Here is a 56,723-nt window from a genome sequence, read left to right as displayed (position 1 = left end):
AGGCTGGCGACCAGGGTGACGGCGTACGACTCGAACAGGTCGGCCGCCATGCCGGCGCAGTCGCCGACGTTGTCGCCGACGTTGTCGGCAATGGTGGCCGCGTTGCGCGGGTCGTCCTCGGGGATGCCCTGCTCGACCTTTCCGACCAGGTCGGCGCCGACGTCGGCCGCCTTGGTGAAGATGCCGCCGCCGACCCGCATGAACATCGCGAGCAGCGCGGCGCCGAAGCCGAAGCCCTCCAGGACGTTCGGGGCGTCGCCCTTGTAGACGAGCACGACGATCGCGGCGCCCAGCAGGCCCAGGCCGACCGTGAACATGCCCGCGACGCCGCCGGTGCGGAAGGCGATCCGCATCGCGACCCGCTCGCCCGACTCCCGGGCGGCGGACGCGACGCGGACGTTCCCGCGTACGGCGAGCCACATGCCGATGAATCCCGTCAGGGCGGAGAACACCGCGCCGACGACGAAGAACACCGATCGGCCGATCCGCTCACCGGTCGAGCCGGCCGGAAGCAGCAGAAGCAGGAACGGAATGATGACGACGAATATCGCGAGCGTCCGGAACTGCCGCGTGAGATAGGCCGCGGCGCCTTCCTGCACCGCCCGCGCGATGTTCTGCATCCGCTCGGTGCCCTGCCCGGCGGCGAGCACCTCGCGTACCAGTCCGCCCGCGACGGCCAGAGCGAGCAGCGCCACGACGGCGACGACGATCACAAGGGTGAGATGGGAACCGTTCAAAGCTACCGCTGCGCTTTCGCCAGCGGCGTGATAGGCAGACATCCGTCCTCCTCGGCCAGACGGGGTTTCGGTCCTCCTGCCCGGACGACGCTACGGACGAACCCTCTGGCCGTGCGGCGCACTATCCGGGCGGTTGGCAAGTGCCGCTTCCGGTTGCATCCGCAATACCTTGGCCGGTGCCGGGAGTCTACGCAGCGACGCCGCGGATATGAAGGCCCTCGCGCCCGGGAATCAGGGCAGCGTCGGATGATGAGCCAACATTTGCACCACTATGAAGGTGCTTTGACCAGCGCGGTCAGGATCATGTCCGGTGCCGCTCTCCTGGTTGTGGCACATCCTTGCTTTGGATTTCGGACAACCTTAACCTCTGCCGACGCGCTCCGTGGACGGTGCGGGACCCCCGGACATACCAAAAGATCGAGTGTCACGCCGGGGGGCGACACTCGATCTGTGCGGTGGTCGGCGCGCGGAGCCGGAGAGCCGGAGCCGGAACGCGGGAGTCAGAAGGCGGCGAGACCGTTGGTGGAGGCGGGCCAGCTCATGCGGATGCGCATGCCCTTCGGCCCGGGCAGCACCTCGACGTCGTCCGCCAGCCCCGCGATGACCGCGATGCCCAGATTGTCGATCTCGGGCATGAGGCTGCCGTTCGCCTCCAGGACCTGAGGCATCACGTCGTCGCCCGGAGCGGCGTCGGTGACCGTCACCTCGAAACGCCCCGCGTCGTCACGTAACTCGATGCGTACGGGCTCCCCGGGGCAGTGGAGGCGGTGCGCCTCCACAGCCCGCGAGCACGCCTCTCCGACGGCGAGCCGCACCTCGTCCAGGATCGCCTCCGCCACCCCGGTGCGTCTGGCGATGGCCGTGGCGACCAGCCTGGCCGTACGCACATGGGCGGGCAGGGCGGTGAACGTCAGCTCGACGGTGGCCATGGTGCTGGGTCCCCGGCCGTCACTTGTCCCGGCCGTGGGCTTCCTTGGCCTCCTCGACCGAGGCGTAGATCCCGAAGACCTTCGTCAAGCCCGTGATGCGGAAGATCTTCAGAATGCGCTCCTGTGTGCAGACGAGCTCCAGGGAGCCGTCATGCGCCCGCACGCGCTTGAGCCCGCCGACCAGCACGCCAAGGCCCGTCGAGTCGAGGAAGTCCACCTTCTCCATGTTGACGAGCAGGTGGAAGTTGCCCTTGTTGACCAGGTCGATCAGCAGCTCACGCAGTCTGGGCGCGGTGTAGACGTCGATCTCACCCTCGACATCCACGATGGTGAGATTGTCCTCGGAATGGTGGTCCAACTTCAGATCCACAGATCCTCCAGCGCCTTACTTGCGTAGGTCTCGATACGGGTCCTGCATCCTGGTAGTCCAGAAGCACGACCCCGACGCGCGGCATTCAACCACGCTACGACTCCGTGTCTATACGAAATCACGACTCCGGGCGACTCTCCCCGCAGATGCCAAACTGGAAACCAGTGACTCCGACTTCTTCGTCCTCTGCCCGAACAGGCGACCTTCTCACCCGTCTGCTCGCGGTTCCCGCACGCCGGGGGCGCGTAACCCATGTGGAGCATGTTCCAGCACGTCACGCGGGTGAGGCAAGATGGCCCGACTGGGCCCCCGATCTCCTGGTCGCACGACTGGGCCTCCAGGGGGTCGAAGGGCTGTGGGAACATCAGCTTCACGCCGCCGAGCTGGTTAAACGTGGCCAAAACGTGATCATTGCCACAGGTACCGCCTCCGGAAAATCGCTCGCGTACGTCGTCCCGGCCGTCGCGGAGATCTTCTCCGGCGGCACCGTGCTGTACCTCACCCCCACCAAGGCGCTCGCCGCCGACCAGCTGAGGTCGTTGCGGAGGTTACGGCTGACCCAGGTGCGCGCCGCGACGTACGACGGGGACACCCCGCCGGAGGAGCGCCGGTGGGTCCGGCAGAACGCCAACTACGTACTGACCAATCCCGACATGCTGCACCGGTCGATCCTGCCGAGGCACGCGTCCTGGTCGTCCTTCTGGCGACGGCTGCGCCTGGTGGTGGTGGACGAGTGCCACGGCTACCGGGGGGTCTTCGGCTCGCACGTCGCCCAGATCCTGCGCCGGCTGCGCCGGGTCTCGGCCAAATACGGCGCGTCCCCGGTGTTCCTGCTGGCGTCGGCCACCGCGAGCGACCCCGCCGCCGCGGGAATGCGCCTGACCGGCCTTGAGATGGCCGAGGTGACCACGGACGCGTCGCCGAGGGGTTCGACCACCTTCGCCCTGTGGGAGCCGCCCCTGACCGATCTACGCGGGGAGAGCGGCGCCCCGGTCCGCCGTACGGCCACGGCCGAGGCCGCCGACCTTCTGGCCGACCTCGTGATCGAGGACGTCCGCACGCTCGCCTTCGTCCGCTCCCGCCGCGCCGCCGAAGCCGTGGCCCTGTCCGCGCGGCACACGCTGGAGGAGGTCGAGGCGGTCCTCGACGCCGATCCGCCGTACGGCGAGGAGGACCATCCGTGGGAGTCCCCGATGCGGGACGAGCCCGGCGAAGCCGCGGCCACGGCTGAGGCGGAGGCGACCGAGGCGGAAGCAGAAGCGGCGGAAGCGGAGGCGGCGGAAGCGGAGGCGGAGGCGGCGGAGGCGGCGAGCGTCCCGGCGGCCTCCCGCCGGAGGGCGCGACTGGCCGACCGGGTGGCGGCCTACCGGGCGGGCTACCTGGCCGACGACCGGCGGGTGCTCGAGAAGGCCCTGCGGTCGGGGGAGCTGACCGGCCTGGCCACCACCAACGCGCTCGAACTCGGCGTCGACGTGTCCGGGCTCGACGCGGTGCTCATCGCGGGATGGCCGGGGACGCGCGCCTCGCTCTGGCAGCAGGCGGGCCGGGCCGGGCGCGACGGGCAGGACGCGCTGGCGGTCCTGATCGCCCGGGACGACCCCCTGGACACCTATATCGTCCACCATCCGGAGGCGGTGTTCGGGCGCCCGGTGGAGGCCATCGTCCTCGATCCGGACAATCCGTACGTGCTGGCTCCGCACCTGTGCGCCGCCGCCGCGGAGATCCCGCTCGGCGAGCAGGACCTGGAGATCTTCGGCCCCTCGGCGCGGGACGCGCTGGACGACCTCGTGAACCAGGGACTGCTCCGCAGAAGGCCCGCCGGCTGGTTCTGGACGAGCCGGGACAACGCGGCCGATCTCGCGGACATCCGGGGCTCGGGCGGCGCCCCGGTCCAGGTCGTGGAGGCGTCGACGGGCCGCCTGCTGGGCACGGTCGACGAGCCGTCGTCGCACACGATGGTCCATCCGGGCGCCGTCTACCTGCACCAGAGCGAGACGTTCGTGGTCGACGCGCTCGACCTCGACGCCGGAGTCGCCCTGGTCACCGCCGCGGAACCGGATTACGCGACCTTCGCTCGGGACGTCACCGACATCCGGGTGATCGAGTCGCTGCGTTCGAGGGACCTCGGCCCCGGCACCCTGCACTTCGGGTCCGTGGAGGTCACCCGGCAGGTCGTCTCGTACCTGAAGCGCCGCACCCAGACCGGGGAGGTGCTCGGGGAGGAGCCGCTCGACCTCCCGCCCCGCACGCTGTGCACCCGCGCGGTCTGGTGGACACTGCCCGACCCCGCCCTCGCCGGCCTGCGCGGGGAAGGCCGCCCGGCGAACCCCGGAGCACCGGCGGACCCCGGAGAAGCGAAGCGTACGGCGGACGCCGGAACGCGGTCCGCAGGGCCTCCGGCGAACCCCGGGAGGCAGTCCGCAGGCCCGACGGACCCCGGGAGGCAGCCCGCAGACCCGACGGACCCCGGGAGGCAGTCCGCAGGGCCTCCGACAGACGCCGGGAGGCGGTCCACAGGACGCTCGGCGGACGCCGGGAGTGCCCCGGCCGGGCACGCGGTGGATCTCGGCGGGGCCGCGCACGCGGCCGAACACGCCGCCATCGGTCTCCTCCCCCTCTTCGCGACCTGCGACCGCTGGGACATCGGCGGCGTGTCCACGGAGCTCCACCCCGACACCGGCCTGCTCACCGTCTTCGTCTACGACGGCCATGACGGAGGCGCGGGGTTCGCCGAGCGAGGGTACGCCCGGGCGTCCGAGTGGCTGACGGCGACGCGTGAGGCGATCGCCTCCTGCGAGTGCGACCGCGGCTGCCCGTCCTGCATCCAGTCCCCGAAGTGCGGCAACGGCAACGAACCGCTCGACAAGGCGGGCGCCATCCGCCTCCTCGACGTGCTCCTCGGCCCCTGATGTTCACGGCTCCGGCGGCGGTCAGAAGTCGCGGTGGCGGCCGGAGTAGGGATCGTCGTCCTCGTCGGTCCACACGTCGGGCTCGGGCTGGCGCAGCGGCCGGTCCGGAAACTGCCCGCTCACCATCGCGCCCGCCGCCACCGTTCCGGCCGGGACCAGCGGGACCTGCTCGACCGGTACGCGAGTGGGGGCCGCGCGCCCGTCATCCGGCTTTCGGTGCTCCGTCTCCTGCTCCGGCCCCCTCTCCGGCTTCTGCTCCGGCTTGGCCTCGGCCGAGGACGTGGCGGGGTGCTGCCCGGGCGGCGTGATCTCGTCGCTCGTGTCCGGCTCGTGGACCGCGTCCAGGTCTGACTGGGTGTCGGCCTCCGCCTCCGGTTGGTCTCCGCGGTTCTTCGGCGTCGCCAGGATCACGGCAGGACGGCGGGCGGGTGCGTTTCCACGGCTCTTCGCGGTGGCGACGCCGCCGGCCGTCACGGCGCCACCGGCCGTCACGGCGCCACCGGCGTTCGCGGCATCCGCGGTCCCGGCGCCGGATCTGCCGATGACGGGCTTCGGCCGGGAATCGGCGGGTTCTCCGTCTCCCGCGGTGTCGCCGGTCACGCCCTTGCGGCGCAGCCACGCCCCCAGATTTGCGCCGATGAGCAGCAGGACGACGGCGATCGCCACGTAGACGCCGAACCCGAGACCGCCGCTGAGCGGCAGGAAGGACGACTGGGCGGTCGTCTTCGGCGCCTCGGTCTGCTCGGGCACCAGGACCGGCTCCGTCTGATCGCTTCCGCCGGTCGCTTCCGGCAGGGTGAGCTCGCTGTCCGCGTCCTTCGGCAGCTCGGGCTCCGGGTTCGGCAGCGTGGTCGGGGGGTGGGTCTTCGGAGTCTTCGCGGCAGGTGACGTGACCGCCGAGTGATCACTCCTCTTCGACGGCGACGGCGTGGCAGAGGGGCTCGCCGAAGCCTTCGGCGCCGGAACCGTCACGTACGCGAGGGCGGAGGGGGAAGAGGCGATGGTGCCGCCGACGCCGTCCGCGCGCACCGCCCGCACGCTGACGTCCACCTTCTGCCCGGCCATCGCGGCCGGGAGCGTGAGGCTCGCCTGGCAGGAGGAGCCGGGGCAGGCGGAGTCGAGAGCCACGGAACCGGACTTCCCGGCCTTCGCCGAGGTGATCTCGTACTTCTGGAGGTCGGGCTCGCTGCCCCGCGCCCAGCTGACGAGAACCGTCGTGGCGTTCTTCAGTTGTGCTTTGACGCCGGAGGGAGCCTCCGGCGGACGGCTGAGGACGAAGGTCGAGGTGGCGTAGGTCTTTTGGGTGACCTCGCCGAGAAGGGTCACAGTGAAGGTGCCGTTGGGGGCGTCACCCGGGTCGAACGATCCGCTGATCGTCTGGTTCGCTCCCCCGGAGGCGATCTCCTGCCGGGACACGGAGGGGCCCTCGACGAACAAGGACATCTTGACCTGGTACCAGTCCGTCTTGGCGGACACGGCCACCGCGCCGGGCGCCTTGATCACCTGACCGTTCGCGGGCGACAGGATCTCGCCGTCCGCCGCCGCCGGGGCGGCGCCCGCCAGCAGAGCGGACGCCACCGCGATCGGAACGATCATCGCCGCGGTACCAAGCCTGGAAACCCTGGTCACGACGCATCCCTTCGTGGAGAACCCGTCCACCCCGTCCTCGCCCGAAGGCGTAGGGCGACTGAGAGTACGGGGCACTTTACGACAGCCGCCCTCTCTTGGACGTTATGTCTAAGAAGATGTGATTCTATTGCGACACAAGTAGTTTCACATCGCGGAAGATCTGAAAAGCGCCGTACGTCGTCCGCCGAGAACGCCGCCGACCAACGGCCTCGATTCGCTGTGGCCGGGTGACTGGCTGGGCCTATGACGCCGGGCACCGCCGTCGTGGACGGCGACCTGCCCACCTGACCACGGACACCCGTTCTCACGTCATGCCCTCGCACCGGCCGGGCCGGCCGACGCGGACGCGACAGCCGTCACGGTGCCGAGGAGCGGCGCCTCGAACGGTACGGCCACCGTGACCTCCGCGACGCCCTCGGAGATGGAGCAGGACCGCAGGGACGCACGGTTGGCCGCCGTGATCACCTTTGCCCGGGCACACGCCTCCCCCGGCGCCGCGAGCGCCCAGCGGGCGGCGCCGAGCGCGGCGAGGTCCGCGGCGCTCTGCGCCCGATGCCGGGCGACGCGCGCGACGCCGACCTGCACGACGACCATCGCCGCCAGCCAGACAACGGCCATCAAGGTGACCGACCAGATGGTCGCCGAACCCCGCTCCCGGGCGGGACAGGCCATGTCCACACCGGCGGGCGAGCCCTTCATCGGCGCTCCTCCGTCGGGGCATCGTCAAGGCGGCGCGAGAACCCGCCACCTCGGCGACCATCCGGACCGTGCGCTTCGTCCGGGCCGGCGGCGGCTCGCTTCCCTCTCGTCCCCGCAGTGGACGTCGCCGGTGCGGACGGCGCCCGTGCGGACGGTGCCGGTGCGGACGGTGCCCGTGCGGACGGTGCCCGTGCGGACGGTGCCCGTGCGGACGGCGCCCGTGCGGACGGCGACGGGGACACGGCCGATGGAACCGGCGGCGCGGGCATGAGCGATCCAGGCGGAGGCCGCTTGAACCGCGCGGACGGGAGCGGGGCGGACACGGGCGGGGCGGACGTGAGCGGGACGGACGTGGGCGGGGCGGACATAAACCGCGCGGATGTGAGCGGAGTGGGCGGGGGCGGAACGGACATGGGCGGAACGGACATGAACCGCGCGGATGTGAGCGGAGTGGGCGGGGGCGGAACGGACATGAACCGCGCGGATGTGAGCGGAGTGGGCGGGGGCGGGAGGACTCCGGGTTCGGTGTCGGAGACCGCGCTCGCCCTGAGGCGGACCGGGGGCAGGAACGATCTCCACAAAGGTCGGACGGTCGCGGTCACCTCGACCCGGACGGTGCCGGTTCCCGCGCCGACGGACACGGTGGCGTCCGCCGGAGCCAGTCGCAGGACCACCGCGCGTACCTGCTCCGGTGCCTCGCCCCGGGCAGCGGCCCGGGCGCCCGCCCGGGCCGCGTCCACGCATCGCAGTTGGGCGCCCGTGGCCGCCACCGCCCACAGGGAGGCGGTCAGGACCAGAACCAGTGCCGGAAGCGCGACAGCGGTCTCCGCCGTCACCGACCCCCGCGCTCGCCGACGCGGCGCTCGCCGACGCATCGTCTCGGGCATCTCAGGCGGCCAGCTTCAAAGCCTTCTGGATGAGCGCGGCCAGCATGGACCGCACCTCCGCACTGGTGACGATCTTGTAGAGCAGCGCGGCGAAGCCGCAGGCGGCGATCGTCCCGACGGCGTACTCGGCGGTGGACATGCCCGCGTCGGCCCTCGTCCGGGCCTGTACCACCCACTGGATGCCGAGCTTCCGCGCCCGGCTCATGCCCCTTCCGGCGGCTCGCCGCACCCCCGCCCATCCTCGCTTCGGCCCGGACGACATGGCCGCGACGACGGCCGGGCCGACGAGCCCCGCCACTCGCCCACAGGCGAGGTCGAGCACCCGCCACACGGCATCGCCGAGCGTCGTCCACCGCCCTGAGCGTGCCCGGTGCCGGCCCACCGCCTCTGCCGATCGCCGCCGGGGTCCGCCGCCGATCCGGCTCATCCTGCCCGTCCAGCTCGACCAACCCGTCCAGCTCGACCAACCCGTCCGGCTCGTCCGGCCGGTCGCCGCGTGCCTGCTCATCGGTCCTCCTGACCCGTGTGGGGCGGCTCCTCCGCCCGCGTCGAGGCCAGGTTGCGGCAGTACGGATGACAGAGTTCAGGCCGAACGCGGTTCTGTGGACAACGTTCCCGCGACGGACGGTTCTCCACAGGCGCCGCCAGCCCTCCTGCCCGGCGACAACGCTGGTCACGAGGGTGCCAAAGAGTCTCCACACCCCACACTGTCCACAGGTGTGGATGACGACGTCCACAGGCTGTTCACGGTAGGAGGATCTGACCCGCCAGGCCCGCGACCATGGGGATGACTCCGAGGAAGACGAAGGCCGGGAGGAAGCAGAGCCCGAGCGGCGCCACGGCGTGGACACCCACCCGTCGTGCCGCCGCCGATGCCGTCGCCCTGGCCGTACGGCGCGCGTCGTCGGCGAGCCTGGTGAGCACGTCGGCCACGGGCGCACCGCTCCGCGCGGCACGGACCATGGCCCTGGACAGGGCGGCGAGCGAGGGTTCGGCCGAAAGCGCGGCCCAGGCGTCCTCCGGGGCGGCGCCGAGGCGCATCTGAGCGCCCACCAAGGTCAGCCGCTCCCCCACCGGGCCCGGCATCGCGGCGGCGGTGGTCTCCACCGCCCCGCTCATCGGCTGTCCTGCCCGCAGGCAGGCGACCATGAGATCGACGGCGAACGGAAGATCGGCCTCCATGCGAGCCCGTCGCCGCCTGACCTCGGCGGGCTCCCGCCGGCGGACGGCGACGAAGACGCCGGAGGCCGCCGCCGCTCCTGCCACCAGGCCTGCCATCCCTCCGACCAGGAGGAAGAGCGCGAACCCCACAGGCAGCGCGACGGCCGCTCCCCGGCGGGACGGGCTCTCTCTCACGGCCGGGCGCCCCGTCGCTCCCGCCTCCCCGCCGGTAACCGGCGACGTGATGGCCGCGAGACGCCCTGCCGCCGAAGGTCGAGCGGGCCACGCCAGCACCGCCAGCATCGTCAGAATTCCGGCCAGCACGCAGATCATCGACACACCCCTCCGTCCACGGCGTACGTCGCCAGCCTTCCGCCACCCGGACAGCCGCTCCCGACGCCCGACCACCGGTGCCCGACACTCGACGTCCAGCACGCGGGACGCCCGACCGCCGGCGCCCGGCGCCTGACGAGCCCTCACCGGCGCCACGGCGATCGACGCCCACGCCCCGCGCTTGACCCTCGTGCTCGGCGCCCGGCACTCGACGGCACGGCGCGGGGCCGCCACGCTCTGCTTCCGGCCCTGCTCGCGGTCAGCGCGGGTCGGAGCCCGGGGGCTCCTCCGCCCGCGTGACGAGCCTTCGGGTCCACCACAGGCCGGTGGCGTCCAGGGCGAGCCCGGCGGCCAGGCAGGCGAGCCCAGCCGGGTCTCCGAGCAGGAACGACAGGGGGTTCATGCCGAGACCGGCGGCCATCAGCAGGCCGAGCGCGGGCAGGCCCGCCAGCATCCGGGCGGTCGCCCGGGGCCCGGAGAGCTGCGCGGCCACCTCCTCGCGATGCGCCTGCGCCTCCCGCAAGGACACGCACACCCGTTCCACCAGCGCGGTCAGGCCACCCCCGGCGGCCACGCTCACCCGCCAGCACGCGGCCAGCCGGATCAGGCCCTCCCCGCCTCGGACCGGCGCGGCGGCGAGCAGAGCGGCCGCGACGTCACCGCCGTCCCGCGCGGCGGCGGTCACCGGGGTGAGCGCCACGGGGTCGGGCGGCCGCACCGACGAGACGGCCCGCACCAGGGCGTCACCGGGAGGCCGGCCCGCCGCCAGTTCGGCCGCGAGGCCCTGACACAGCTCCAGGGAGGCCGCTCGCCAGGCCGCGGCGGTCGCACCCGGACGCGGGGGCCTGACGAGTGCCGTCCACAACCGGAGAGGGACCCTCGTCGCCCGCCGGGAGCCGGTGAGCAGGGCCAGCCGCGCCGCCACGGGCTCCGGTCCGGCCCACAGCCAGGCGGCGAGCGCCGTGGCGAGCACCGCGACCAGCCCCAGGAACAGGAACCGGCCGTCAGCGGGCATCACGGCGGCCTCCCGGCTCGGGGCAGAGGTCGCGCAGCGTGCCGAAGGACGGTCCCCGGCTCACCCGGCCCTCGGGGTCGAAGGCCAGCGCCGGAACAGCCGTCACCAGGCCGGACGGCCCGCGTTCGAGGACGCAGATCTCCGCGACCCGGCGACGGCCGCCGCCCGGATCCCGGACGAGGTGGACGACGAGGTCCAGGGCGGCGGCGATCTGGCTGTGCACCGCCTCCCGGGACAGCCCCGCCGCGCAGGCGAGCGCCTCCAGCCGGGCGGGCACGTCCGCGGCGTTGTTGGCGTGCAGCGTGCCGCAGCCTCCCTCATGACCCGTGTTGAGGGCCGCCAGCAGGTCGACAACCTCCGATCCTCGCACCTCGCCCACAACCAGGCGGTCGGGCCGCATGCGCAGGGCCTGCCGTACGAGATCGCGCAGCCCGACCCCGCCCGCGCCCTCCAGGTTGGGCGGCCTGGCCTCCAGCCGTACGACGTGGGGGTGCGCGGGGTGGAGTTCCGCGCTGTCCTCGACCAGCAGCAGGCGCTCGTCCGGACCCGCGAGGGAGAGCATGCTGCTGAGCAGGGTCGTCTTGCCTGTTCCGGTGCCTCCGGTGACGAGGAACGCCAGCCGGGCCGCCATGATCGCCCGAAGGACCGCGGCGCCCTCCTTTTCGGCGAGTTCCTCCACCGCGAACGTCCGCCGCGACGGCAGCCTGAGGGACAGGCAGGTCCCCTCGGCGGCGATCGGGGGCAGCACCGCGTGCAGCCGCACCCCACCGGCGAGCCGGGCGTCCACGTAGGGGCAGGCGTCGTCGAGACGCCGTCCGGCCGCCGCGGCCAGGCGCTGGGCGAGCCGGCGCACCTCGTCGTCCCCGGAGAACGTCACGCCCGTGCGGCGCAGGCCGTCGCCGTCGTCCACCCAGACCTCTCGTGGCCCGTTGACCAGCACGTCCGTGACGCCTGGCTCGGCCAGCAGGGCTTCGAGCGGCCCGGCCCCGATGAGATGGGCACGCAGGATGCGCGCGACGGCGAGCACCTCGGCGTCGCCGAGCACCGCGCGTTCCGCCCGCAGAGCCGCCGCCACCTGCGCCGCCGTGGGCGCGGCCTGGGCATGCGACAGCCGCACCCGGACGGCCTCGACCAGGTCGGCGCTCACGCCGGGTACGGCCGCCGGGCCCTCGCGGCTCATCGGCCGTCCGTCCTCGCCTGCGCCCACCCGGCCCGTCCGGGATCGAGCCCGCCCGGGAGCGAGTCGAGCAGATCCGCGCAGAAGCGCCCGAGAGGGGTGCGGCCGAGCGGCGGCGGATCTCCCCGGTCCAGGGTCTCGGCCAGCCCGCGCACCTCGGGGAGCACGCCCGCGCACGGGACCGCGAGGGAGGCCGCGACGACCTGGGGGTCCAGCGATCCGGTCCGCATCACCAGGCGCAGGTCACCGGTCCCGGGGCGCAGCAGCGTCACGGTCTGGGCGGCGGCGAGCGCTCCGCGGAGATCGGCGGGGACGACGACGATCGTCGACGCGGCCCTGGTCAGCGCCTCCGCCTCGCCCTCCCCCACATGGCGTGGCAGGTCCACGACGACCAGGTCGCAGCCGCGCCGCGCGGCGTCGAGCACGGCGCGCATCGCCTCCCGGGGGATGCGCACGGGCTCTCCTCGATGCGCCGAAAGCACGGTGAGCTCTCCGAAGGTGGGCAACGCCTCCTGGAGCGCGGCATAGCTCACCCGGCCCTCCCTCCCGGCGACGTCGGGCCAGCGGGCGCCCTGCGCCTCCTCCTGCCCGAGGAGCACGTCGATGCCGCCGCCGAGCGGGTCGGCGTCGACGAGCAGCGTGCGGAGCCCGCGCCGCGACGCCGTGAGCGCCAGGGACGCGGCGAGGACGGTGGCGCCCGCGCCGCCCTTCCCGGCGGCGACGCAGACGACCGTCCCGGCCCGGCTCGCGGGCTCGGCCGCGTCGCCGAACTCCTCGACCAGAAGCCGCTCGGCCTCCGGCAGCTCCAGCACGGTGTGCGCGCCCACGGCCACGCATCTGCGCCACATGTCGGGATCTCCGGCCGTCCGCGTGACGACGACCACGTTCGGCCGGGGCGGCGGGCCGGTCGCGGCGAGGTCGTCGGCCAGGTCGGCCCCGACCACGACCAGCGGCGCCCGGATCCAGTACGGCCGGGCGTGGGCGGCCGCCTGGGCGACGTCCAGCTCGACGCCCGCCGCGGCGGCGATGCGGAGCAGATCGTCGAGCAGATCCTGATCGTCGGTTACGGCCAGCGGGCGTGGCATCGGTGTCTCCCTGTCGTCCGGGAGGACCACGATGCGCGAGAAGCGAAACCTCGGCGGGGCGCGAACCGCGTTCTGTGGACGGCGCCCGTCCTGTGGACGAAACCGGGACTCGTCGCCACTCGGCACCCCCTCGGAGAGCGCCTGGAGAGTGCCCCCGAGACCGGCCGGGGAGGCTCGGAGACGGTCGAGAAGATCGGAGAAAAAGGGCGACCCCCGCCGGGGGGGATAGCGGGGGTCGCCGTGGGTCCGGCTCTGGGGGGGTAGAGCCGGGCCGTTATTCCAAAAGCTTTAAACACGAAGCCGTGGCGTGGCAAGAGGTCCACCACTCCGTGACACATGCCGTCTCTGGGGAGAGACGCACCGTATGCTGCCCGATCGGGACAGGCAGGTCGAGCCCACCACCGATTTGAGTAAAATTTTTTCTCCGAGTCAGTGTTACATGTGGATGCACGCGGTCGCAACGGGTGGACAGGGGGCACATCGCACCACCTGCGCTGCTACGTCCCATGGTTCACACCAGCCACAATCAGGCCAAATGTGCTTAAAGAAGGATGAAGCGCCATAAATGCCGCGCCGACTCGGGTAAAGCTTCCGCGCTCGGGGCTTTCCATATCCAGGATTCGGACGTAAAAAGGGATTACGGACCTGAGGGTCCGCGTACCGCATCGGGTACCCACGCGCGACCAGCCGCGGGAGGCGTGTCGAGACGGGCTTGACCCGCTCCGACAAATATGAGGTGCACGCTTGGTAGCCCGGTGACGTGTACCGGCGACGGCGTTCCACACCAGGGACGCCGTCCGCTTTTCGGGCGTGCCGAACACCCCGGAACAGCCCCGGAACAGACACCCCGCAGCAGCCCCGCAATATGGGATATGCCGCACGCCCCCGAACAGGGGTCGCTCAGCGGGACATGGCCTCGCAGATCGCCGTCGTCTCACGCGCCCCGAGCACGACGGCCGTGGCGCAGTGCCGGATCCAGGCGCCGACGCCCTCGCCCGTCCCCTTCTGGTACGACCTCAGGCCCTCGGCGTACGCGTCGCCCAGATCGGCGTGCCCCACCTCGACGGCGGCGAGCGACTTGGGATCGAGGCCGAGGCCGACGAGAGTGAGCCGTTCGGCGGCACGGGCGACCAGGCCGTCGGCGACGCCGAAGGGCCGCAGCACCACCAGTTCGGCGTGCACGATCGCGGCGAGCACGAGCGCGGGCACCGCGGACGAGCCGGTCACCAGCCCGGCCAGCGCCGACATGCGGGCCGCGGTCTCCTCCGGGCCCGGGGCCGGGCCGAGACCGAGCGGATCGGCGGTCGTGGGAACCGTACGCGGCCTGCCGGGGTCGGCCGTGAGGCCCGCGGCCGCCAGCGTGTGCAGCCGGGCGAGGACCTGACGCGGAGCCGACCGCCACGTGGGAGTCAGCCGTCCGAGCTCGGCCGACGCGCGCAGCGCGCCCTGCGCCACCGGGTCGGCCACCTCGCCCATGCGCAGCGGTTCGAGAGGCACGTCGACGCCTTCGAGCGCGGCGGAGGCACGCGCCCCGCGCAGCGCCGACTCGGCCGTGACCTCGGGACCGCGCCGCCGCAGCACCCGGTGCCGGTAGAGCCGGTCGACGGCCTCCCGGGCCTCCTGTACGGCCTCGGGCACGCCGGGCAGCCCGGCGACGACGGCCAGGGGATCGCTCACAGCCCTCGACCATACCGGCCGGTCAACGTCGTTCGCCGAGGAGGTGCGCCCGTTCACCGCAGGGGCACGTACGCGATCTCGGCGGGCTTCCCACCCGTCACTACGTTTGCCGGTCATAGCCCTGTTACCACGGACAACGCGGAGCTACGGCGTGCCTGCCCGGATTACTTGTACTTGACGCCGCTCGCCTGGTGAAGTGGGACACGACATACCCCAGCTTGGCCGAGGCGGCCGAACGAGAGACAACCCGAAGACGCTGTGAAGGAGTACGGAGTGGCCACCGAGACCCCTGGTCAGGAAACCCAGGAGACGCTGTCGAACCTGCTGAGTGAGACGCGCCGGTTCGAGCCTCCCGCGGACCTGGCGTCGGCCGCCAACGTCACGGCGGACGCCTACGAGGAGGCCGCCCAGGACCGGCTCGCCTTCTGGGAACGCGCCGCCGAGCGCCTCACGTGGGCGGAGCGCTGGGACACCACGCTGGAGTGGAAGCCGCCCTTCTCCAAGTGGTTCGTCGGCGGCAAACTGAACGTCGCCTACAACTGCGTCGACCGTCACGTCGAGGCCGGCCGGGGCGACAAGGTCGCCTACCACTGGGAGGGCGAGCCGGAGGGCGACACCCGCACGATCACCTACGCCGACCTGCAGAGGGAGGTCGCGAAGGCGGCCAACGCGCTGGAGGAGCTGGGCGTGCGCAAGGGCGACCGGGTCGCCGTGTACATGCCGATGATCCCCGAGCTGCCGATCGCGCTGCTGGCCTGCGCCCGGATCGGGGCGATCCACTCGGTGGTCTTCGGCGGCTTCTCCGCCTCGGCCCTGAAGAGCCGCATCGACGACGCCGACGCCAAGCTCGTGATCACCGCCGACGGCGGATACCGCCGCGGCGCCCCCAGCGCGCTCAAGCCGACCGTGGACGAGGCGGTCGCCGACTGCCCCGGCATCGAGCACGTGCTCGTCGTACGCAGGACCGGGCAGGACGTCGCTGTGAACGAGCGCGACGTCTGGTGGCACGACCTCGTCGACCGTCAGCCCGCCGAGCACGAGCCGGTGCCGCACGACGCCGAGGACCCGCTCTACATCCTCTACACCAGCGGCACGACCGGTAAGCCCAAGGGCATCCTGCACACCACCGGCGGCTACCTCACCCAGGTCGCCTGGACCCACCACGCCGTCTTCGACCTCAAGCCGGAGACCGACGTCTACTGGTGCACGGCCGACATCGGCTGGGTCACCGGGCACTCCTACATCGTGTACGGCCCGCTCGCCAACGGCGCGACCAGCGTGATCTACGAGGGCACCCCGGACACCCCGCACCGGGGCCGCTTCTGGGAGGTCGTGCAGAAGTACCAGGTCACGATCCTCTACACCGCCCCCACGGCGATCCGTACGTTCATGAAGTGGGGCGACGACATCCCCGCGAAGTACGACATGTCGTCCTTGCGCGTGCTCGGCTCGGTCGGCGAGCCCATCAACCCCGAGGCGTACGTCTGGTATCGCGAGCACATCGGCGCGAACCGCTGCCCGGTCGTGGACACGTGGTGGCAGACCGAGACGGGCGGCATCATGATCAGCCCGCTGCCGGGCGTCACGGCCGCCAAGCCCGGCGCGGCCATGCGCCCGCTGCCCGGCGTCGTGGCCGACGTCGTCGACGACCAGGGCGAGTCGGTGCCGAACGGCGGCGGGGGCTTCCTCGTGGTCCGCGAGCCCTGGCCGGCCATGCTCCGGACGATCTGGGGCGACGACCAGCGCTACATCGACACCTACTGGTCGCGGTTCGAGGGGATGTACTTCCCCGGCGACGGCGCCAAGCGCGACGAGGACGGCGACCTGTGGCTGCTCGGCCGGGTGGACGACGTCATGCTCGTCTCCGGGCACAACATCTCCACGACGGAGGTCGAGAGCGCGCTCGTCAGCCACCCGAAGGTGGCCGAGGCGGCCGTGGTCGGCGCCACCGACCCGGTGACCGGCCAGGCCATCGTGTCCTTCGTCATCCTGCGCGGCGGCGCGGAGGAGAGCGAGGACATCGCCGCCGAACTGCGCGCCCACGTGGCGAAGACGCTCGGCCCGATCGCCAAGCCGCGGCAGATCCTGGTGGTGCCCGAACTGCCGAAGACCCGCTCGGGCAAGATCATGCGCCGCCTGCTGCGCGACGTCGCCGAGAACCGGTCGCTCGGCGACGTCACCACGCTCACCGACAGTTCCGTGATGAACCTCATCGCCGAGAAGCTGCCCAGCGCCAAGAGCGACGACTGATCTACCAGACCGCGGGCGGTCGGAAGGCGTGGACGAGACGCGTCCACGCCTTCCCCGTTCCGGCTCAGGCCCGGCTTTCTCTCGGCCCGGCGGTGCCTCGCCATGACGGGGAGAGCCGGATCGCCTCCGGCGTCATAATCCCGTCCCCTGTGGGCAGGTCCCCGCATGCCGCCCGGCGGGTCGAGGTTGTCCACAGGTGAGGGTCTTCCTGTTCGCGTGCGCGGACGGACACGAGATGATGTTTGATAGTCGCAGATAGGAGATCGCTGATGCCCGAGGACGAATCGCTCGGCGCGCTGGTCGCCCAGGCGAGCCATCACATCTCGACCCTCGTACGGTCGGAGATCGAGCTGGCGAAGGCCGAGCTCAAGTTCGACGCGAAGCGGGTCGGGATGGCCGCCGGGATGTTCGGCGCCGCGGCCTTCATGGGGCACCTGTGCCTGATCCTGGCCTCGTTCGCGATCGCCTACGGCCTCGTGGCGCTCGGCCTGGCCACGTGGCTCGCGTTCACCATCGTCACCGTGTTCTACCTCCTCGTGGCCGGGCTGCTGGTCTTCGTCGGCTATCGCCGGCTCAAGGGGCTGACCGGGATGAAGCGCACCATGCGCAGCCTGCGTGGCCTCTCGGGCCCCGAGGAGGCGGAGGAACCGCTGCCGGAGACGGCCGGCGTCCCCGCCATGGCGGGCGAGGCTCCCGCGCCGCCGCCCTACACCGGCCCGACGGCCGGGCAGGTCGGCGCCCACCGGGAGTCCATCCGCGATGTCCCCTGACGAGTCACTTATCGAGGCCGACGGCCCCTGGACGCACCGGGCCGTCTACGCGGGCGGCGTCCGGTTCCACGTGGCGGAGGCCGGAGACGGGCCGCTGGTCCTGCTGCTGCACGGGTTCCCGCAGTTCTGGTGGACCTGGCGGCACCAGCTTCCGGCGCTGGCCGAGGCCGGCTACCGTGCCGTCGCCGTCGACCTGCGCGGCTACGGCGGCAGCGACAAGCCGCCACGCGGCTACGACCTGCCCACGCTGGCCGTGGACGCGGCCGGCCTGGTGCGGGCGCTCGGCGAGACGAGCGCGATCGTGGTGGGTCACGACTGGGGCGGTCTCCTCGGCTGGACGATGAGCGTCCTCGATCCCAAGGTGGTGCGACGGCTGGTCCCCGTGTCGGCGCCGCACCCACTGCGCATGCGCGCCGCCCTCTTCACCGACCCGCTCGGGCAGCTCAGGGCCAGCCGTTACGGTCTGGGATTCCAGCTTCCCTTCCTCCCCGAGCGGAAGCTCACCCGGCGGAGCGGCGCCGCCGTGGGACGGCTCATCGACAGGTGGGCCGGGCCGCAGTGGCCGGGCGACGGGGCCACCCGCGTGTACCGCGACGCGATGCGGATCCCGACCGTGTCGCACTGCGCCCTCGAGTACTACCGCTGGTTCGCCCGTTCGCAGATCCGCCCGGACGGCTTCCGCTACGCCCGCCAGATGCGCACCGAGATCGAGGCCCCGACGCTGCAGATGCACGGCGCGCTCGACCCCTGCGTCCTGCCGCGGACCGCCCAGGGCTCCGGCCGGTTCGTCGCCGCGCCGTACCGGTGGCGGCTGATCGAGGGCGCCGGGCACTTCCCCCACGAGGAACGCCCCGGCCAGTTCAACACCGAGCTGATCTCCTGGCTCGCCGACCCCGAGCCCGACCGCTGAGCCCGACCGTTGATCCCGTCCCCGCCGTGCGTGCGCGCCACCCGCGGCCAAGGGCCGGGAACCCTACCCGTGATCTTGAAGAAGATAGTAGAAATGTGCCCTGAAGTGGCCCAACTTCCTGGTTGATCTCTCACGTTCGCCGGGAAGGTCGCTGGTCCTTCGGTCGCCGTGAACCGCCCACGCGCCCTAGGAGAGACCATGCGTGACCGTGACGAAGCGGGACGCCCCCGCAACGCACGCCCTCGTGACGAGTACGGCAGGCCACTGCCCCGGGGGGCCGAAGGGGTCCCCCGCGTGCCCGACGACTACGCCCCCGGCCCGGAGGAGGCGCTGGAGCAGGCCCGGAGCCTGCTCGCCGACGGACGCCCGTTCCACGCGCACGAGGTGCTGGAGGCCCGCTGGAAGACCGGCCCCGACGAGGAACGCGAACTGTGGCAGGGGCTGGCCCAGATCTGCGTCGGTCTCACGCACCTCCAGCGCGGCAACCTCTCCGGCGCCGCCGCCCTGCTGACCCGTGGCTCCGCCCGTCTCGGCGCGTACGGGTCGACCCGGCCCTTCGGCCTGGACCTGCGGGCGCTCGCCGTACAGGCCGACGCGATCACGACCGCGATCGACGAGGGAGACGCCGATGCCGGCACCGCCATCTCCGCCGTCCGCGCCCTCCTGACCCCGGCAGCGTCCTGAAAGCCCGGCTCGCCCTGCCCCTGCGCGCCTGACACGGCCGGCCCTTCCCGCGCGGCGTCAAACGACGGCCCGCCTCCGTCCATGGACGGCCTCTCGCGGCGGGCGGTGAGCGCGGCGGGCGGTGAGCGCGGCGGGCGGTGAGCGCGGCGGGCGGTGAGCGCGGCGGGGTCTCGGACGCGGGAGGTGCTGAGCAGGGCGGGGGTGGCGAACGCGGCGGGGGGTGGGCTCAGTCGCAGCCCTCGGTGCTCACCGGGCCGACAGCGTGGGTGCCGTCCTGGGCGTCGGGCAGGACCTCCTCGGCCGTCATGGCGAAGCCCGTCTCCGGCGTGTCGGTCGCGGCGGCGAAGATCACGCCGAACACCTTGCCGTCCGGGCTGAGCAGCGGCCCGCCCGAGTTGCCCGGCTGCACCTTGCCCCGGATGGCGTAGACCTCGCGCTCGACCTTCCGCTTGTTGTAGATGTCGTACATCTCAGCGCGCTGCTTGACCCTGATCCGCGCGGCGAGCGGGGTGAAGCCCTGGTCCTTCGGATATCCGGCGATGATCGCGCTGTCGCCCCTTCTGGCGACCGTGTCGAAGCGCAGTGTGCCGATCTGGAGGTCGGGGACGAACAGCACCGCGATGTCGCGCTCGGGGTTGTACAGGACCACCCGGGCGTCGTGCTGGTCACCCCGGAAGTCGGTCACCCGCAGCCCTTCGGTGACCCCGGCGACGACGTGCGCGTTGGTCATGATCCGCTGCCGGGCGTAGACGAATCCCGTCCCCTCGATGCGCTTGCGGCAACTCGGCGCGGTGCCCTGCACCTTGACGATCGCCCGGCGGGCGCGGACCAGGGAGGGGCTGGCGTTGATCAGGGTCTGGTCCGGCGGCGCCACGTTCTGGCCGCCGATGGAGGTGATGACCTGCGGCCAGTCGGAGGTCTCCACGAAGTCCCTGAACGGCTTCTGCAGGGCCCGTACGCCGTCCGGGATGGCCTCGTCGACGGTCTGCAGCACCAGGGAGCCGTTGATCTGCTCCTTGATGAGCGCGAAGCTCATCGAGACCATGAGCGAGCCGATGAGCCAGGCGATGACCAGGACCGACAGCCCGCTCGCCACCGACCCGCCGAACGCGTCGACCATCCGGGCGGGCTCCCAGGTGACGTGGCTGCGGGCCACGGCGCCGATGGTCGAGGACGCGAACTGCCCGATGGTCGCGGCCAGGAAGACGATCACGATCGCCAGCAGCGCCCGCTCGGTGTCGCCGCTCACGATCGCCCCGGCCAGCGGCGGTGCGATGAACATCCCCAGAACGGCGCCACCGACGAATCCGATGAAGCTGAATGCCCCGATGATGAAACCCTGCCGATAGCCGGACACCGCGAAGGCCACAACCAGGCCGATCAGGATGAGATCCAGAAGATCGCCGCTCACAGCTACCACGGTATCCAGCCACGCCTTTCGTCGTGCGGGCGTCCCTGGAGTCTCATCGATATCGTGACGCCATGGGGGTATCGGAACGGCCGCCCGCGGCTGGGGACCGCGACGGCGGCGCGGAGCCCGCGCGCGAGCTGATCAGGCTCGCGCTTGCCGACACGGACCCGGACGGGCCGGTCAGGTGGCGGATGATCACAAAGCTGCTGGCGCGCGGCGACCCGGAGACCTTCGCCGTCTCCCGGCGGCTGTGCGCGAGCGCGGACCCGGCGGAGCGGGTGCTGGGGGCCGACATCCTCGGCGAGCTCGGCCGGGACCATCCGTTCAGGGACCGCACGCTGCCCGTGCTCCGCGCGCTGGCGGCGGACGAGGACGACCCGAGGGTGCTCTACTCCGTGCTGATCGCCTTCGGTCACCTGCGCGACGGGCGCGCGCTGCCGTCCGTGATCGACCTCGCGGGGCACGGGCACCCCACAGTCAGGTACGGCGCGGCCTACGCCCTTCCGCACGTCATGGGCGACCCGCCCGACGCCGCGGGACTGGCGGCGCTGCGCCGCCTGGCGGCCGACGCGGACGAGGACGTCGCCGACTGGGCCGCGCTCGGCCTGTCCCTGAACGGCCTGGCGCCGAACACCGCGCCCGCGAAGCGAAGCTCAGCGTCGCGCGGACAGGTCGACGACCTCGGGGGGCAGGTCCTCGATCCGTGAACGGTCCCATGGCCGTTCGAAACCCGCCGCGGTCAGCACGCCGTCGAGCACACCGGCGGTGAAGCCCCACACGAGCAGGCCGCGTACGCGAAACGCCACGGACGGGACCACTCCGCGCGGGTGGCGCAGCCGCAGCCGGTTGGCGGGGTCCACCAGCTCCGCGATCGGAACCCGCTCGACGGTCTCGACCTCGTCGGGAGAGGCAGCGTGCACGGCGCACGGCGTGTGCCACCAGCCGAGCACCGGCGTCACCCGGTTGTCGCTGTGCCAGATGTAGAGCTCGGGCATGGTGCCGACGACCTCGACGCCGGCCGGGTCGAGGCCGGTCTCCTCCCCGGCCTCCCGCAGGGCCGCGCCGACCGGGCCGCCGTCGCCGGGATCGACGCCGCCGCCGGGGAACGCGGGCTGGCCGGCGTGCACCCTGCCCTTCGAACTGCGCTGGATGAGCAGGATGTCCGGGCCCTGCGGCCCCTCGCCGAACAGCAGCAGGACCGCCGCCGAGCGACCGGCGCCGTTCGCGGGCGGCCGCAGCGCGGTGGGGACAGGGCTGTGCGCGGCCTTCGCGGCGAGCCGGCTCAGCCAGTCAGGAGCCGCGACCCCATCCACCGCGACCTTCACCGCGACCACCTCCACATCGTCGGGCACATCGTCGGGGCGACCGGCCACGCGGACGCGCGCCGGCCGGGTGTGCCGTACAACCATCGGCGCGGGCGCGAACTTCCCGTCGGCGCACCGACGAGGTACCTCCGACGCACCGCCGGGGACGCGCCGTCAGCGGACTCCCCGCCACTGGCGCCGGGAAACGTCAGGAGAACGGGCCCGTCCTGACCAGCTTGCGGGCCTCCTCCGGATCGGTGGGGCCGGTGCCGTACGACGGGCAGAGCGCGGCGAGGGGGCAGGCGCCGCAGGCGGGCCTGCGGGCATGGCAGATGCGCCGCCCGTGCCAGATCAGCCGATGGGACAGCATGGTCCACTCCGACTTGGGGATCAGCTCCCCGACCTCGTGCTCGATCTTGACCGGATCGGTCTCGGTCGTCCAGCCGAACCGTCGCGTCAGCCGCTGGAAGTGCGTGTCGACGGTGATGCCGGGCACGTCGAAGGCGTTGCCGAGCACGACGTTCGCGGTCTTGCGGCCCACGCCGGGCAGCTTGACCAGGTCGGCGAGCCTGCCGGGGACCTCCCCCTCGTGGCTCTCGCAGAGGGCCTGCGCCATCCCGATGATGCTGTTGGCCTTGGCCCGGAAGAACCCGGTCGACTTGATGATCTCTTCGAGCTCCGCGCGGTCGGCGCCCGCGTAGTCGGCCGCCGTCCGGTACTTGGCGAAGAGCACCGGCGTGACCATGTTGACCCTCTTGTCGGTGCACTGCGCCGACAGGATCGTGGCGACCAGCAGCTCCAGCGGATTGCCGAAGTCCAGCTCACAGTGGGCGTCGGGGTAGGTCTCGGCCAGGATCCGGTTGATCCGCCGCGCTCGGCGCACCAGGCCCAGGCGGGTCTCGGCCTCGCGTCGGCGCCGTCGCGGGACAGCCGTGCTCGCGGCCGGGTTCGTCGCCATGCCGCAAGCGTAGGGCCTCCGGCGACCGCCCACCTCCCGTCCCGCTGCGTCGACCGCCTTGTCATACATGCCGCATATGCAGCCTGTATTTGCCAATTTGTCCGTACGCAGCGCAATACACTGTGCCCGTAGGGGGACGACCGGCCGCCCGAGCCGGTCGAGCGCGGGATGGGCGTCAGGATAGGTTTCGCGAAGATTGTCTAGTTTCGCCAGGCGCGACGCACACGACTGCGAGCCGGGGCCGGCGCTCGTACGACGCAAGAGGACACCCCGTAATGCGCCGGGAAGGGTGTGGGTCACAATGGCTAGCACGGAGCCGGCGACCGAGCGCGCCCGCAGCAAGGAGGCACCGTGAGCACCGAGGAAGTACTGAGCAAGGCGCCGCTGTTCTCCGCGCTCGACCGCGAGAGCGCCGCGGCGCTGCGGACGAGCATCACCGAGGTGGAGCTGCCCAAGGGGCGCACCCTCTTCAGTGAGAACGAGACGGGCGACCGGCTCTACGTGGTGCTCGAAGGCAAGATCAAGCTGGCGCGTACGGCGCCCGACGGCCGGGAGAACCTGCTCAGCGTGCTCGGCCCGGGCGAGATGTTCGGCGAGCTGTCGCTGTTCGATCCCCGCCCCCGCACCGCCTCGGCGATCGCGCTGACCGACGTCCGGCTCGCCGGGCTCGGCCACGACGACCTCCGCCCGTGGCTGACCGGACGGCCGGAGGTCGCCCTCCACCTGCTGCGCGCCCTGGCGCAGCGGCTGCGCCGCACCAACGACGTGCTCGCCGACCTCGTCTTCACCGACGTGCCGGGCCGGGTCGCCAAGCAGCTTCTCGACCTCGCCGACCGCTTCGGCCACAAGACCGACGACGGCATCCGAGTGCACCACGACCTCACGCAGGAGGAGCTGGCCCAGCTCGTGGGCGCCTCGCGCGAGACGGTCAACAAGGCGCTGGCCGACTTCGCCCAGCGCGGCTGGCTGCGCATCGAGGCCAAGGCCGTCGTGATCATGGACAGGGAGCGGCTCTTCAACCGCTCTCGCTAGAGGGTCCCGCTAGAGGGCGGTCTTGAGGTAGTCGAGCTGGGCCGCGACCGACATCTCCGCGGCCGGCCACAGCGACGGGTCCACGTCGGCGTACATCATCTCGACGATCTCCCGCGCGTCCCTGGCGCCCCTGCGGATCGCCTCACGGACCTGCTCCAGCCTCATCCGGCGGTGCACGACGTACGCGTTCAGGACCCCGGCGGGGTCGGGCAGGACGGGGCCGTGGCCGGGCAGCAGCGCGGTGGCCTCCAGCATCTCCGCGCCCTGCCTGAGCCTGTCGAGGCTGCGGAGGTAGTCGCCGAGGTCCCCATCGGGGGCGATCATCGTCGTCCCCCGGCCCAGGACGGTGTCTCCGGTGAGCATCGCCCGGTCGCCGGGCAGCCAGAAGCACAGCGAGTCGAACGAGTGCCCCGGCGTGGCGACGACCCTGACCTCCACGTCGCCCGCCGTGACGACGTCGCCGTCGTCCAGGCCCTCCTCGCCCAGGCGGTGCCTGGGGTCGAGCGCCCGCACCGGAGCGCCGAGCAGGCGCGCGAGCGGGCCCGCCCCCTCGCTGTGGTCGGCGTGCCCGTGCGTGAGCAGTACGGCCGTCACCCGGCGGCCGTCCACCCGCTCGGCGACCCGCCGCAGATGCGCCTCGTCGTCCGGCCCGGGATCGACGACCAGCACGGCGTCCGCCCCGCCGACGATCCACGTGTTGGTGCCGTCGAGGGTCATCGGCGACGGGTTGGGCGCGAGCACGTTCACGGCGGTCGCCGTGCCCGCGCCGTCCGGGCCCTGCGCGCCGTCCAGCGGGATGCGCAGGCCGCTCACGCGCCCGCCCTCCCCGGCTCGGGGAGCCGCCCGGGGATCTCCTCAGGGATCACCAGCACCATCCGGCCGTCCACCTCTGCGGGGGCGGGCACGATGGTCGTGATCGACCGCGAACAGGACAGCACATCGCCGATCGTCTCGAAAGCGGCTATCTCGGTCAACGTCCGGAAGGTCGGCGGCATCAGGAACGCCGTGCGCTCCCGCGCGGCGGCCAGGGCGTCCCCGGGCCGCATCCAGGCCACCTCGGACGCCTCGCCGCCCACGTCACGCGTACGCTGCCCGGACGGCAGCGCGGCCACGAAGAAGCGTGTGTCGAACCGCCGGGTCTCCATGACCGGGGTGATCCAGTGCCCCCACGCCTTGAGCAGGTCGGACCGCAGCACCAGCTCCCGCCGGTCGAGGAACTCGGCGAACGACAGCGTTCGTGCGATCAGCGCGAGGCGGTCGGCCTCCCAGTCGTCGCCGGTGGTGTCGGTCACCACGGTCCCCGGGCCGGGCCCGGCGAGGAGCACGCCCGACTCCTCGAACGTCTCCCGTACGGCGGCGCAGACGAGGCCGCGCGCCGTGCTCTCGCCGGTCCGGAGAACCTCACCCCACTCGGCGGGGGAGGGACCGGCCCAGGCCACGGCCTGGTCGGCGTCCCTGGGGTCGACCGACCCGCCGGGGAACACGTACGCGCCCGCCGCGAAGGCCATCGTCGCCTGCCGCCTGAGGAGGTACACCTCAAGGGGGTCGTCGCGGAGCAGCACCACCGTGGCCGCGTCACGGGCCGGGACGGGAGCCAGGCGGCCGGCCAGGATCTCCCGCGCCCGCTCGCCGAGACGATCCGGCAGCGGAACCCCCATGGAACCCTCCCACCAGAACAAGGATCGGTTCGACCGGCCCCATGCTCCCGTACGCCGTCCCGTGACCGCAATCGACGGGTCCTTGCCACCGCGGTCAACGGACCTCCGCGATTACCTCCACCTCCACGGCCGCGTCGAGCGGCAGGACCGCCACGCCGACCGCGCTCCGCGCGTGGACACCCGCCTCGCCGAACACCTCGCCGAGCAGTTCGCTCGCGCCGTTGACGACCTGCGGCTGCCCGGTGAAACCGGGAGCGCTCGCGACGAACCCGACCACCTTCACGATCCGTACGACCTGCGACAGATCGCCGACGACGGACCTGATGGCCGCCAGCGCGTTGACGGCGCAGATCCGCGCCTGTTCCTTCGCCTCCTCGGGCGAGACCTCGGCCCCGACCTTGCCGGTGACGCTCAGCTCACCCCTCACCAGCGGAAGCTGGCCCGAGGTGTACACGTGACCGCCCGTCCGCACGGCCGGCACGTACGCCGCCAGCGGAGGCACGACCTCGGGCAGCTCGATCCCGAGATCGGCGAGGCGCTCCTCCGGAGTGGCCATCACTTTGGCCGCTTCATGTAGGCGACCAGTTGCTCCGGGTTGGGTCCCGGGATGACGGAGACGAGTTCCCACCCGTCTTCACCCCAGTTGTCCAGGATCTGCTTCGTGGCATGGGTGAGCAGCGGCACCGTGACGTATTCCCACTTGGTCATGGGCAAAGGCTATCGAGGCACAGCCTCTCCGCGCTCGGGGACGACCGGCGCGAATCGGCAGGTGAGCCTTGGGTAGCCTTCCTCACGTGGGCGAGTGGAGCAGGCACGCCGACGGGAACTACCGCGCGACGATCCGCGGAGGCGATCTCGCCGGCCGGCCGGAGGAGGCACGGTGAGTCAGCCGACCAGCAGGCGCGGCGGAGGCGGCGGGGAAACCCGCGACACCGACTGGGACGGCGTGCGCCTGCACGTGGTGAGCGGCAAGGGCGGCACCGGGAAGACGACGGTCGCCGCGGCGCTCGCGCTGGCCCTCGCGGCGGGCGGGCGCAAGGTCCTGCTCGTCGAGGTCGAGGGACGGCAGGGCATCGCCCAGGCGTTCGATCTCCCTCCGCTGCCGTACGAGGAACGCAAGATCGCGGTGGCGCCCGGGGGCGGTGACGTGTACGCGCTCGCCATCGACCCCGAAGAGGCGATGCTCGAATACCTGGAGATGTTCTACGGCATCAGGCGGGTGGGCAAGGCGCTGACCCGCATCGGCGTGGTCGACTTCGCCACCACGATCGCCCCCGGCCTGCGCGACGTCCTGGTCACCGGCAAGACCAGCGAGGCCGTACGGCGCCGCGACAAGCTGGGCCGGAGGGCGTACGACGCGGTCGTCATGGACGCGCCGCCGACCGGCCGCATCTCCCGCTTCCTGAACGTGACGCAGGAGGTCGCCGGGCTGGCCCGGGTCGGCCCGATCAAGCACCACGCCGACCTGGTGAGGGGCGTCCTCGCCTCCCCGGAGACGGCGGTCCACTTCGTGACGCTTCTGGAGGAGATGCCCGTCCAGGAGACGCTGGACGGCGTCGCGGAACTCCGGGAGACCGGGCTGCCGGTCGGCGGCGTGTTCGTCAACATGGTGCGCCCGGCCCTGCTGCCCGAGCGGGCGCTGAAGGCCGCCGCCAAGGGCCGGTTCGACTCCGCCGAGATCGCGCTCGGCCTGAAGGCCGCGGGGCTGGCCGACGCCACCGCCGGCGCCTCGGCCGTCGCCGAGGCGCTCGCCGCGGAGGTCGCCGAGCACGCCCTGCGCGCGGAGCTGGAGAAACGGGAGCGCGCGGAGCTGGAGGAGGCCGGAACGCCGCGGTACGACCTGCCGCTGCTGCCCGACGGCGCCGACCTCGCCGGGCTCTACGAGCTGGCGGACGCCCTGCGCGCCCAGGGCGCCGCGTGACGCGCCCCGGCCGACGCCCTGCCGGCCGATCCCGGGCCGACCGAATTCGTGCCGACCGAGTGAGAGGCTGAGCTGTGACCAGGACGGCGCCCGCGCTGGACATCGACGCGATTCTGGACGACCCGGACACCCGGATCATCGTGTGCTGCGGCTCCGGCGGCGTCGGCAAGACCACGACGGCCGCGGCCCTCGGGCTGCGCGCCGCCGAGCGCGGCCGCTCCGTGGTCGTCCTGACCGTCGACCCCGCCCGGCGGCTGGCCCAGGCCATGGGCCTGACGGAGCTCGACAACACGCCCAGACGGGTCGACGGCGCCGACGGCGGCGGGGAGACCGGCGGCGAGCTGCACGCGATGATGCTCGACATGAAGCGGACGTTCGACGAGATCATCGAGGCGCACGCCGATCCGGAGCGGGCCCAGCAGATCCTGACGAACCCCTTCTACCAGTCGCTGTCGTCCAGCTTCTCCGGCACGCAGGAGTACATGGCCATGGAGAAGCTCGGCCAGCTCCGCCGCTCTAACGAGTGGGATCTGATCGTGGTGGACACCCCGCCCTCGCGGTCGGCGCTCGACTTCCTCGACGCGCCGGAACGGCTCGGCCGGTTCCTCGACGGGCGGCTCATCCGCATCCTCACGGCGCCCGCCAAAGCCGGCGGGCGCAGCGCCTTCAAACTGCTCAACGCGGGCTTCGGCGTGGTCGCCGGCATCCTGACGAAGGTGATCGGGGCCCAGGTGCTCCGGGACATCCAGTTGTTCGTCACCGCGCTCGACGCCGTGTTCGGCGGCTTCCGCCAGCGGGCCGAGCAGACGTACCGGCTGCTCCAGGCGCCCGGCACCGCCTTCCTCGTCGTCGCCGCGCCCGAGCGCGACGCGATGCGCGAGGCGTCCTACTTCGTCGAGCGGCTGGCCGAGGAGCGCATGCCACTGGCCGGGCTCGTCGTCAACCGGGTGCACCGCTCGCTGGCGCCCTCGCTGTCCGCGGCCCGCAGCTCTGCCGCCGCCGAGGACCTGGAGGCCCGGGGCGAGCATGAGCTGACCGCGGCCGTACTGCGGCTGCACGCCGGAAGGATGCAGCTCGCCGCACGGGAGCAGCGCCAGCGGGAGCACTTCACGTCGGCCCATCCCACGGTGCCGATCGCGCAGGTGCCCGCGATGCCGGAGGACGTGCACGATCTGGCGGGACTTCGCCAGATCGGGCAGCTCCTCGCGTCGTGACGTCCGGCCCTCCTCGGGGAGGGGCCGGCCGCCGGTCAGCCGGCGATCAACTCGTTGGTCCGCTCGTACTCTTCCTTGGCGGACTCGAGCAGGTCCCGCCATGACTCCACATCGGGCCGGCGCCTGAGCAGCGCGCGGCGTTCCCGCTCCGTCATCCCGCCCCACACCCCGAACTCGATGCGGTTGTCCAGCGCATCGGCGAGGCATTCGGTACGGACGGGGCATCCACGGCAGATGAGTTTCGCCCGGTTCTGGGCGGCGCCTTGCACGAAGAGCGCGTCAGGATCCGCACCTCGGCAGGCGGCACGGGAGGTCCAATCCGTGATCCACATGTTCGACCCCACTCCCCTTAGGTGGTCAGTCGTTGTTTCGGCCGACGGGCGCGGGCGTCGGGCCTCCTGTATTGCAGTAGCCGCAGAGGAGAACGTACGCAACGAAACGATCGACGCGACATACCCCGGGGGGACCAAATTCGTACATGGTCAAGCCAGGCCATGTGGCCGGGAATGACTAGTCCCCCCTGCCGCGGGTAATGCCGAGCCGTGAGCCCGATGCCTGGTGAGGCACCAAACGGACGTACCCTAGGTTCCGTGCAAGCTCACGGTAAAACACTGGCATCTCGGTCAGCCGCCGTCCTGCGCCTCGTGGGCGCGGCGGGAGTCGCGGGCGTGCTGGCGGCGGCGATTGCACTACCCGCCGTGGGCGGGGCGGGCGTTTCGGTCAAGTCCGGCATCGAGACCCTGAGCCTCAAGCCGGCCGTGCTCGACGAACCTCCGCTCCCCGAGAAGACCGTGCTCCTCGACGCGGACGGCAAGCAGATCGCCCAGTTCTACTTCGAGAACCGGGAGTCGGTCCCGATGGACCGCATCGCTCCGATCATGCGGAAGGCGATCGTGGCGATCGAGGACTTCCGCTTCTACGAGCACGGCCCGCTCGACCTCGAGGGCACGACCCGCGCGCTGGTCAAGAACATCACCACGGGCGGGGTGACCCAGGGCGGCTCGTCCATCACCCAGCAGTACGTGAAGCAGGTGCTGTTCAACAAGGCGGAGACCGACGAGGAGAAGGCCGCCGCCGTCGCGCCGACCGTGGGGCGCAAGCTCAACGAGATCCGGTACGCGATGACGATGGAGCAGAAGTACAGCAAGGACGAGATCCTCAACAGGTATCTCAACATCGCCTACTTCGGCGCCAGCGCGTACGGCGTCGAGGCCGCCTCCAAGCGCTTCTTCGGCAAGCACGCCTCCGAGCTCAACCTGGCCCAGGCCGCGACGCTGGCGGGAGCCGTACAGGACCCGAACGCCACCGACCCCAACCGGGGCAAGACGTTCCGCGACAGGCTGATGGCCCGGCGCAACGTGGTGCTCGACCGGATGGCCGAGTTGAAGATCGTCACAGAGGCCGAGCGCGACGCGGCCAAGAAGAAGAAGCTGGGGTGGAAGGACAAGGAGATCCCCGGCGGCTGCGAGGAGAGCGACTACCCGTACTTCTGCCTCTACGTGCGCAACGAGATCCTCAACGACGCGCAGTTCGGCAAGTCCAAGAAGGCCCGGCAGGACTTCCTGGCACGAGGGGGCCTGACGATCAGGACCACCCTGAGCCGGAAGATGCAGAAGGCCGCCGAGAAGTCGATCAAGAAGTACGTCCACCCCTCCGACAAGCCCGTCGCCTCCGAGGCGCTGGTCGAGCCGGGCACGGGCGCCATCAAGGCGATGGCCGCCAGCCGGAAGTTCGGCACCAGCAAGAAGAAGAACGAGATGTCGATCAACGTCGTGGCCGACGCGCTGCACGGCGGCGGCGCCGGCTTCCAGGCGGGATCGACGTTCAAGGTCTTCACGCTGATCACCGCGCTGAAGGAGGGCTACAAGTTCAACGACGGGATCAACACCGGCGCGACCTTCCAGGCGAGCGGCCCCTCGGCCTTCAAGGACTGCGACGGAAACCTCGTCGGCGACCCCCGGGGCATCCAGCACAACTCCGAGGGCGGCAGCGGCGGGTTCCTGACCCTGCAGACGGGCACCTGGAAGTCGGTCAACACCTTCTTCATGGCCCTGGAGCAGCGCGTCGGGCTCTGTGACGTCGTCAAGACCGCCAAGGACCTCGGCATCAAGCGGGCCGACGGCGGCAAGCTGCGCGAGTTCCAGACGTTCACGCTCGGCTTCAACGAGATGGACCCGGTGACGGTCGCCAGCGCGTACGCGGCCATCGGGGCGCGCGGCAAGTACTGCAAGCCCATGGCGATCACCGAGATCACCGACCGCTTCAACAAGGTGACCTCGTTCAAGCCGTCCTGCAAGCAGGCCATCGAGACCGAGGTCGCGGACGCGGTCACCCACATCCTGTCGGGCGTGTTCACCAAGGGCACGATGTCCTCCGTCGGCGGCATCGGCCGGGACGCCGCGGGCAAGACGGGTACGGGTGACCAGTCCCGCACCGTCTGGTTCGCCGGCTTCACCCCCGACCTCGCGGGCGCGGTCAGCCTCGGCGACCCGCGCGGCCCGATGCGGTATCCGCTCCCCGGCCAGGTGATGGGAGGCCGGACGTACGGCTCGGTCTTCGGCGCCACCATCCCCGGCCCGATCTGGAAGGCGACGTTCCTGTCGGCGCTCAAGGGCGTGGATCCGTCGTCGTTCACCAATCCGGACATGTCGCGGTTCGGCGGCTGCGCCCACCAGTGCGCACCGCCGCCCAAGCCCAAGCCGGAGCCGGGCGGCTTCGGCGGCGGCCACGGCGGTGGCCCGGGTGGTGGCCCCGGTGGCGGCGACGGCGGCCGTGGCGGTGGCCGCGGGCCGGGCGACCGGCCGTTCGGCAACCAGCCGTTCGACCCCTTCAACTGAGGCTCGGCCGGCCGAGGCCTCCGACGGAGGCCCTCGACCGGCGTCCCCTCCGGTGGGCCGCTCCTCTGTCCGAGGCGCGGCCCATCGGCGTTCCCCGTTCCAGGAGGGTCGCGGCGTCCTGTGTCAGGCGGACAGGCGGGCCCGTACGGCCTGGGCGACGCGGCCGCCCTCGGCCCGGCCCGCGACCTTCGGGTTCAGGACCTTCATGACCTGACCCATCGCCTTGGGGCCCTGCGCCCCGCTCTCCGCGATCGCCTCGTCGACGAGCGCGTTCAGCTCGTCATCGCTGAGCTGGGCGGGAAGGTACTCCTCCAGCACCGCCTGCTCGTCCAGCTCCGCCTGCGCCTGCTCGGCCCGGCCGGCGCCCGCGAACGCCTCGGAGGCCTCGCGGCGCTTCTTGGCCTCGCGGGTCAGGATCTTGACCACCTCGTCGTCGCTGAGCTCGCGGGCCTCCTTGCCGGCGACCTCCTCGACGTTCACGGCCGCCAGCGCCATCCGGATCGTCCGGAGGCGCACCTCGTCACGAGCCTTCATCGAGGCCGCGAGGTCGGCCTTCAGCTTGTCCTTCAACGCACTCATGCGTCCCATCTTGCCGTGCCGGGAGCCCGGTCTTCGCCAGGTTATGCGGGAGGCGCCGTGAAGGTCGGGCATCATGGCTGTGTGAGGAAAGCCGCCGCCATTCCCCTGTCAGTGCTCGGCCTCGGCGTCGCCGGGGCCGGTTACGCCGCCGTGATCGAGCGGAACTGGTTCCGGCTGCGCCGGTTCGACGTCCCCGTACTCGCTCCCGGGCAGCGGCCGGTCCGGATCCTGCAGATCTCCGATCTTCATCTCACCCCCCGTCGCCACCGGCTGATCAGGTGGGTGCGGTCGCTGGCGTCGCTCAACCCCGATCTCGTCGTGAACACCGGCGACACGCTGGCGCACCCCGACGCGGTCGAGGCGTACATGCGTGCCGTGGATCCGCTGCTCGACCGGCCGGGCCTGTTCGTCTACGGCTCCAACGACCTCTACGCCCCCCGGCCGAAGAATCCCGTGCGCTACCTCTGGCGTACGTCGAAGGGAGACTCCGAGCAGCACGTGCCGAGCCTGCCCTGGGAGGAGCTGGGCGCCGCGATGCGGGAGGCCGGCTGGCTGGACATGAACAACACGACGGCCCGCCTGAAGGTGGCCGACCTCGACGTCCACGTCGGCGGGATCGACGACTCCCACATCGACCGGGACCGCTACGACGAGATCGCCGGACCGGCCCCCGCCGACGCCGACCTGCGGCTGGGCGTCATGCACTCGCCCGAGCCGCGCAACATGTCGCGCTTCGCCGAGGACGGATACCAACTGCTCCTGGCCGGCCACACCCACGGCGGCCAGCTCTGCATCCCGTTCTACGGCGCCCTGGTCACCAACTGTGGCATCGACCGCGCCCGCGTCAAGGGGCTGAGCAGGCACGAGAGCTCCTGGCTGCACGTCTCGGCCGGCCTCGGCACCTCCCCGTACGCGCCCGCGCGTTTCGCCTGCCCACCCGAGGCGACCCTCCTGACCCTCGTCCCCCGCCGGCCGGTCGCGTCTGATGGCACAAGCGGCCGCAAAGTCCGCTAGACTTGCCGAGGGGCAGGACGAAAAGTCCAAGCGACCGGGGTGTAGCGCAGCTTGGCAGCGCGCTTCGTTCGGGACGAAGAGGCCGTGGGTTCAAATCCCGCCACCCCGACCAGGTAGTACCAGCTGCGAGGCCGGTTCCGATCATCGGAACCGGCCATTCGCATTGTTGGGCGGCTACGGTTCGGATCGCACGGATCTTCCAACCGAGGCCGCTCCCAGTGGAACCACTCCCGGGGCATTGCCGGGCGCCATTCCTCATGTAAAGATCGAATGTTGCCCGTGACTTCGCAACTCAGTGCGGTGGACTGGACGGGAGGCCGTGTGAGGAGTCATAGCGAGCCCGGCACCGGAAAGGCGGCGCTCCGCTCGCGGTCGGCCGCGGGAACACAAGGTCCGCAAGCGCTGACCGGCGCAGGTGGTTCCCGCTGAAGATGAGCCCTGATCGGCGGCCGGGCCGCGGGAGCACTCTGGTCGACCGTGAGGCCGAGCGCAAGATACTCGTCGAACTGCTCAACTCGGTTCGGGGCGGAGAGAGCCGTACTCTGGTTATCCGCGGGGACGCGGGGGTGGGCAAAACCGCGCTGCTGCAATATATGACCGAGCAGGCGGCGAGTTGCCGGGTAGTGCGCGTGACGGGCGTCCAGTCGGAGGCGGAGCTGCCGTTCGCGGGCGTCCATCAGCTGTGCCTTCCCTTGCTGAACCGGCTGGATCGGCTGCCTGCGCCACAACGGGAGGCGTTGCGAGTCGCCTTCGGACTGACCGAAGGCTCCGTGCCGGACCGGTTCCTGGTGGGACTGGCGGTGCTCAGCCTCCTGTCGGAGGCCGCGGAGGTGCAGCCGCTGGTCTGCCTGATCGACGATCAGCAGTGGCTCGACCGCGCCTCCGCGCTCGCGCTCGGGTTCGTCGCCAGAAGGTTGGGAGCGGATCCGGTCGGCATCGTGTTCGCGACCAGAGTCGCCGGGGACGACACGGCAGGGCTGCCAGAACTGCATCTGACCGGACTGCCGGACGCCGATGCCCGGGCCCTGCTGGAATCCGAGCTGAACGGACCACTGGACACTCGGGTGCGAGATCAGATCTTGGCCGAGACCCGCGGCAACCCGCTGGCGCTCCTGGAGCTGCCGCGCGGCCTCACTCGGACGCAGCTGGCAGGCGGGTTCGGGCTGCCAGGCGTCGCGCCGTTGACAGCGCGGATCGAGGACAGTTTCCTGCGCCAGCTGAACGCGCTGCCCTCCGAGTCGCGCCGGCTGCTGCAACTCGCGGCGGCCGACCCCTCAGGCGACACATTGCTGGTGTGGCGCGCCGCCAAGCGGCTCGGTATCGAGACCCAGACCGAGGCCCTGGTGCTGGCTGGGCTGGCGGAGTTCGGGGCGCGGGTCAGTTTCCGGCACCCCTTGTTGCGCTCGGCGGCCTACCGATCGGCCTCCGAACACGATCGCCGGGCGGCGCACCTCGCCCTCGCGGAGGCCACCGACCGGACCGTCGACCCCGACCGCCGAGCCTGGCACCTCGCCCAGGCCGCGACGGGGCCGGACGAGAGCGTGGCGGAGGACCTTGAGCAGTCGGCCAACCGCGCCCAGTCCCGCGGTGGGCTGACGGCGGCCGCGGCGTTCCTGCAGCGCTCGGCGCTGCTCACCGTGGACCCGGCCCGCCGCGCCCAACGCACCCTGGCGGCAGCGCAGACCCACGCACAGGCAGGCGAGTTCTCCATGGCTCTGGAACTGCTCGCGACAGCACAGAGCGGTCCCCTCGACGAACTGCAGAGCGCCAGGATCGACTTGCTGTACGCCGAAATCAACTTCGCGTCGGGACTGGGTAGTGACGCCCCGGCGCTGCTGCTCAGGGCGGCCAAGCGGTTGGAGCCCCTCGACGCCGAACTGGCCCGCGACACCTATCTGAGGGCGTGGATGGCGGCCATCCTGGCCGGCCGGTCGGCGACTCCTGTAGGTCTGCCGGAGGTATCTCAGGCCGCCCAGGCCCGCAAGCTGCCGGCCCACCCGCCCGGACAGGCCGATCTGCTCCTCGACGCTCTCACCCTGATGGTCACTCAGGGACCCGCCGCGGCCGCGCCCAAACTCCGGGCGGTGATGGACCATTTCACCGCGGCCGGCATCTCCGTCGAGGACGATCTGCGGTGGGGCTGGTTCGCGCAGGCCACCGCCAGCGCCCTGTTGGCCTACGATCCCTGGCGCACAATCCTCGAACGGCAGGTCCGTACCGCCCGCGACGTGGGTGCGCTGGACCTCCTGCCGGTTATGTTGGCCGCGCTCGGCACGGCGATCATGTGGAGCGGCGACTTCGCGGCGGCCGAACTGGTGAAGGTCGAAGAGGAGGAGGTGTGCGCGGCGACAGGCAGCCCCCTCGCCTCCCTCACGGCCCTGGCACTCGCTTGCATGAGGGGTGATCAGACCAAAGCCGTCCCGCTGATCGAGAAAACGATCACCGAGGCCACCACGCGCGGGCAGGGCGTCTCGGTCGCCTACGCGAATTGGACGGCCGCCATCCTCTACAACGGTCTCGGCCTGCATGACGATGCGCTCGCCGCGGCCACCGAGTCCAGTGAGGACGCACCCGGGCAGTTCGTCTCGCTGTGGGCGCTGCCCGAACTCATCGAGGCCGCGGTCCGCACCGGCGACACCGAACTCGCACGCGATGCCTTGTCTCGATTGTCCGCAACGGCCCGCGCGGGGGGCGCCGACTTCGGGTTGGGGCTGGAAGCTCGCTGCCGCGCGCTGTTGAGCGAGGGCGACATCGCCGAAGGCTTCTTCCTCGAGGCGATCGAGCGGCTCGCTCGCACCCCGCTGCGGCCCGAGCTCGCCCGCGCCCGGCTGCTGTACGGCGAATGGCTGCACGGCCAGGACCGTCGTGCCGACGCCCGCGGCCACGTACGCACCGCCTTCGAGATGTTCACGGAGATGGGGATGGCCGCGTTCGCCGAACGTGCCCGGCGTGAGCTGCACGCCACCGGCGCACGTGTACACCTCCGTACCGTCGACGCGGTCGGCACCCTGACCGCCAAGGAGGCCCTCATCGCCGAGCTCGCGCGCGACGGCCGCACCAATCAAGAGATCGGCTCCCAGCTGTTCATCAGCGCCCGCACCGTCGAATGGCATCTCCGCAAGGTCTTCGGCAAGCTGGGCATCACCTCCCGGAAGGAACTCGACGCGGCCATGGCCGGAGAACGGCACATGCTTCCATCGGCGTAGCACCGCCGAGCGGGGCCTCTGGGGGCGATCAGCCGACCGGCCGTCGGCGAGCACGTGGTGGAGTGCAGCCACCCAGCATGCGGAATCAACGAGCGAGATCTTTCCCCGAGCGAAGGTTTAGGCCAGGATTACTCCGGTCTGTTGGCGCTAACAGGACCGTCAACGGTGAGACGGGGCAACGGCGATGGATCAGCGGCACCATGGCGCGGGACGCGGGGAGAACATCGACCTGCTCGGGCGGAAGGACGAGTGCGCCCGGCTTGACGAGCTGCTGGCCTCTGTGCGAATCGGCGAGAGCCGGGCGCTCGTGGTGCGAGGCGCTCCAGGAGTCGGGAAGTCCGCGCTGCTGGGTTACGCGGCGACATCGGCGGCCGACGCGCGTGTGTTGCGTGCCGCCGGAGTCGAGTCCGAGATGGAGCTGGCGTTCGCCTCGCTGCACCAGCTCTGCGCCCCGTTGCTCGGTAGGCTCAGCAGCCTTCCCGCGCCGCAGCGCGACGCGCTCGAGACGGTCTTCAGGCTGCGTGAGGGACCCGCGCCGGACCACTTCATGGTCGGCCTGGCGGTGCTGAGCCTGCTGTCGGACGCGTCGGAGAAGCAGCCCGTGCTCTGCCTGATCGACGACGTCCAGTGGCTGGACCTGGCCTCGGCGCAGATCCTCGGCTTCGTCGCCCGGCGGCTGCTGGCGGAGTGCATCGGCATGCTGTTCGGCACCCGGCAGCCGGGCCCGGAACTCCGCGGGCTGGCGGAGCTGGAGGTCACCGGGCTGGCCGACGCCGAGGCCCGCGCCCTGCTGAGCTCCGTCACACACGCTCCGCTCGACCGGCACATCCGCGATCGCATCCTCGCAGAGACCCAGGGCAACCCGCTCGCCCTGCTCGAACTGCCCCGCGGGCTGACCCCGACCCAGATGGCCGGCGGGCTCGGCCTGCTGGGCGCCGACAGCCTGCCGGGCCGGATCGAGCAGAGCTTCCTGAACCGTGTCGAGGGACTGCCCGAGCAGGCCGCGCTTCTGCTGCTGGTCGCCGCCGCCGAACCGGTCGGGGATCCGGACCTGGTGCGCCGCGCCGCGGAGATGCTGGGAGTCACGCTCACGACGGCGCTGATCGACGGCACGGACGGGCTGCTGTCGTTCGACGTCCGCGTGACGTTCCGGCACCCGCTCGTACGCTCGGCGGCGTACCGGGCGGCCAGGCCCGAGGACCGCAGGGCGGTGCATCTGGCGCTGGCGGAGGTCACCGACCCGCAGGAGGCACCGGATCGTCGCGCCTGGCACCTCGCCTCAGCCACCGCCGGACCTGACGAGGCCGTCGCCGCTGAACTGGAACGCTCTGCCAACCGGGCGCAGGCGCGTGGCGGGGTGGCCGCGGCAGCCGCGTTCCTGCAGCGGGCCGCCGCGCTGACCGCGGACTCCGCGCAGCGCGCCGACAGGATGCTGGCGGCCGCCGAGGCGAGTCTCCTCTCCGGACAACTCGACGACGTGAGCAGGTTGCTGAGCAGCGTCAGCGTCGCTTCGCTGACCGGTTTCCAGGACGGGCGTGCCGGGGTGCTGCGTGGTCAGATCGCCTTCGCCTCCGGCGGCGGCACCGAGGCGATCGCCTTGCTGCTGGACGCCGCCGATCGGCTCGAACCAGGGAACCCGCGGCTCGCGCGGGAGACCTACCTGACCGCCTGGGGCATGGCCGTCAGCGTCGGCGACCAGGAGGCCCTCATGGCGGTCTCGCGTTCCGTACGGAATCTTTCGTCGCCGGACAGACCCGGCCCGCTGGACCTCCTCCTCGACGGCTTCGCGCTCCTCGTCACGGAGGGCCGGGCGTCCGCGGCGGCGACGCTGCGGCAGGCGGCGAAGGAGCTGATCGACATCCCCGCCGCGGACGTGCTGCGCTGGGGGTGGGTCGCCACCGGGGCGAGCGCCGCCATCTGGGACCACGAAGCCATGCTGGCGATCTACACCCGGCAGGTCCAGGTCGTCCGCGACGCCGGCGCGCTCCGGGAACTGCCCTATCACCTGTCCACTCTGGCTTACGCCCTGTCCTGGGCCGGCGATTTCGAGGGCGCCGCCGCCGTCATCGCCGAGGGCGACACCATCGCGGCCGCGACGGGCAACCCGCTGCCGCCCTATCCCGCGTTGCGGTTGCTGTCGCTGCGAGGCCGGGAGAGCGAGACCGTCGCAATGGTCTCCGCCACCATCGAGGCCTCTGCCGCGTCCGGATTCGGCATGGGTATCACGGGTGCGCAGTGGGCGGCTGCGGTCCTGTACAACGGCCTGGCCCGTTATCCCGAAGCGGTGCACGCCGCCCAGTCCACCCCGCACATCTCCGAGCCCTGGCTGTCCACCTGGATGCTGCCCGAGCTCGCCGAGGCCGCCAGCCGGGCCGGTGAGGCCGACCTCGCCCGCGACGCCTTCGAACGGCTGGCCGAGGCGACCCGGCCGTTCAGCACCGACTTCGCCAGAGGTCTGGAGGCACGCACCCGGGCCCTGGTCGTCGACGGACCGGATACCGAGGACCTCTACCGCGAGGCCGTCGAACGTCTGAGCAGCGCGGGGTTGCGCCCCGAACTGGCCCGTGCCCACCTCCTGTACGGCGAGTGGCTGCGCCGGGAGAGCCGGCGTGCCGAGGCACGGGACCGCCTGCGCACCGCGTACGGGATGTTCGTGTCGATCGGGATGGAGGCGTTCGCCGAGCGGGCCCGCCGCGAGTTGCTCGCCACGGGGGAGACCGTCCGCAAGCGCACCGTCGAGCCCTCGTCGGGTGAGGCTCTGACGGCGCAGGAACGGCAGATCGCGCTGCTGGCGCGGGACGGCTTCTCCAACCCCGAGATCGGCACGCGGCTCTTCCTCAGCCCTCGTACGGTCGAGTGGCACCTGCGCAACATCTACGGCAAGTTGCTCATCACCTCCCGCAGGCAGCTCCGCGACGCCCTGCCCCGGGACGAGTTCGAGCCCACGTCGGAGCGATAGTCCGAACAGGGCGAGCCGCCGGCTCCCTGGGGTACCCCGGGGGACGCGCGGGACCACGGGACCAGGGACGACCAGGGAGTTCCCCTGGGGAAGACCGGGCCGCCCGCATGGGACTGTGATCGAGCCGGCGCCGATCCGTGCCGGCCACGGCGCGCCGCGGAAGGCGCCCAGGCGGTGGCCGACCCGGACCCCCTGCGAAAGGACAGTCATGGCCGCAGAGCAGTTCCACGTCGACGAGGTCTCGCCCTCGTACTGGCAGGTGACCTTCACCAACGGGCCGGTGAACCTGTTCGACCCGGACAGCGTCCAGCAGCTCTCCGCGCTCGTCGACCGCATCGAGGCGGCGCCCGCCCTGACCGTGGTCGTCTTCCGCAGCGGCAATCCCGACTACTTCATGGCGCACTGGGACCTGCTGTCCGACAGGGCCCGGGTCGCCGCCATGTCGCCCGGTCCGACCGGGTTGCACCCCTACCTCGACAGTCTCGTACGGCTCAGCCGGGTGCCCGCGGCCACGATCTCGGTGATCCGGGGACGGGCACGGGGAGCCGGCAGCGAGTTCGTCCTCGCCACCGACATCCGTTTCGCCTCGGAGCGGGCGGTTCTCGGGCAGTTCGAGGTCGGCCTCGGCTCGGTGCCGGGCGGCGGGGCCATGGCGCGGCTGGCCCGGCTCGTCGGCCGCGGCCGCGCGCTGGAGATCGTTCTCGGCGGCGACGACGTCCCGGCGGCGCTGGCCGCCGAGTACGGCTACGTCAACCGGGTCGTGCCGGACATCGAGCTCGACGAGGTCGTCGACCGGTTCGCGCGGCGGATCGCCACCTTCGACAAGGTCGCCGTCGCCGGCATCAAGCACCTTGTTGACGTGGCCTCGCTGCCGGAAGACGCCGAGTTCGAGCCCGGCCTGGCGGCGTTCTTCGCCACATCGGGGCGGCAGGAGAACGCCGCCCTGGTGCAGGACCTTTTCCGGCGGGGTCTTCAGCGGCCCGGCGAGGTCGAGCTCGAACTCGGCGCCACCATCGCGCGGCTGCGCGAGGAAGCCCTCAGCAGCCCGAAGTAGATATATCGGGCGGCAGAGGGAGCCGCTCAATCCACGCGACGCCACGTGGGAACGGCACATCGGCCGCTCCCCCCTACCGCCCTGCGCTCCCCTCCCCGGTCAAGGCCGCCTCTGAGGACTCCACGAACGCGAGGGCGGCCGCCCGTGCCGACAAACGACCACATGTGTTCCGGCAGAAGGAGAATGATCATGCCAGAAGAAGGACGGCCGGCCCTCACCCGCCGCGGCTTTCTCGCCACCTCGGCCGGCGCGGCGGTTGTCGCGGCGGCGGCATCCAGCGTTCACGCGCCGCTCCCCGCCCAGGCGGCCACCGCCGGTCCGGCAGGACGGGACGCGATCCGTCCCTTCCGTATCAGCGTGCCCAGGAAGACTCTCGTCGATCTCCGCCGACGCCTCGCCGAGACCCGGTGGCCTGCCAGGGAAACGGTCTCGGATCAGTCCCAGGGCGTGCAGCTGGCCCGGCTGCGGGAGCTCGTCCGCTACTGGGCCACCGATTACGACTGGCGCGAGGTCGAGGCCAAGCTGAACGCCATACCTCAGTTCGTGACCGAGATCGATGGGCTGGACATCCAGTTCGCGCACATCCGCTCCCGGCACGCGAACGCCCTCCCTCTGATCATCACCCACGGCTGGCCGGGCTCCGTCCTGGAGCTGCTGAAGATCATCGGCCCGCTCACCGATCCGACCGCCCATGGCGGGCGTGCGGAGGACGCCTTCCACCTGGTGCTGCCCTCGATGCCCGGTTACGGCTTCTCGGGCAAGCCGCAGGGCACCGGCTGGGGCCCCGACCGCATCGGGCGCGCCTGGGACGTGCTGATGAAGCGGCTGGGCTACCAGCGGTACGTGTCCCAGGGCGGCGACTGGGGCGCGGTGATCTCCGACCGCATGGCCGCCCAGCGTCCGCAGGGCCTGCTCGGCATCCACGTCAACATGCCCGCGACCGTACCACCGGAGATCGCCAGGATCCTCGCCGCGGGCGACTCCGCTCCGGCGGGACTGTCCCCCGACGAGAAAGCCGCCTTCGACTCGCTCGACACCTTCTACAAGAGGAAGTCCGGCTACTCGTCCATGATGGTGACCCGCCCGCAGACCGTGGGATACGGGCTGACGGACTCACCCGTCGGCCTGGCCGCGTGGATGTACGACAAGTTCGCCGAGTGGACCTACAGCGGCGGCGTGCCCGAGCGGTCGCTCACCAGGGACGAGATGCTCGACGACATCACGCTCTACTGGGTCACCAACAGTGCGATCTCCTCCGCGCAGCTCTACTGGGAGAACAACGCCAACAACTTCAACGCCGTGGACATCTCCCTGCCCGCGGCCGTGACGGTCTTCCCCGGTGAGATCTACCAAGCCCCGCGCAGCTGGACCGAACGCGCCTACCACCGGCTCATTCACTTCAACAAGGTCGACAAGGGCGGCCACTTCGCCGCATGGGAGGAGCCAGAGCTGTTCAGCACCGAGATCCGGGCCGCCTTCAGATCGCTCCGCTAAGCAGGATGGAGAACCACATGCCGACAACCACCCACGTCACCGGTTCGCCCGGCTTCTCCGCGGAAGCGAGACGACGCAGGGAGCTTCCGACCGCCCCGGTGCCCGAGATCGCGAAGGGACCGCAGGTCCCCGACACCGGCTACATCCTCGACGAGATCGCCGACGGCGTCTTCTGGCTCAGCGACGGCCAGTACCAGAACATGTTCGTCGTCCACGACGAGGGGGTCATCGCGGTGGACGCGCCCCCGACCCTCGGCCACGACATCCTGCGCGCGATCAAGCGCGTGACGAGCAGGCCGATCACGCACGTGATCTACAGTCACGAGCACTCCGACCACGTCGGCGCCATGTCGATCTACCCCGGCGACGTTCCCCGCTACGGGCACAGCATCGTCGCCCAGCGGCTGAGGTCGCTCGCCGATCCCGACCGCCCGGTGCCCACGGAGGTCTTCGACGACACCCTGACCATCGAGGCCGGTGACCACACCGTGCGCCTGGACTACCCCGGCCCCAACCACAGCGAGGGAAACAGCCTCATCCACCTGGCGAACCAGCGGGTGCTGATGCTGGTCGACGTCATCTTCCCCGGCTGGGTGCCGTTCTCCAACCTGGCGCTTTCGGCGAACGTGCCCGGGTACATCGCGCTGCACGACCAGGTCCTCACGTACGACTTCGACCTGCTGGTCGGCGGCCATGTCACCCGTCCGGGAACGCCCGAAGACGTACGAGTCCAGCTGGAGTACATGACCGACCTGCGCACCACCGCCGAAGCCGCCCTGTCCAGCGTGGATCTCCGCGAGATCATGGCGCCGGTCGACACCGGCAACGCCTGGGCCGTCTTCCGCGCCTACCTCGACGCGGTGGCGGCGCGGACCGCCGACGAGCTCGTCCCGCGCTGGCGGGACCGCCTCGGCGGCGCGGACGTGTTCACCCTGCCCAACGCCTGGGCGATGGCGGAGTCCCTGCGGCTGGACCTCAACTCACTCGGCCCGTTCGGCACCAAGGCCTGAAGCACCGCACGAGCCTGAGGCACCGCACGATGCCGCCCTCGTGGCGCGACACGAGGGCGGCACCCCGCCTGGTACGGCCGGACACCGCGAACACGACCAAGGAGATCACTGATGGACTTCACGCCAGATCGACGGCGCTTCCTGAGCATGGCCGCGGGAACCGCGGCGCTCGCTCAGCTCGGCCGCGTCGAACGACCTCAGAGCAGTACCGCGGCTGGGACCAGCGGGTCCTTCGGCCCGGTGAAACAGATCAAGGCCGGCGTGTTGAACGTCGGGTACGTCGAGGCCGGACCAGCGGACGGCCGCCCGGTGATTCTCATGCACGGCTTCCCCTACGACATCCACAGCTATGCCGAGGTGGCGCCGCTGCTCGCGGCGGCGGGCTACCGGGTGATCGTGCCCTATTTCAGGGGATACGGCACGACCACCTTCCTGTCCGCCGACACACCGCGCGATGTCGACCAGGCCGCCTTCGCGCTCGACGTCATCGCCCTGATGGACGCCCTGCGCATCCGCGAGCCCATCCTGGCCGGCTATGACTGGGGGTCGCGGACCGGCGACATCATCGCCGCCCTGTGGCCGCACCGGTGCAGGGCGCTGGTGTCGGTCACCGGCTACCTGATCACCAACCTGGCCGCCAACCTCAAGCCACTGGCGCCGATGGCGGAGAACGCCTGGTGGTACCAGTACTACTTCACCACCGAGCGGGGCGTGGCAGGCCTGACCCGGTACCGGTACGACCTCGGCCTGTTCGTCTGGAAGTTCAACTCCCCGACGTGGGACTTCTCCACCGAGACCTACGATCGCACCGCGGCCGCGTTCGACAACCCCGACTACGTCTCCATCGTCATCGGCAACTACCGTTGGCGATTGGGCCTGAAGCCGAGCGAGCCCCGGTACACCGCACTCGAACGCGTCCTGCAGCAGGCCCCGGCCGTCTCCGTACCCACGATCACCATCGACGGCAGGTACGACCCGTTCACCCCGGCGGGAGACGGGTCGGCCTACCGCGCCAAGTTCACCGGCGCCTACGACCACCGGGTGCTCGATGTCGGGCACAACGTTCCCCAGGAGGATCCGCGGGGCTTCGCGCGCGCCGTCATCGACGCCGACCGTCTCGCCAAGACCGCCTGAACCATCGCGCCGATCAGAGAAGGGGCCAGCATGAGCAACCAGGGCCGGAAGGTCGCCGTCATCACCGGCGCGTCGCAGGGCATCGGAGCCGGGCTCGTCACCGGTTACCGCAAACTGGGCTACGCCGTCGTCGCCACCTCACGCGGCATCGCCCCGTCGCAGGACCCCGAGGTCCTGACCGTCCAGGGGGACATCTCCGACCGCGCCACCGCCGAACAGGTCATCGCGGCCGGCGTGGAACGGTTCGGCCGCATCGACACGCTCGTCAACAACGCGGGGATCTTCATCGCCAAGCCGTTCACCGACTTCACCCAGGACGACTACGACGCGGTGATGGGCGTGAACGTCAGCGGCTTCTTCCGCATCACCCAGCTCGCGATCGAGCAGATGCTGCGGCAGGGTGGCGGGCACCTCGTGCAGATAACGACCAGCCTGGTCGAGCACCCCAACTCGGCCGTGCCCTCCGTGCTGGCCTCATTGTCCAAGGGCGGGCTGCAGGCCGCCACCAAGGCGCTGGCCATCGAGTACGCCACCCGCGGCATCCGCGCGAACGCGGTGGCCCTGGGCACGATCAAGACTCCCATGCATCCCGAGGAGCACCACGAGGCACTGGCCGCACTGCATCCGATGGGTCGCATGGGCGAGATCGGCGACATCACCGACGCGGTGCTCTACCTGGAGACCGCCCCCTTCGTCACCGGCGCGATCCTGCCCGTCGACGGCGGCCAGACCGCAGGGCACTGACTCCTGTGAACGCGGCACTGACCGCCCTCGGGGTGAGCGCCCCCGTCCTGGCCGCGCCGATGGCCGGCGGGCCGAGCACACCCGCCTTGGTCATCGCGGCGGCGCGGGCGGGTGGCATGGGCTTCCTGGCCGGCGGGTACAAGGACGCCGGCGCGCTGGCCGAGCAGATCGACCAGGTACGCGCCGGCGGCGTCCCGTTCGGGGTGAACCTCTTCGCACCGAACCCGCTGCCGGTCGATCCGGCGGAGTTCCGGCGCTACGCCCGCGCGATCGCCCCCGAGGGCCGGGCATACGGCCTCGACCTCCTCTCCGCGGAGGCCGTCGAGGACGACGACCACTGGTCCGACAAGATCGAGCTGTTGCTGTCCCGTCCGGTTCCCGTCGTCAGCTTCACCTTCGCCGTTCCGCACCCGGCGGTCGTCAGGTCGCTGCGCGCCGCCGGCACACTCGTCATCCAGACCGTCACCTCACCCGCGGAGGCTCTTCAGGCCGCCGAGGCCGGGGCCGACATGCTGATCGTGCAGGCCTCGGCCGCGGGCGGCCACTCGGGCACGTTCACGCCCCGGCGGAGCCCCGCCGACGTGCCGCTCCCCTGGTTGCTGGGCGAGGTGGCGGCCAGCGTGTCCCTGCCTCTCATAGGTGCGGGCGGGCTGGCCACCCCCGCCGACATGGTCCAGGCGCTGCGGTCCGGTGCCGCGGCGGCCATGGTCGGCACCGTTCTGCTACGTGCCGACGAGTCGGGGGCGTCGCTCGCCCACAAGGAGGCGCTGGCGGGCGCGGCCAGCCGGGGAACGGTGGTCACCAGGGCCTTCACCGGCAGGCCCGCACGGGCCCTGCCCAACCGATTCATCGACCGCTACGGCGATCTCGCGCCCTTCGGCTATCCCGCACTGCACCACCTGACCAGCCCATTGCGCCGGGCCGCGACAGCCGCCCGGGATCCGGAGCGGATCAACCTGTGGGCCGGCACCGGCCACCACCATGCCACCCCCGGACCCGCCGTCCGGATCCTGCGACGGCTCGCATCTCACCTCTGAGCCGTGACTCCGCTCACCGAACGAAGGAGGAAAGCAAGGCGATGAGCCATCCGATGCACGACGTCCTCGGCCGCTGGAAGGCCGCCTTCGACGGCCACCGGCCCGGCGCGATGGCGGAACTGTTCACCGAGGACGCGCTCTTCCAGGGGTTCGGGCCGGCGGTCGTGGCCGGACAGGACGCCGTACGGGCGTACTACGAGGCAGTGCCGGACGACCGGCGCGCCGAGGTGACCGTCCTGCACACCTACACCGTCGGTGAGCGAGTCGCCGGCGGCTTCGCCGACGTCACGTTCAGCGATCCGACGGGGTGGGAGGCGAAGGTGCACATGTCGCTCGTCCTGCGCCGTGACGACAACGGCTGGCGCATCCTTCAGTACCACGTCTCCCGGGTCGCCGCTGGGGGCTGACGCCCCCGCATCACCGGGCCACCGGACGGGCATCCACTGCCTTGCAGGATCAGAGCGCCGGGCAGGACGATGACGTCACTCCGCCTCGTGCGCGGAGCACCTCGCGACCGCGCCGCGACTCGGGGAAACGATCGAGCATGGCGCCCAGCTCGGTCGCGTCCACGTTCGCGCCGAACGGCTCCGTGCCCGGCTCCATGCGGACGCCCTCGGCGAGCGGGCCGGCGATCACCGGCTCGAAGCCGAGCCTGTTCACGATCGAGGCGACGACCTCGACGTCCTCCGGGTCGTCGCCGGCGACGGCGATCGCGCGGCGGCCCGGAGCGCCGGCGGGACGGGCGCTCTCTTCCAGGTCGTGGTAGCCCATGTGGTTGAAGGCCTTGACGACCCGCGCGTGCGGCAGGAACGCCTGGACGATCTCGCTGGAGGATGTGCGCGGGTCGGTGAGGTCGTCCCGGACCCCGTCCACGTCCTGCCAGTAGTTCATCGCGTCGAGCACCAGCTTGCCCCGCAGCGCTTCGGCGGGAACGTTGCGATGTTTGCCGAGGGGCAGGGCCAGCACCACGACATCCGCCCCGGACGCGGCCTCCACCGCGGTCACCGCGGCCGCTCCGGGCGTGACGACCTCGACGATGAGAGAGATGCGCGCGGCCTCCCCGGAGCCCGCTATCAGGACGCGGTAGCCGGCCGCCACAGCGAGGCGGGCCAGGACGGTGCCGACCTTGCCGGCGCCGAGGATGCCGATGGTAAGGACGTCGCCTGGTTTCATGGTCGCTCCAAGTCGTCGATGGGTCACGCGTGGACCGTGTCGGCCGCGAGCAGCTCGCGTACGCGCGGGGCGACCTCGCGACCCAGCAGCTCGATCGTGCGAGCACGGGCGTCGCGAGGAAGGTGCGTGATGTCGTACTTGAGATCGAAACGGCTCAGGCGGAGATCGCGGGCCACCCTGACGATCTTGCGGGCGACCGTCTCGGGCGATCCCACGAAGAGCGCGCCGTCCTCGACCTCGGCTTCGTACCGCTCCCGATCGGGCGCGTAGAAGCCGCGCTCGGCCGCGAGATCCTCGACGACGGGCCGCCAGTACCGCCACCACGTCTCGACGGCCTCTTCGTCGCTGTCGGCGACGAGGCCGAGCGAGTGCTGCCCGATCGGCAGCTCGGGATGACCGAAGCGCTCCAGCGCTGTGAGGTACAACTGGACGTTCCTGGCGAAACGCTGGGGCCGTCCGCCGATGACGGCCATCATGAGGGGCAGACCGTGACGGGCGGCGCGCACCACGGAGTCCGGGCTGCCGCCCACGCCGATCCAGGTGGGGATGCCGCCCGGCCGCATGCGGGGGTGCAGCCGCTGCCCCGTGAGCGGCGGACGCACCGTCCCGGACCAGGTCACCTGTTCCTCGCGTTCGAGCCGCAGGAAGAGGTCGAGTTTCTCCTCGAACAGCCGCTCGTAGTCGGCCAGGTCGTAACCGAACAGCGGGAACGACTCCGTCGCGGAGGCGCGGCCCAGCACGATCCGGGCCCGGCCGCCGGACACCGCGTCGAGGGTGGAGAACTCCTGGTACAGCCGGACCGGGTCGTTCGTGCTCAACACGGTCACGGACGTGCCGAGCCCGATGCGCCGGGTGGCGGTGGCGATCGCGGCGAGCAGCACCGGGGTCGCGGAGTCGTTGTGCCCCTCCCGGTAGTGCTCTCCCACGCTGAAGACGTCCAGCCCCACCGCCTCGGCCAGCCGGGCCTCCTCCACGAGCAGGCGCACGGTCTCGGCGTCCTCGAGCACGCGCCCGCCGTCCGTCGCCACCTCCCCGAACGAGTTGAGCCCCAGCTCGAAGCGTGGGTGTTCGATCCTGCCGACGGTCATGGTTCCTCCTGCTCGCAAGGTGAGGTGTGGGGCGCGGGGGCCGCCTCGCCGGCCGGGGCGTGCGGGGCGGCCCCGGCCGGCTCGGGGTCAGGCCGCCTGGCGCAGCGGGGCCAGGGCACGGCTCCAGGCGACGACCTCGTCGAGCATGGTCGTGAGGGCCGCCGCCTGGCGCTCACCGGCTGCGAGCTTGCTGAAGTCGTGGAAGTCGGTGAACAGGGACAGGGCGACGTTGGTGCGCACGTCGGCGAGCTTGAGCTCGCCGGCGATCAGCCGCAGGTGCTCCGCCGCCCGGGCGCCGCCGACGCTCCCGTAGGACACGATGCCGAAGGCCTTGTGGTTCCACTCGGCGTACAGATAGTCGATGGCGTTCTTCAGCACACCCGAGGTGGAGTGGTTGTATTCGGGCGTCACCATGACGAAGCCGTCGAAAGAGGCGATCTTGGCGGCCCACGTCTTGGTGTGCTCGTTCTTGTACTGCCCATAGGCCGGCGGCATGGGCTCGTCCAGATGCGGGAGCGGGTAGTCCAGCAGGTCCACCAGCTCGAATACGGCGTCCGTACGCCGGGATGCGTGCTCCAGCACCCACTGCGCCACCTGCTCGCCGTTGCGACCGGGGCGGGTGCTGCCGAGGATGATGCCGATACGGATCATTTCAGGGTCCCTTCAACTCCACAGGGGTGACGGGAGAGATCGGCCGCCTCGGCAGTGCCCTTCGCGGGCAACATGCGGCTGTCCCGGCATGCCAGACATACCGATCAACTCCCGTACGTGTGCCGACGGCCTGGAACAGGCCGTCTGAGCGACTTCCGCATACCTGGGTACACGCCGGTGATCGGTAACTTCAATTGAACCGAGGTCACATGAAGTGGACCGACGAGGTCTCAGTCGAGATCGTCGATATCGAGGCCGGCCGCCTCGTCGAAGGCGCGGCGGTTGGTGCGGATCGTCTCCTGGTTGTCGGCCGCCCACCGGGTGAGCGCCAGGACGGGCTCGGACAGGCTGCGTCCGAACGGGGTGACCTCGTACTCGACCCGGGGCGGGATCTCCGGATAGATCAGGCGTTTGACGAGCCCGTCACGCTCCAGGCCGCGCAGGGTCAGCGTCAGCATGCGGCGGGAGATGCCGGGCGCCGTCCGCAGCAACTCGGTGAAGCGCATCGGCCCCTTGCCGAGCAGCCCGATGAGGATCAGGCTCCACTTGTCACCGACCCGGTCCAGCACGGATCGCAGAACATCCGGGTCGTGCTCGAGGCACGCCCCGCCCAACGAACGCAGCACCCTGTCCGCCTCGGTCTGGTGTGACATGGGCTCCCGCCTCCTCCGTCACCCGGAAATGACCAGGTCACGTTGCTTTTGCCGGTTGTCGAAGAGTACATCGATGTCCGAAAGCAACCTCCGGAGGAGGCGCACTATGCCCGTTGCCACATCCCGGCCGGCCCGGCCGCTGCGGCCGGCGCGCATGTCGGCACGCATCAGTGGAATGTCACCAGACGCGGATGCCGAGCGCGCGGTACGCGTCCTCGATACCGACGAATAAAACGCCGTGACTGCACGATCTGCCGTTCGCGTAGGACTTGCACTGCGTCGATGTGGCCCCGTATCGACCCGAGATCACGCCCAGTGCCGTGATGTGGAGCTCTGGCGAGATGCTGTCGAAGACAGGACCTCCGCTGTCTCCGCTGCCCACGACGTTCTCGGTGTTGCTCCAGCCCTTGAAGACCGGCCCGATCGTCCGACCGGCACTCGGGTCCTCGTACCAGACTCCGCTCGCGGTGATCTGGATTCCGCACGAACCACCCGAAAGCCCTGGGCTGATGCAGATCCACTGCCCGACGTACGGTTGGTAGGCACCTGTGGTCAGCGCAGCGGTCACTCGGTCGTCCGTGTCCATGCCGGCGCCCTGCTCGACCTGTCGGGTGTAAGTGACACCGGTGTAATACCTTGAGTTGTCGAAGATGGCGACGTCCTGGATCGAGTTCGAGTTGTTCGCGACGCCGAACGCCTGGCCGTTGTAGGTGTCGACGTACTGCCCCTTGCGAACGCAGTGAGCGGCGGTCAGGGTTCGCAGGGCTCCGGCCGGGTCCTGTACGACGAACGCGGTCGAGCACAGCGAGCTGTTGGCGATGAAGACCCGGCCGCCGCGGACCGGCACGGCCTGCCGGAAGTAGTTGGTCGTACTGGGCCGCTCAGCGGTGCCGACGACGTTCGCCCGTACGCTGACGCCGCCCGCGCTCACCTCTATCGTCGCACTCGACGCGTCCCTCGTCGTGGACGGATCGAAGTGGGTGATGGTGAGGCCGGAGCCGCCCGCGGAGGGGCCGACCTCGACGATGTCCCGCGTGTCGAGCGCCCGGCCGTTCGAGAGCGATGTCGCGGTGAATCTTCCTCCCATCACCACTCGCGCCGCGGTCTGGAGTTCGTTGAAGTCGTACGCAGCGGTGTGCAGCTGCACGCGGACCTTCGCCGACGCCACGGCCGCGCGAACGTCGGCAGGCGGCTCGCCCTTCCAGTACAGGTCGACCCTGCGGTGCTCGTTGTCGAGGGTGATGTCGGCATAGCCGGGCACGAAGCGGGCGCCGCGCCGCGCGACCTTTCGGATTTCATCGGCTTGGCCCACCAGATCTTTCTGGGCCTTCCACAGGGCGTCCCACGATTCGTATCCTCCCGGCACCGGTGCGGTCGTGGAGGCGATGGTTTCGCGCGACGGGCCGGTTGACGCGGCGTTCGCCGGCGGTAGGGTGCCCAAACACAAGAGGGCCAACGAGATGCATATCGCCGGTCGCGAGACGGTTCTGTTCACCATGTGTCCTTTCGGTGGCGGAAATTCCCTCCACAAAAGATCGGGGAATCGCGGCGTCTCGCGCGCCCGTGGAACACCCTGGCCTTCCCACCGCCAGGGTCGATGTCGCGAGCCCGTGCCGGTGGCCCCTGACCTGCACGAGCCCCGGCGCCCCAGGCACGGGTGACCCCCTGGCCCCGGCCCACCAGTGGAACTCCCTGGTGTCCGCCAGTAGCCCGCTGCGCGACTCTCGTCGTGTCGACCTTGGGTGCGAGCGCAGGAGGGCGCAGGTCATGGACATGAAACTCGAAGTGGTCGTGGTACCGGTCGCGGACGTCGACCGGGCCAAGGAGTTCTACAAGGGGCTGGGCTGGCGGCTGGATGCCGACATCGCCACCGGCGAGGACTTCAGGGTGGTGCAGGTGACCCCGCCGGGCTCACCGGCGTCGGTCATCTTCGGCACGTCGGTCACCTCCCAGGCCCCTGGTTCCGCTCAGGGCCTGCACCTGGTCGTCGACGACATCACCGCCGCGTACGACGAGCTCAAGCGGCTCGGTGCCGACCCGAGCGAGGTGTTCCACGACGCCGGCGGCGTCTTCCACCACGCCGGGACCGACGCCCGGGTGCCCGGCGCTGATCCGCAGCGCGGAAGCTACGGCTCGTTCCTGTCGTTCAGCGACCCCGACGGCAACGGCTGGGTGCTGCAGGAGGTCACCACCCGGCTCCCGGGACGGCTGGACCCGTTCGTCACCACGTTCACCTCGGCCTCGGACCTCGCGGCGGCGCTGCGCCGCGCCGCGGCCGCGCACGGCGAGCACGAGGCGCGCACCGGTGCCGAAGACCCGGAGTGGCCGGACTGGTATGCCGACTACATGGTGCGCGAGCAGGCCGGAATCGAGCTGCCGTCGTGACCGAGGCCGACTACCGCGTCGGCCGTCGACAGCACGCGGACCGACCCCGGCGCCGCCGCTTACGGCGTACCGATGTCTCCGTTGGTACAGGAGCCGGGCCATGCCCGATCATCCGCTGAACGGAGCCGTCGCGCTCGTCACCGGCGCCAGCAGTGGCATCGGCGCCGCGACCGCGCGCCGCCTCGCCCGCGAGGGTGCGGCGGTCGCCTTGGTCGCCCGCCGCCGCGACCGCCTCGACCAGGTCGCGGCCGACATCGCGAAGCTGGGCGGTCGGGCAGTCGCCGTCACGGCCGACATCACCGATCCCGAATGCGCCGATGCGGCGGTGCAGAACACGCTCGACTGGTACGGCCGACTGGACATCCTGGTCAACAACGCCGGCATCATGCTCCTCGACACGGCTCTGCACACCACCATCGAGGAGTGGGATCGGATGATCTCGCTCAACGTGGCGGCGTTGTTGCACGTCACGCACACCGCCGTACCGCACCTGATCTACGCGGCGTCGACCTCCCCACGGCAGGTCGCGGATCTGGTGAACGTCAGCTCGGCGGCCGGGCGCGTCGCCCGGCCCGAAAGCAGCGTCTACAGCCTGACCAAATCCGGCCTGAACGCCTTCACCGAATCGCTTCGCCAGGAGCTGCGCGGCGAAGGCGTCCGGGTCAGCGTGGTGCAGCCCGGTGCTGTGGACACCGAGCTATGGGACCACCTCAGCGACACCACCCGGGACGCGGCCCGCCAGCGGCTCAACGGTATCGAAGCGCTGCGGCCGGAGGACGTCGCGGACGCCATCGGCTACATCGTCACGCGAGACCGGCGAGTGGCCGTCAACGAGATGTTGGTTCGCGCCGCCGATCAGAACTGGTGACAGCTCACGCGGGCCTGTGCCGGGGAGGTCGGTCAGCGACCTCCCCGGCGCCGCCCGAGGATCATCACACGAGCAGGAGACGCAGAGATGAACACCGACTATGACGTCATCGTGATCGGCGGCGGCTCGCCCGGGGAGCACTGTGCCGGCGCCCTGGCCGAGGGCGGGTTGCGCGTCGCACTGGTGGAGCGGGAACTGGTCGGCGGGGAGTGCTCGTACTGGGCCTGCATCCCGTCCAAGACGCTGTTGCGCCCCGGCGAGGCCGTGCACGGCGCACGAGAGGCGGAGGCCACCGCCGAGGTCGACGTCGAGCGGGCCCTGGCCTGGCGGGATTTCATGGTGTCCGGCTACTCCGACGCGGGCCAGGAACGGTGGCTGGCCACCAACGGCATCAAGCTGCTGCGCGGCAGCGGCCGGCTCGCCGGACCGGGTGTCGTGGAGGTGAACGGCGCCCGGCACACCGCCGAGCACGTCGTCATCGCCACCGGCTCCTCCCCCGTCATCCCGCCCGTGCCGGGCCTGCGGGAGCTGACGGGCATCTGGACCAACCGCGAGGCGACCGGCCTGAAGGCGGTCCCGCGGCTGCTCGTCGTACTCGGTGGCGGTCCCGTCGGCGTGGAGCTGGCCCAGGCGGTACGGCGGCTGGGCGGCGAGGTGGTCCTGACCGCGCGGAGCCGCCACGTGCTGCCACACGAACCCGCACCACTGGGCGAGGCACTCGGCGAGGTCCTGCGCCGCGACGGCGTCGAGCTCGTGCTCGGCCCGCAGGCCGTCGGCGCCCGGCACGACGGCGAGAACTACGTCCTCACCCTCGACGACGGTCAGGAGCTGCGCGGCGACAAACTGCTCGTCGCCGCCGGGCGGCGCCCACGCGCGCACGACATCGGTCTGGAGACGGTCGGCGTGAGCGCCGACGTCCACGGCATCCCCGTCGATCGCCACCTGCGCGCCGCCGAGAACCTCTGGGTCGTGGGCGACGCCACCGGCCTGTGGATGCTCACGCACGTCGGCAAGTATCAGGGCGACGTCGTCGCCGACAACATCCTAGGCACACCCCGCGAGGCCGACTACACGGCTGTGCCCCGCGTCGTCTACACCGACCCGCACGCCGCGTCGGTCGGCGAGGTCCAGGCGCGGTTCAGCGCCACCGTCCCGATCTCCGAAGTGGCCAGGACCGCCACCTACACCCGTGCGTACGCCGAAGCCAACGGATTCCTGACGCTGCTCAGCGACGGCCGCGTGCTCACGGGCGCGTACGCTCTCGGGCCCGAGGCGGGCGAGTGGCTGCAGCAGGCGACCGTGGCCATTCGCGCCCGGATCCCCCTCGACGTGCTGCGCGACACCATCCAGCCGTTCCCCACCTTCTCGGAGATCTACATCGCCGCCCTCAAGGACCTGCACGACCAGATCACGGCGGCGGGGCGACCCGCCCGGCGGACAGCGTCCTGAATCACATGGTGCTCTACCGCACCCAGGGGTCGACGGCCTCGGCCATGGCGCGCTCCGAACGCCTGGACGCGCTCATCATCCAGAACGCCGTGGCCCACCACAGCGGGCTCGGACCGCTGTGGCAGGCCCGGCGCGCGTTCTGGGCCGCGGCCGAGTGCATCAGGGCTTTCCTGGACAAGCGGTGACGGCCTGGCGGCCACCGTCGGCGGGGACCGTGACACAACCATGACACGGCGCGGATGAGCTGGGGATACCGCCGGCCGACAGTGGATGGGACCCGAAGAACTGGAATCGGTGTCGCCCTCGACAAGCAGGGCGAGATGAACCGGCCGAAGCCTTGTCCGCGCATGCATGCCGGCCCCACCCAGGACCCGGGGATGCGGCCAGTGACCTGCAGAGCGAGGACAGACGATGACATTGGTGGACACGGCGGAGACCGGACAGGGCCGCCGGGATATCGGCTCCGGGACCCGGCGCGGGCGCGTCCGCCGGGCGATTCGCGCCGCCTCCCGGCCGGGCCCCTGGAAGCGCGGCCCGGTGCTCGCGACGCTGGCGCTGCTGCTGGGCCTGTTCATGCTGCTGCACGCGCAGATCCCGAACCGGATCGGGAACCTCGGCAGCCTGGTGGAGACCTTCCTGCCGTGGTTCGGCCTGTTCATCCCGGTGCTGCTGGCCGGGGCGCTGCTGCGCCGCTCCGCCTCCGCCATGGCCGCGCTGCTGCTGCCGGTCATGGTGTGGCTGAACCTCTTCGGCGGGCTGCTCGGCGAGAGGTCCCACCCGGGCGGCTACCTCACCGTGGCCTGCCACAACGTCGGCGCCGGCAATCCCGACCCTGCCCGCACCGCCCGCGATCTGGCCGCCTTCGGGGCGGACGTGCTGGCCCTGGTGGAGCTGACCCCGCAGGCCCGGGGCACGTACGAGAAGGAACTGGCGAAGGCGTACCCGTACCACACGGTGAAGAGCACGGTCGGGCTGTGGAGCAAGCTGCCGCTGTCGGACACGAAGCCGGTCGACATCGAAATGGACGCGGGGCCGCTGGCGGACACCATAGCGGCCGACGTCAAGATGACCTACGACCGCGCGCTGCGTACCACGGTGGCCACGGGCCGGGGTCCGCTGGCGGTGTACGTGGCCCACCTGGGGTCCGTACGGGTGAATCCCAGGGCGGGCTTCTCGACGGATCAGCGGGACAGAGGCGCGCGGGCGCTCGGCAGGGCCGTCGCCGCCGAGCGGAACGAGCGGGTGGTGCTGCTCGGCGACCTGAACGGCAGCATGGACGACCGCGTGTTCGCCGGCATCACCTCGCGGCTGCGCTCGGCCCAGGACGCGGCCGGGGACGGCTTCGGCTTCAGCTGGCCGGCGAGGTTCCCGCTGGTGCGGATCGACCACATCCTGATCCGCGGCGTGGAGCCGAAGAGCTCGTGGGTGCTGCCGGCCACCGGCAGCGACCACCTGCCGGTGGCGGCCGCAATCAGATGGTCAAGCCGGCTCCCCTGACATCGGTCACGAATCGAGAAGCGCCGGGCCCGGAGCCGCTCGTAGCGTGAGCTTCATGAGCACGACCCCTGAAGCACAAAGGAGCCAAGGCATGAAAGCGCACGTCAGCTCGATCCTTCTCGCTGTCCGTGACATGGACCGGGCCAAGCGGTTCTACACCGAGGGGCTCGGCTGGAAGATCAAGAACGACTACGGCGTCTCGGTGTTCTTCGAGTCGGACGGCGCTTCGCCTGTCGGCTTCTACGGCCGTGACGGCCTGGCCGACATGGTCGGAACGAGCCGGGACGGCAGCGGCTTCGGCGGGCTTGTCCTCACCTACGTCGTGCGCAGCGAGGCGCGGGTCGACGAGATCATGGCAGAGGCCGAGAAGGCCGGCGCCACGATCCTCAAGCCCGCCGGCGCGCTGCCATGGGGCGGGTACGGCGGCACCTTCGCCGACCCGGACGGCTACATCTGGAGCCTCGGTTACAGCGCCCAGGGACAGGACCAGCCCTACGCCGAGTAGTCCCGGCGGCGGCCCCGGAGCCCCTTGCGGCTGGGGATCGACAGTGGCAGCATGCGCCGGTGCATCCACTGAGGCTGATCGAGTCGACCCCGGGAAAGTACTCGCTGTTGCTGGACGCGGGAACCACACGGGTCGACGGCGTGATCGAAGAGCTCGGCCATGAGCCGAACGGGTACTTCTGGGAGGGCGTCGCGCAGGTGCTCGTCGGCACCGAGGCTCCCGCCCTGAAAGGCCGCTTCTCGTACGACCCCGAAGGTGACATGTTCTGCGCGTACGGAAAGGACCGCGGCGCGCTGGAGGAACTCGGCACGCGGATGGCCGCCACAGCGACAGACGCCGACCGCATGCGGCGGCTCGTGGCCGCCGCCAAGGCGAACGGTTTCGAGTTCGACGACTGACTCACCTGCCGCTGATCAAGGCAGGCGCGCCGGCAGTCCAGGTTCGCTCGATCCGACCGGCGAAAAACCGAGGCGGGCTCGGCGTGAAGCCGAGCCCGCCCGTTTCAGGTCCACCCTCACCCGTCAGGGCGTGGGGGGCGGACCTGTGTCATGCCTTAGCGCTGCAGGGTGAGCAGGCCCGGGCGGTAGGGCAGGAGACCGTAGTCGACGCCGTTGGAGCTGGGGCTGCGGCCCTGGTAGAGCAGCTGCAGGTTGCAGGGGTCGACCG

At 71.3% G+C, this 56,723-nt stretch carries 54 protein-coding genes and 1 tRNA gene (1 of these 55 running past the window's edge); 28 read left to right on the top strand and 27 right to left on the bottom strand.

Features of this window, described 5'->3' with window-relative positions; translation table 11 throughout:
• From Mam01_RS13765 to Mam01_RS13755, 3 genes are all read right to left on the bottom strand, one after another.
• Nucleotides 1-779: the start of a sodium-translocating pyrophosphatase gene (locus Mam01_RS13765; protein ID WP_204285736.1), read on the bottom strand. Its footprint begins 1,555 nt before the window's first position; only the first 779 of its 2,334 coding nucleotides appear in the window; the start codon lies at nt 777-779; its stop codon lies off the left edge, out of view.
• Nucleotides 780-1,237: 458 nt separating this feature from the next.
• A complete protein-coding gene (locus Mam01_RS13760; RefSeq protein ID WP_150935716.1) occupies nt 1,238-1,666 on the bottom strand; it encodes an ATP-binding protein in 429 nt (142 codons plus the stop codon).
• A 19-nt stretch (nt 1,667-1,685) separates the two neighbouring features.
• On the bottom strand, nt 1,686-2,036 hold the full coding sequence (locus Mam01_RS13755; protein ID WP_030506779.1) for an STAS domain-containing protein: 351 nt from the start codon (nt 2,034-2,036) through the stop codon (nt 1,686-1,688).
• Nucleotides 2,037-2,290: 254 nt separating this feature from the next.
• Here Mam01_RS13755 and Mam01_RS13750 point away from each other — a divergent pair, with 254 nt between their 5' ends.
• A complete protein-coding gene (locus tag Mam01_RS13750) occupies nt 2,291-4,945 on the top strand; it encodes a DEAD/DEAH box helicase (RefSeq protein WP_507762928.1) in 2,655 nt (884 codons plus the stop codon).
• 21 nt (nt 4,946-4,966) lie between these two features.
• On the opposite strand, the gene Mam01_RS13740 is transcribed toward Mam01_RS13750, so the two are convergent.
• The 9 genes from Mam01_RS13740 to Mam01_RS13700 all read right to left on the bottom strand — a co-directional run bounded on the left by Mam01_RS13740 (nt 4,967) and on the right by Mam01_RS13700 (nt 14,608).
• Complete coding sequence (locus tag Mam01_RS13740; protein ID WP_204285735.1) at nt 4,967-6,541, bottom strand: fibronectin type III domain-containing protein; 1,575 nt, start codon at nt 6,539-6,541, stop codon at nt 4,967-4,969.
• A 342-nt stretch (nt 6,542-6,883) separates the two neighbouring features.
• Nucleotides 6,884-7,273, bottom strand: coding sequence for an Rv3654c family TadE-like protein (locus Mam01_RS13735; protein WP_204285734.1), 390 nt, complete (start codon nt 7,271-7,273; stop codon nt 6,884-6,886).
• Nucleotides 7,270-8,148 (bottom strand): TadE family type IV pilus minor pilin, encoded by an 879-nt coding sequence (locus Mam01_RS37535; protein WP_204285733.1) that lies wholly within the window; start codon nt 8,146-8,148, stop codon nt 7,270-7,272. The genes Mam01_RS13735 and Mam01_RS37535 overlap by 4 nt, the downstream gene beginning before the upstream one ends.
• A gap of 13 nt (nt 8,149-8,161) precedes the next feature.
• A complete protein-coding gene (locus tag Mam01_RS36595) occupies nt 8,162-8,668 on the bottom strand; it encodes a DUF4244 domain-containing protein (protein WP_239101287.1) in 507 nt (168 codons plus the stop codon).
• A 236-nt stretch (nt 8,669-8,904) separates the two neighbouring features.
• Nucleotides 8,905-9,654 carry a type II secretion system F family protein gene (locus Mam01_RS13720; protein ID WP_239101286.1) on the bottom strand — a complete coding sequence of 250 codons (750 nt, stop codon included), beginning with the start codon at nt 9,652-9,654 and terminating at the stop codon, nt 8,905-8,907.
• Nucleotides 9,655-9,913: 259 nt separating this feature from the next.
• Nucleotides 9,914-10,669 (bottom strand): type II secretion system F family protein, encoded by a 756-nt coding sequence (locus Mam01_RS13715; protein WP_239101307.1) that lies wholly within the window; start codon nt 10,667-10,669, stop codon nt 9,914-9,916.
• Nucleotides 10,659-11,849, bottom strand: a complete 1,191-nt coding sequence (locus tag Mam01_RS13710; RefSeq protein ID WP_204285732.1) for a TadA family conjugal transfer-associated ATPase — start codon at nt 11,847-11,849, stop codon at nt 10,659-10,661. The genes Mam01_RS13715 and Mam01_RS13710 overlap by 11 nt, the downstream gene beginning before the upstream one ends.
• A complete protein-coding gene (gene ssd / locus Mam01_RS13705) occupies nt 11,846-12,931 on the bottom strand; it encodes a septum site-determining protein Ssd (RefSeq protein WP_204285731.1) in 1,086 nt (361 codons plus the stop codon). Before ssd ends, Mam01_RS13710 begins: the two co-directional genes overlap by 4 nt.
• Before the next feature lie 900 nt (nt 12,932-13,831).
• Nucleotides 13,832-14,608, bottom strand: a complete 777-nt coding sequence (locus Mam01_RS13700; RefSeq protein ID WP_225311753.1) for a Fic family protein — start codon at nt 14,606-14,608, stop codon at nt 13,832-13,834.
• 273 nt (nt 14,609-14,881) lie between these two features.
• On the opposite strand from Mam01_RS13700, the gene acs reads away from it, so the two are divergent.
• The 4 genes from acs (at nt 14,882) to Mam01_RS13680 (ending at nt 19,222) form a co-directional block, all read left to right on the top strand.
• Complete coding sequence (gene acs, locus Mam01_RS13695) at nt 14,882-16,858, top strand: acetate--CoA ligase (RefSeq protein WP_204285730.1); 1,977 nt, start codon at nt 14,882-14,884, stop codon at nt 16,856-16,858.
• A 269-nt stretch (nt 16,859-17,127) separates the two neighbouring features.
• Nucleotides 17,128-17,628: a phage holin family protein gene (locus Mam01_RS13690; RefSeq protein ID WP_204285729.1), complete on the top strand. Its 501-nt coding sequence runs from the start codon at nt 17,128-17,130 to the stop codon at nt 17,626-17,628.
• The gene (locus tag Mam01_RS13685; protein ID WP_204285728.1) at nt 17,618-18,538 is read left to right on the top strand and encodes an alpha/beta fold hydrolase; all 921 of its coding nucleotides are present in this window, start codon (nt 17,618-17,620) and stop codon (nt 18,536-18,538) included. The genes Mam01_RS13690 and Mam01_RS13685 overlap by 11 nt, the downstream gene beginning before the upstream one ends.
• Before the next feature lie 198 nt (nt 18,539-18,736).
• Nucleotides 18,737-19,222 (top strand): DUF309 domain-containing protein, encoded by a 486-nt coding sequence (locus Mam01_RS13680; protein WP_204285727.1) that lies wholly within the window; start codon nt 18,737-18,739, stop codon nt 19,220-19,222.
• Between the two features lie 226 nt (nt 19,223-19,448).
• Here Mam01_RS13680 and Mam01_RS13675 read toward each other — a convergent pair whose 3' ends face one another.
• Entirely contained in the window at nt 19,449-20,633 is a 1,185-nt protein-coding gene (locus Mam01_RS13675; RefSeq protein WP_204285726.1) for a MarP family serine protease, read from the bottom strand.
• Between the two features lie 71 nt (nt 20,634-20,704).
• Here Mam01_RS13675 and Mam01_RS13670 point away from each other — a divergent pair, with 71 nt between their 5' ends.
• Nucleotides 20,705-21,340, top strand: coding sequence for a HEAT repeat domain-containing protein (locus Mam01_RS13670; protein WP_204285725.1), 636 nt, complete (start codon nt 20,705-20,707; stop codon nt 21,338-21,340).
• Here the strand turns inward: Mam01_RS13670 and Mam01_RS13665 are convergent.
• Nucleotides 21,287-21,985, bottom strand: a complete 699-nt coding sequence (locus Mam01_RS13665; protein ID WP_239101285.1) for an NUDIX hydrolase — start codon at nt 21,983-21,985, stop codon at nt 21,287-21,289. The genes Mam01_RS13670 and Mam01_RS13665 overlap by 54 nt on opposite strands.
• 160 nt (nt 21,986-22,145) lie before the next feature.
• Nucleotides 22,146-22,895, bottom strand: coding sequence for an endonuclease III (nth, locus tag Mam01_RS13660; RefSeq protein WP_204285723.1), 750 nt, complete (start codon nt 22,893-22,895; stop codon nt 22,146-22,148).
• Nucleotides 22,896-23,246: 351 nt separating this feature from the next.
• On the opposite strand from nth, the gene Mam01_RS13655 reads away from it, so the two are divergent.
• Nucleotides 23,247-23,927, top strand: a complete 681-nt coding sequence (locus Mam01_RS13655) for a Crp/Fnr family transcriptional regulator (protein ID WP_111700476.1) — start codon at nt 23,247-23,249, stop codon at nt 23,925-23,927.
• A 9-nt stretch (nt 23,928-23,936) separates the two neighbouring features.
• Here the strand turns inward: Mam01_RS13655 and Mam01_RS13650 are convergent, their stop codons facing one another.
• The 4 genes from Mam01_RS13650 to sp36 form a co-directional block, all read right to left on the bottom strand.
• A complete protein-coding gene (locus tag Mam01_RS13650) occupies nt 23,937-24,740 on the bottom strand; it encodes an MBL fold metallo-hydrolase (protein ID WP_239101284.1) in 804 nt (267 codons plus the stop codon).
• The gene (locus Mam01_RS13645) at nt 24,737-25,585 is read right to left on the bottom strand and encodes an NUDIX hydrolase (protein WP_204285722.1); all 849 of its coding nucleotides are present in this window, start codon (nt 25,583-25,585) and stop codon (nt 24,737-24,739) included. Before Mam01_RS13645 ends, Mam01_RS13650 begins: the two co-directional genes overlap by 4 nt.
• A gap of 94 nt (nt 25,586-25,679) precedes the next feature.
• Nucleotides 25,680-26,141: a RidA family protein gene (locus Mam01_RS13640; protein WP_204285721.1), complete on the bottom strand. Its 462-nt coding sequence runs from the start codon at nt 26,139-26,141 to the stop codon at nt 25,680-25,682.
• Entirely contained in the window at nt 26,141-26,293 is a 153-nt protein-coding gene (gene sp36, locus Mam01_RS13635) for a Sp36 family protein (RefSeq protein WP_076440089.1), read from the bottom strand. Before sp36 ends, Mam01_RS13640 begins: the two co-directional genes overlap by 1 nt.
• Before the next feature lie 172 nt (nt 26,294-26,465).
• On the opposite strand from sp36, the gene bagA reads away from it, so the two are divergent.
• Nucleotides 26,466-27,506, top strand: coding sequence for an ATPase BagA (gene bagA, locus Mam01_RS13630; protein ID WP_239101283.1), 1,041 nt, complete (start codon nt 26,466-26,468; stop codon nt 27,504-27,506).
• Nucleotides 27,507-27,580: 74 nt separating this feature from the next.
• Nucleotides 27,581-28,720 carry an ATPase BagB gene (gene bagB, locus Mam01_RS13625; RefSeq protein WP_239101282.1) on the top strand — a complete coding sequence of 380 codons (1,140 nt, stop codon included), beginning with the start codon at nt 27,581-27,583 and terminating at the stop codon, nt 28,718-28,720.
• 35 nt (nt 28,721-28,755) lie between these two features.
• Here bagB and Mam01_RS13620 read toward each other — a convergent pair whose 3' ends face one another.
• Entirely contained in the window at nt 28,756-29,052 is a 297-nt protein-coding gene (locus Mam01_RS13620; protein WP_030506755.1) for a WhiB family transcriptional regulator, read from the bottom strand.
• A gap of 312 nt (nt 29,053-29,364) precedes the next feature.
• Between Mam01_RS13620 and Mam01_RS13615 the strand changes: the two genes are divergently transcribed.
• On the top strand, nt 29,365-31,557 hold the full coding sequence (locus Mam01_RS13615) for a transglycosylase domain-containing protein (protein ID WP_307820031.1): 2,193 nt from the start codon (nt 29,365-29,367) through the stop codon (nt 31,555-31,557).
• A 123-nt stretch (nt 31,558-31,680) separates the two neighbouring features.
• On the opposite strand, the gene Mam01_RS13610 is transcribed toward Mam01_RS13615, so the two are convergent.
• Complete coding sequence (locus Mam01_RS13610) at nt 31,681-32,136, bottom strand: GatB/YqeY domain-containing protein (protein WP_111700472.1); 456 nt, start codon at nt 32,134-32,136, stop codon at nt 31,681-31,683.
• An 81-nt stretch (nt 32,137-32,217) separates the two neighbouring features.
• Between Mam01_RS13610 and Mam01_RS13605 the strand changes: the two genes are divergently transcribed.
• From Mam01_RS13605 to Mam01_RS13555, 11 genes are all read left to right on the top strand, one after another.
• On the top strand, nt 32,218-33,150 hold the full coding sequence (locus Mam01_RS13605) for a metallophosphoesterase (protein ID WP_204285720.1): 933 nt from the start codon (nt 32,218-32,220) through the stop codon (nt 33,148-33,150).
• 35 nt (nt 33,151-33,185) lie between these two features.
• A tRNA-Pro gene (locus Mam01_RS13600) sits at nt 33,186-33,262 on the top strand.
• Between the two features lie 319 nt (nt 33,263-33,581).
• Nucleotides 33,582-36,356: a helix-turn-helix transcriptional regulator gene (locus tag Mam01_RS13595; protein ID WP_204285719.1), complete on the top strand. Its 2,775-nt coding sequence runs from the start codon at nt 33,582-33,584 to the stop codon at nt 36,354-36,356.
• A 184-nt stretch (nt 36,357-36,540) separates the two neighbouring features.
• A complete protein-coding gene (locus Mam01_RS13590; protein ID WP_204285718.1) occupies nt 36,541-39,315 on the top strand; it encodes an AAA family ATPase in 2,775 nt (924 codons plus the stop codon).
• 208 nt (nt 39,316-39,523) lie between these two features.
• Complete coding sequence (locus tag Mam01_RS13585; RefSeq protein WP_204285717.1) at nt 39,524-40,369, top strand: enoyl-CoA hydratase/isomerase family protein; 846 nt, start codon at nt 39,524-39,526, stop codon at nt 40,367-40,369.
• Nucleotides 40,370-40,558: 189 nt separating this feature from the next.
• On the top strand, nt 40,559-41,863 hold the full coding sequence (locus Mam01_RS13580; protein WP_204285716.1) for an epoxide hydrolase family protein: 1,305 nt from the start codon (nt 40,559-40,561) through the stop codon (nt 41,861-41,863).
• Between the two features lie 17 nt (nt 41,864-41,880).
• Nucleotides 41,881-42,873, top strand: coding sequence for an MBL fold metallo-hydrolase (locus Mam01_RS13575; protein WP_204285715.1), 993 nt, complete (start codon nt 41,881-41,883; stop codon nt 42,871-42,873).
• 111 nt (nt 42,874-42,984) lie between these two features.
• Entirely contained in the window at nt 42,985-44,007 is a 1,023-nt protein-coding gene (locus Mam01_RS13570; RefSeq protein ID WP_204285714.1) for an alpha/beta fold hydrolase, read from the top strand.
• 30 nt (nt 44,008-44,037) lie between these two features.
• Nucleotides 44,038-44,751 carry an SDR family NAD(P)-dependent oxidoreductase gene (locus tag Mam01_RS13565; RefSeq protein WP_204285713.1) on the top strand — a complete coding sequence of 238 codons (714 nt, stop codon included), beginning with the start codon at nt 44,038-44,040 and terminating at the stop codon, nt 44,749-44,751.
• A gap of 5 nt (nt 44,752-44,756) precedes the next feature.
• The gene (locus Mam01_RS13560) at nt 44,757-45,788 is read left to right on the top strand and encodes an NAD(P)H-dependent flavin oxidoreductase (RefSeq protein ID WP_239101281.1); all 1,032 of its coding nucleotides are present in this window, start codon (nt 44,757-44,759) and stop codon (nt 45,786-45,788) included.
• Between the two features lie 41 nt (nt 45,789-45,829).
• Nucleotides 45,830-46,195 (top strand): SgcJ/EcaC family oxidoreductase, encoded by a 366-nt coding sequence (locus Mam01_RS13555; RefSeq protein WP_204285712.1) that lies wholly within the window; start codon nt 45,830-45,832, stop codon nt 46,193-46,195.
• 49 nt (nt 46,196-46,244) lie between these two features.
• Here the strand turns inward: Mam01_RS13555 and Mam01_RS13550 are convergent, their stop codons facing one another.
• From Mam01_RS13550 to Mam01_RS13530, 5 genes are all read right to left on the bottom strand, one after another.
• The gene (locus Mam01_RS13550) at nt 46,245-46,961 is read right to left on the bottom strand and encodes an NADPH-dependent F420 reductase (RefSeq protein WP_204285711.1); all 717 of its coding nucleotides are present in this window, start codon (nt 46,959-46,961) and stop codon (nt 46,245-46,247) included.
• A 23-nt stretch (nt 46,962-46,984) separates the two neighbouring features.
• Nucleotides 46,985-48,049 carry an LLM class flavin-dependent oxidoreductase gene (locus Mam01_RS13545; protein ID WP_204285710.1) on the bottom strand — a complete coding sequence of 355 codons (1,065 nt, stop codon included), beginning with the start codon at nt 48,047-48,049 and terminating at the stop codon, nt 46,985-46,987.
• A gap of 87 nt (nt 48,050-48,136) precedes the next feature.
• Nucleotides 48,137-48,700 (bottom strand): NADPH-dependent FMN reductase, encoded by a 564-nt coding sequence (locus Mam01_RS13540; RefSeq protein ID WP_204285709.1) that lies wholly within the window; start codon nt 48,698-48,700, stop codon nt 48,137-48,139.
• 230 nt (nt 48,701-48,930) lie between these two features.
• Nucleotides 48,931-49,353, bottom strand: a complete 423-nt coding sequence (locus Mam01_RS13535) for a winged helix-turn-helix transcriptional regulator (protein ID WP_204285708.1) — start codon at nt 49,351-49,353, stop codon at nt 48,931-48,933.
• Between the two features lie 178 nt (nt 49,354-49,531).
• Nucleotides 49,532-50,851 (bottom strand): chymotrypsin family serine protease, encoded by a 1,320-nt coding sequence (locus Mam01_RS13530; protein WP_204285707.1) that lies wholly within the window; start codon nt 50,849-50,851, stop codon nt 49,532-49,534.
• Between the two features lie 269 nt (nt 50,852-51,120).
• Between Mam01_RS13530 and Mam01_RS13525 the strand changes: the two genes are divergently transcribed.
• The 7 genes from Mam01_RS13525 (at nt 51,121) to Mam01_RS13495 (ending at nt 56,455) form a co-directional block, all read left to right on the top strand.
• On the top strand, nt 51,121-51,738 hold the full coding sequence (locus Mam01_RS13525) for a VOC family protein (RefSeq protein ID WP_204285706.1): 618 nt from the start codon (nt 51,121-51,123) through the stop codon (nt 51,736-51,738).
• A 100-nt stretch (nt 51,739-51,838) separates the two neighbouring features.
• Nucleotides 51,839-52,606, top strand: coding sequence for an SDR family NAD(P)-dependent oxidoreductase (locus Mam01_RS13520; protein WP_150935608.1), 768 nt, complete (start codon nt 51,839-51,841; stop codon nt 52,604-52,606).
• A gap of 87 nt (nt 52,607-52,693) precedes the next feature.
• The gene (locus Mam01_RS13515; protein WP_204285705.1) at nt 52,694-54,055 is read left to right on the top strand and encodes a dihydrolipoyl dehydrogenase family protein; all 1,362 of its coding nucleotides are present in this window, start codon (nt 52,694-52,696) and stop codon (nt 54,053-54,055) included.
• Nucleotides 54,056-54,060: 5 nt separating this feature from the next.
• Nucleotides 54,061-54,240 (top strand): hypothetical protein, encoded by a 180-nt coding sequence (locus tag Mam01_RS13510; protein WP_204285704.1) that lies wholly within the window; start codon nt 54,061-54,063, stop codon nt 54,238-54,240.
• Between the two features lie 226 nt (nt 54,241-54,466).
• The gene (locus Mam01_RS13505) at nt 54,467-55,552 is read left to right on the top strand and encodes an endonuclease/exonuclease/phosphatase family protein (RefSeq protein WP_204285703.1); all 1,086 of its coding nucleotides are present in this window, start codon (nt 54,467-54,469) and stop codon (nt 55,550-55,552) included.
• A 91-nt stretch (nt 55,553-55,643) separates the two neighbouring features.
• Nucleotides 55,644-56,057: a VOC family protein gene (locus Mam01_RS13500; protein WP_204285702.1), complete on the top strand. Its 414-nt coding sequence runs from the start codon at nt 55,644-55,646 to the stop codon at nt 56,055-56,057.
• A 59-nt stretch (nt 56,058-56,116) separates the two neighbouring features.
• The gene (locus tag Mam01_RS13495; RefSeq protein WP_239101280.1) at nt 56,117-56,455 is read left to right on the top strand and encodes an Imm51 family immunity protein; all 339 of its coding nucleotides are present in this window, start codon (nt 56,117-56,119) and stop codon (nt 56,453-56,455) included.
• Between the two features lie 155 nt (nt 56,456-56,610).
• On the opposite strand, the gene Mam01_RS37905 is transcribed toward Mam01_RS13495, so the two are convergent.
• On the bottom strand, nt 56,611-56,723 hold a 113-nt coding region (locus tag Mam01_RS37905; RefSeq protein ID WP_507762930.1), incomplete at its 5' end, for a non-reducing end alpha-L-arabinofuranosidase family hydrolase.

It is taken from the genome of Microbispora amethystogenes, assembly GCF_016863015.1.
GTDB lineage: Bacteria > Actinomycetota > Actinomycetes > Streptosporangiales > Streptosporangiaceae > Microbispora > Microbispora amethystogenes.
Note: the sequence above shows the minus strand (reverse complement) of the source record. Positions and strands in the feature narration are given on the sequence as shown.

Bases quoted from the DNA above. Each gene is read 5' to 3' on its own strand.
- Mam01_RS13760 (WP_150935716.1), bottom strand. From the start codon at position 1,666: ATGGCCACCGTCGAGCTGACGTTCACCGCCCTGCCCGCCCATGTGCGT.
- Mam01_RS13740 (WP_204285735.1), bottom strand. From the start codon at position 6,541: ATGATCGTTCCGATCGCGGTGGCGTCCGCTCTGCTGGCGGGCGCCGCC.
- Mam01_RS13735 (WP_204285734.1), bottom strand. From the start codon at position 7,273: ATGAAGGGCTCGCCCGCCGGTGTGGACATGGCCTGTCCCGCCCGGGAG.
- Mam01_RS37535 (WP_204285733.1), bottom strand. From the start codon at position 8,148: ATGCGTCGGCGAGCGCCGCGTCGGCGAGCGCGGGGGTCGGTGACGGCG.
- Mam01_RS36595 (WP_239101287.1), bottom strand. From the start codon at position 8,668: ATGAGCAGGCACGCGGCGACCGGCCGGACGAGCCGGACGGGTTGGTCG.
- Mam01_RS13720 (WP_239101286.1), bottom strand. From the start codon at position 9,654: ATGATCTGCGTGCTGGCCGGAATTCTGACGATGCTGGCGGTGCTGGCG.
- Mam01_RS13715 (WP_239101307.1), bottom strand. From the start codon at position 10,669: ATGCCCGCTGACGGCCGGTTCCTGTTCCTGGGGCTGGTCGCGGTGCTC.
- Mam01_RS13710 (WP_204285732.1), bottom strand. From the start codon at position 11,849: ATGAGCCGCGAGGGCCCGGCGGCCGTACCCGGCGTGAGCGCCGACCTG.
- ssd (WP_204285731.1), bottom strand. From the start codon at position 12,931: ATGCCACGCCCGCTGGCCGTAACCGACGATCAGGATCTGCTCGACGAT.
- Mam01_RS13690 (WP_204285729.1), top strand. From the start codon at position 17,128: ATGCCCGAGGACGAATCGCTCGGCGCGCTGGTCGCCCAGGCGAGCCAT.
- Mam01_RS13685 (WP_204285728.1), top strand. From the start codon at position 17,618: ATGTCCCCTGACGAGTCACTTATCGAGGCCGACGGCCCCTGGACGCAC.
- Mam01_RS13680 (WP_204285727.1), top strand. From the start codon at position 18,737: ATGCGTGACCGTGACGAAGCGGGACGCCCCCGCAACGCACGCCCTCGT.
- Mam01_RS13670 (WP_204285725.1), top strand. From the start codon at position 20,705: ATGGGGGTATCGGAACGGCCGCCCGCGGCTGGGGACCGCGACGGCGGC.
- nth (WP_204285723.1), bottom strand. From the start codon at position 22,895: ATGGCGACGAACCCGGCCGCGAGCACGGCTGTCCCGCGACGGCGCCGA.
- Mam01_RS13645 (WP_204285722.1), bottom strand. From the start codon at position 25,585: ATGGGGGTTCCGCTGCCGGATCGTCTCGGCGAGCGGGCGCGGGAGATC.
- Mam01_RS13640 (WP_204285721.1), bottom strand. From the start codon at position 26,141: ATGGCCACTCCGGAGGAGCGCCTCGCCGATCTCGGGATCGAGCTGCCC.
- sp36 (WP_076440089.1), bottom strand. From the start codon at position 26,293: ATGACCAAGTGGGAATACGTCACGGTGCCGCTGCTCACCCATGCCACG.
- Mam01_RS13620 (WP_030506755.1), bottom strand. From the start codon at position 29,052: ATGTGGATCACGGATTGGACCTCCCGTGCCGCCTGCCGAGGTGCGGAT.
- Mam01_RS13610 (WP_111700472.1), bottom strand. From the start codon at position 32,136: ATGAGTGCGTTGAAGGACAAGCTGAAGGCCGACCTCGCGGCCTCGATG.
- Mam01_RS13595 (WP_204285719.1), top strand. From the start codon at position 33,582: ATGAGCCCTGATCGGCGGCCGGGCCGCGGGAGCACTCTGGTCGACCGT.
- Mam01_RS13590 (WP_204285718.1), top strand. From the start codon at position 36,541: ATGGATCAGCGGCACCATGGCGCGGGACGCGGGGAGAACATCGACCTG.
- Mam01_RS13585 (WP_204285717.1), top strand. From the start codon at position 39,524: ATGGCCGCAGAGCAGTTCCACGTCGACGAGGTCTCGCCCTCGTACTGG.
- Mam01_RS13580 (WP_204285716.1), top strand. From the start codon at position 40,559: ATGCCAGAAGAAGGACGGCCGGCCCTCACCCGCCGCGGCTTTCTCGCC.
- Mam01_RS13575 (WP_204285715.1), top strand. From the start codon at position 41,881: ATGCCGACAACCACCCACGTCACCGGTTCGCCCGGCTTCTCCGCGGAA.
- Mam01_RS13570 (WP_204285714.1), top strand. From the start codon at position 42,985: ATGGACTTCACGCCAGATCGACGGCGCTTCCTGAGCATGGCCGCGGGA.
- Mam01_RS13565 (WP_204285713.1), top strand. From the start codon at position 44,038: ATGAGCAACCAGGGCCGGAAGGTCGCCGTCATCACCGGCGCGTCGCAG.
- Mam01_RS13555 (WP_204285712.1), top strand. From the start codon at position 45,830: ATGAGCCATCCGATGCACGACGTCCTCGGCCGCTGGAAGGCCGCCTTC.
- Mam01_RS13550 (WP_204285711.1), bottom strand. From the start codon at position 46,961: ATGAAACCAGGCGACGTCCTTACCATCGGCATCCTCGGCGCCGGCAAG.
- Mam01_RS13545 (WP_204285710.1), bottom strand. From the start codon at position 48,049: ATGACCGTCGGCAGGATCGAACACCCACGCTTCGAGCTGGGGCTCAAC.
- Mam01_RS13540 (WP_204285709.1), bottom strand. From the start codon at position 48,700: ATGATCCGTATCGGCATCATCCTCGGCAGCACCCGCCCCGGTCGCAAC.
- Mam01_RS13535 (WP_204285708.1), bottom strand. From the start codon at position 49,353: ATGTCACACCAGACCGAGGCGGACAGGGTGCTGCGTTCGTTGGGCGGG.
- Mam01_RS13530 (WP_204285707.1), bottom strand. From the start codon at position 50,851: ATGGTGAACAGAACCGTCTCGCGACCGGCGATATGCATCTCGTTGGCC.
- Mam01_RS13525 (WP_204285706.1), top strand. From the start codon at position 51,121: ATGGACATGAAACTCGAAGTGGTCGTGGTACCGGTCGCGGACGTCGAC.
- Mam01_RS13520 (WP_150935608.1), top strand. From the start codon at position 51,839: ATGCCCGATCATCCGCTGAACGGAGCCGTCGCGCTCGTCACCGGCGCC.
- Mam01_RS13515 (WP_204285705.1), top strand. From the start codon at position 52,694: ATGAACACCGACTATGACGTCATCGTGATCGGCGGCGGCTCGCCCGGG.
- Mam01_RS13510 (WP_204285704.1), top strand. From the start codon at position 54,061: ATGGTGCTCTACCGCACCCAGGGGTCGACGGCCTCGGCCATGGCGCGC.
- Mam01_RS13505 (WP_204285703.1), top strand. From the start codon at position 54,467: ATGACATTGGTGGACACGGCGGAGACCGGACAGGGCCGCCGGGATATC.
- Mam01_RS13500 (WP_204285702.1), top strand. From the start codon at position 55,644: ATGAAAGCGCACGTCAGCTCGATCCTTCTCGCTGTCCGTGACATGGAC.